49 protein-coding genes and 1 tRNA gene (1 of these 50 cut by a window edge) are annotated in these 57,671 nt (G+C 62.0%); 24 read left to right on the forward strand and 26 right to left on the reverse strand.

Annotated features, from left to right (window positions below; genetic code table 11):
• Positions 1-166 precede the first annotated feature (166 nt).
• The 5 genes from moeB (at position 167) to guaA (ending at position 7,785) form a co-directional block, all read left to right on the forward strand.
• A complete protein-coding gene (gene moeB / locus RT131_RS07465; protein WP_313171666.1) occupies positions 167-1,306 on the forward strand; it encodes a molybdopterin-synthase adenylyltransferase MoeB in 1,140 nt (379 codons plus the stop codon).
• A 79-nt stretch (positions 1,307-1,385) separates the two neighbouring features.
• Positions 1,386-3,245 (forward strand): monovalent cation:proton antiporter-2 (CPA2) family protein, encoded by a 1,860-nt coding sequence (locus RT131_RS07470; RefSeq protein WP_313171668.1) that lies wholly within the window; start codon positions 1,386-1,388, stop codon positions 3,243-3,245.
• A gap of 62 nt (positions 3,246-3,307) precedes the next feature.
• The gene (gene folD, locus RT131_RS07475) at positions 3,308-4,207 is read left to right on the forward strand and encodes a bifunctional methylenetetrahydrofolate dehydrogenase/methenyltetrahydrofolate cyclohydrolase FolD (protein ID WP_313171670.1); all 900 of its coding nucleotides are present in this window, start codon (positions 3,308-3,310) and stop codon (positions 4,205-4,207) included.
• A gap of 434 nt (positions 4,208-4,641) precedes the next feature.
• The gene (guaB, locus tag RT131_RS07480) at positions 4,642-6,099 is read left to right on the forward strand and encodes an IMP dehydrogenase (protein WP_313171672.1); all 1,458 of its coding nucleotides are present in this window, start codon (positions 4,642-4,644) and stop codon (positions 6,097-6,099) included.
• Between the two features lie 120 nt (positions 6,100-6,219).
• The gene (gene guaA, locus RT131_RS07485; RefSeq protein ID WP_313171674.1) at positions 6,220-7,785 is read left to right on the forward strand and encodes a glutamine-hydrolyzing GMP synthase; all 1,566 of its coding nucleotides are present in this window, start codon (positions 6,220-6,222) and stop codon (positions 7,783-7,785) included.
• Between the two features lie 77 nt (positions 7,786-7,862).
• On the opposite strand, the gene RT131_RS07490 is transcribed toward guaA, so the two are convergent.
• The 4 genes from RT131_RS07490 to RT131_RS07505 form a co-directional block, all read right to left on the reverse strand.
• Positions 7,863-8,924, reverse strand: coding sequence for a fimbrial protein (locus tag RT131_RS07490; RefSeq protein ID WP_313171676.1), 1,062 nt, complete (start codon positions 8,922-8,924; stop codon positions 7,863-7,865).
• A 2-nt stretch (positions 8,925-8,926) separates the two neighbouring features.
• Positions 8,927-11,536, reverse strand: coding sequence for a fimbria/pilus outer membrane usher protein (locus RT131_RS07495; RefSeq protein WP_313171678.1), 2,610 nt, complete (start codon positions 11,534-11,536; stop codon positions 8,927-8,929).
• A gap of 32 nt (positions 11,537-11,568) precedes the next feature.
• On the reverse strand, positions 11,569-12,252 hold the full coding sequence (locus RT131_RS07500; protein WP_313171680.1) for a molecular chaperone: 684 nt from the start codon (positions 12,250-12,252) through the stop codon (positions 11,569-11,571).
• Between the two features lie 145 nt (positions 12,253-12,397).
• The gene (locus RT131_RS07505; RefSeq protein ID WP_313171682.1) at positions 12,398-12,928 is read right to left on the reverse strand and encodes a fimbrial protein; all 531 of its coding nucleotides are present in this window, start codon (positions 12,926-12,928) and stop codon (positions 12,398-12,400) included.
• Between the two features lie 1,378 nt (positions 12,929-14,306).
• Between RT131_RS07505 and RT131_RS07510 the strand changes: the two genes are divergently transcribed.
• Positions 14,307-16,358 carry an EAL domain-containing protein gene (locus tag RT131_RS07510; RefSeq protein WP_313171683.1) on the forward strand — a complete coding sequence of 684 codons (2,052 nt, stop codon included), beginning with the start codon at positions 14,307-14,309 and terminating at the stop codon, positions 16,356-16,358.
• Positions 16,359-16,361: 3 nt separating this feature from the next.
• Here the strand turns inward: RT131_RS07510 and RT131_RS07515 are convergent, their stop codons facing one another.
• Positions 16,362-17,249: a LysR family transcriptional regulator gene (locus RT131_RS07515; protein WP_313171684.1), complete on the reverse strand. Its 888-nt coding sequence runs from the start codon at positions 17,247-17,249 to the stop codon at positions 16,362-16,364.
• A 70-nt stretch (positions 17,250-17,319) separates the two neighbouring features.
• On the opposite strand from RT131_RS07515, the gene RT131_RS07520 reads away from it, so the two are divergent.
• Together RT131_RS07520 and RT131_RS07525 are read left to right on the forward strand one after the other, a co-directional pair.
• Positions 17,320-17,739, forward strand: a complete 420-nt coding sequence (locus RT131_RS07520; protein WP_313171686.1) for a CidA/LrgA family protein — start codon at positions 17,320-17,322, stop codon at positions 17,737-17,739.
• On the forward strand, positions 17,729-18,448 hold the full coding sequence (locus tag RT131_RS07525; protein ID WP_313171688.1) for an LrgB family protein: 720 nt from the start codon (positions 17,729-17,731) through the stop codon (positions 18,446-18,448). Before RT131_RS07520 ends, RT131_RS07525 begins: the two co-directional genes overlap by 11 nt.
• Positions 18,449-18,463: 15 nt before the next feature.
• Here RT131_RS07525 and RT131_RS07530 read toward each other — a convergent pair whose 3' ends face one another.
• The 6 genes from RT131_RS07530 to RT131_RS07555 all read right to left on the reverse strand — a co-directional run bounded on the left by RT131_RS07530 (position 18,464) and on the right by RT131_RS07555 (position 24,217).
• A complete protein-coding gene (locus RT131_RS07530) occupies positions 18,464-19,351 on the reverse strand; it encodes a DMT family transporter (RefSeq protein ID WP_313171912.1) in 888 nt (295 codons plus the stop codon).
• Between the two features lie 32 nt (positions 19,352-19,383).
• Entirely contained in the window at positions 19,384-20,427 is a 1,044-nt protein-coding gene (gene murB / locus RT131_RS07535) for a UDP-N-acetylmuramate dehydrogenase (protein ID WP_313171690.1), read from the reverse strand.
• Positions 20,424-21,479, reverse strand: a complete 1,056-nt coding sequence (locus RT131_RS07540; RefSeq protein WP_313171692.1) for a quinone-dependent dihydroorotate dehydrogenase — start codon at positions 21,477-21,479, stop codon at positions 20,424-20,426. Before RT131_RS07540 ends, murB begins: the two co-directional genes overlap by 4 nt.
• A 4-nt stretch (positions 21,480-21,483) precedes the next feature.
• Positions 21,484-22,254, reverse strand: a complete 771-nt coding sequence (locus RT131_RS07545; protein WP_313171693.1) for a class I SAM-dependent methyltransferase — start codon at positions 22,252-22,254, stop codon at positions 21,484-21,486.
• 7 nt (positions 22,255-22,261) lie between these two features.
• On the reverse strand, positions 22,262-22,558 hold the full coding sequence (locus RT131_RS07550) for a DUF4190 domain-containing protein (protein ID WP_313171694.1): 297 nt from the start codon (positions 22,556-22,558) through the stop codon (positions 22,262-22,264).
• 126 nt (positions 22,559-22,684) lie between these two features.
• Positions 22,685-24,217 carry an aldehyde dehydrogenase family protein gene (locus tag RT131_RS07555; RefSeq protein WP_313171695.1) on the reverse strand — a complete coding sequence of 511 codons (1,533 nt, stop codon included), beginning with the start codon at positions 24,215-24,217 and terminating at the stop codon, positions 22,685-22,687.
• A 254-nt stretch (positions 24,218-24,471) separates the two neighbouring features.
• On the opposite strand from RT131_RS07555, the gene kdsA reads away from it, so the two are divergent.
• Positions 24,472-25,317, forward strand: coding sequence for a 3-deoxy-8-phosphooctulonate synthase (kdsA, locus tag RT131_RS07560; protein WP_313171696.1), 846 nt, complete (start codon positions 24,472-24,474; stop codon positions 25,315-25,317).
• Positions 25,318-25,533: 216 nt separating this feature from the next.
• Here kdsA and galE read toward each other — a convergent pair whose 3' ends face one another.
• From galE to RT131_RS07605, 9 genes are all read right to left on the reverse strand, one after another.
• Positions 25,534-26,526 carry a UDP-glucose 4-epimerase GalE gene (galE, locus tag RT131_RS07565; protein ID WP_313171697.1) on the reverse strand — a complete coding sequence of 331 codons (993 nt, stop codon included), beginning with the start codon at positions 26,524-26,526 and terminating at the stop codon, positions 25,534-25,536.
• Entirely contained in the window at positions 26,523-27,659 is a 1,137-nt protein-coding gene (locus RT131_RS07570; RefSeq protein WP_313171699.1) for a glycosyltransferase, read from the reverse strand. The genes galE and RT131_RS07570 overlap by 4 nt, the downstream gene beginning before the upstream one ends.
• The gene (locus RT131_RS07575; protein WP_313171701.1) at positions 27,659-28,819 is read right to left on the reverse strand and encodes a glycosyltransferase; all 1,161 of its coding nucleotides are present in this window, start codon (positions 28,817-28,819) and stop codon (positions 27,659-27,661) included. Before RT131_RS07575 ends, RT131_RS07570 begins: the two co-directional genes overlap by 1 nt.
• Complete coding sequence (locus RT131_RS07580) at positions 28,809-29,699, reverse strand: glycosyltransferase (RefSeq protein WP_313171703.1); 891 nt, start codon at positions 29,697-29,699, stop codon at positions 28,809-28,811. The genes RT131_RS07575 and RT131_RS07580 overlap by 11 nt, the downstream gene beginning before the upstream one ends.
• Positions 29,696-30,808 carry a hypothetical protein gene (locus RT131_RS07585; protein ID WP_313171705.1) on the reverse strand — a complete coding sequence of 371 codons (1,113 nt, stop codon included), beginning with the start codon at positions 30,806-30,808 and terminating at the stop codon, positions 29,696-29,698. The genes RT131_RS07580 and RT131_RS07585 overlap by 4 nt, the downstream gene beginning before the upstream one ends.
• Before the next feature lie 181 nt (positions 30,809-30,989).
• Positions 30,990-32,012: a glycosyltransferase gene (locus RT131_RS07590; RefSeq protein WP_313171706.1), complete on the reverse strand. Its 1,023-nt coding sequence runs from the start codon at positions 32,010-32,012 to the stop codon at positions 30,990-30,992.
• Complete coding sequence (locus tag RT131_RS07595; protein ID WP_313171708.1) at positions 32,005-33,459, reverse strand: flippase; 1,455 nt, start codon at positions 33,457-33,459, stop codon at positions 32,005-32,007. The genes RT131_RS07590 and RT131_RS07595 overlap by 8 nt, the downstream gene beginning before the upstream one ends.
• A 12-nt stretch (positions 33,460-33,471) precedes the next feature.
• A complete protein-coding gene (locus tag RT131_RS07600) occupies positions 33,472-34,638 on the reverse strand; it encodes a nucleotide sugar dehydrogenase (RefSeq protein ID WP_313171913.1) in 1,167 nt (388 codons plus the stop codon).
• Positions 34,639-34,691: 53 nt separating this feature from the next.
• Positions 34,692-36,116 (reverse strand): undecaprenyl-phosphate glucose phosphotransferase, encoded by a 1,425-nt coding sequence (locus tag RT131_RS07605; protein ID WP_313171710.1) that lies wholly within the window; start codon positions 36,114-36,116, stop codon positions 34,692-34,694.
• 350 nt (positions 36,117-36,466) lie between these two features.
• On the opposite strand from RT131_RS07605, the gene RT131_RS07610 reads away from it, so the two are divergent.
• Both RT131_RS07610 and RT131_RS07615 read left to right on the forward strand, forming a co-directional pair.
• Positions 36,467-36,904 carry a low molecular weight protein-tyrosine-phosphatase gene (locus RT131_RS07610; protein WP_313171712.1) on the forward strand — a complete coding sequence of 146 codons (438 nt, stop codon included), beginning with the start codon at positions 36,467-36,469 and terminating at the stop codon, positions 36,902-36,904.
• Between the two features lie 39 nt (positions 36,905-36,943).
• The gene (locus RT131_RS07615; RefSeq protein ID WP_313171714.1) at positions 36,944-39,175 is read left to right on the forward strand and encodes a polysaccharide biosynthesis tyrosine autokinase; all 2,232 of its coding nucleotides are present in this window, start codon (positions 36,944-36,946) and stop codon (positions 39,173-39,175) included.
• 74 nt (positions 39,176-39,249) lie between these two features.
• Here RT131_RS07615 and RT131_RS07620 read toward each other — a convergent pair whose 3' ends face one another.
• From RT131_RS07620 to RT131_RS07640, 5 genes are all read right to left on the reverse strand, one after another.
• On the reverse strand, positions 39,250-41,391 hold the full coding sequence (locus tag RT131_RS07620; protein WP_313171916.1) for a YjbH domain-containing protein: 2,142 nt from the start codon (positions 41,389-41,391) through the stop codon (positions 39,250-39,252).
• A complete protein-coding gene (locus RT131_RS07625) occupies positions 41,388-42,158 on the reverse strand; it encodes a capsule biosynthesis GfcC family protein (RefSeq protein WP_313171716.1) in 771 nt (256 codons plus the stop codon). Before RT131_RS07625 ends, RT131_RS07620 begins: the two co-directional genes overlap by 4 nt.
• A complete protein-coding gene (locus RT131_RS07630; protein ID WP_313171718.1) occupies positions 42,158-42,847 on the reverse strand; it encodes a YjbF family lipoprotein in 690 nt (229 codons plus the stop codon). Before RT131_RS07630 ends, RT131_RS07625 begins: the two co-directional genes overlap by 1 nt.
• Before the next feature lie 8 nt (positions 42,848-42,855).
• Positions 42,856-43,962, reverse strand: a complete 1,107-nt coding sequence (locus RT131_RS07635) for a polysaccharide biosynthesis/export family protein (protein ID WP_313171720.1) — start codon at positions 43,960-43,962, stop codon at positions 42,856-42,858.
• 88 nt (positions 43,963-44,050) lie between these two features.
• Entirely contained in the window at positions 44,051-44,455 is a 405-nt protein-coding gene (locus tag RT131_RS07640) for a hypothetical protein (protein WP_313171722.1), read from the reverse strand.
• A 188-nt stretch (positions 44,456-44,643) separates the two neighbouring features.
• Here RT131_RS07640 and RT131_RS07645 point away from each other — a divergent pair, with 188 nt between their 5' ends.
• From RT131_RS07645 to thrC, 8 genes are all read left to right on the forward strand, one after another.
• The gene (locus tag RT131_RS07645) at positions 44,644-44,841 is read left to right on the forward strand and encodes a hypothetical protein (protein WP_313171724.1); all 198 of its coding nucleotides are present in this window, start codon (positions 44,644-44,646) and stop codon (positions 44,839-44,841) included.
• An 18-nt stretch (positions 44,842-44,859) separates the two neighbouring features.
• Positions 44,860-44,936 (forward strand) — tRNA-Arg (locus RT131_RS07650).
• A gap of 55 nt (positions 44,937-44,991) precedes the next feature.
• Positions 44,992-45,744, forward strand: coding sequence for an AraC family transcriptional regulator (locus tag RT131_RS07655; protein ID WP_313171726.1), 753 nt, complete (start codon positions 44,992-44,994; stop codon positions 45,742-45,744).
• Positions 45,745-45,831: 87 nt separating this feature from the next.
• Entirely contained in the window at positions 45,832-46,776 is a 945-nt protein-coding gene (locus RT131_RS07660; protein WP_313171728.1) for a DMT family transporter, read from the forward strand.
• 262 nt (positions 46,777-47,038) lie between these two features.
• Entirely contained in the window at positions 47,039-47,179 is a 141-nt protein-coding gene (locus RT131_RS07665) for a hypothetical protein (RefSeq protein WP_313171730.1), read from the forward strand.
• Between the two features lie 89 nt (positions 47,180-47,268).
• Positions 47,269-49,773: a bifunctional aspartate kinase/homoserine dehydrogenase I gene (gene thrA, locus RT131_RS07670; RefSeq protein ID WP_313171732.1), complete on the forward strand. Its 2,505-nt coding sequence runs from the start codon at positions 47,269-47,271 to the stop codon at positions 49,771-49,773.
• Entirely contained in the window at positions 49,767-50,714 is a 948-nt protein-coding gene (locus tag RT131_RS07675) for a homoserine kinase (RefSeq protein WP_313171918.1), read from the forward strand. The genes thrA and RT131_RS07675 overlap by 7 nt, the downstream gene beginning before the upstream one ends.
• Positions 50,715-50,817: 103 nt before the next feature.
• Complete coding sequence (gene thrC, locus RT131_RS07680) at positions 50,818-52,116, forward strand: threonine synthase (protein WP_313171734.1); 1,299 nt, start codon at positions 50,818-50,820, stop codon at positions 52,114-52,116.
• A gap of 241 nt (positions 52,117-52,357) precedes the next feature.
• Here the strand turns inward: thrC and RT131_RS07685 are convergent, their stop codons facing one another.
• Positions 52,358-53,116 (reverse strand): helix-turn-helix domain-containing protein, encoded by a 759-nt coding sequence (locus tag RT131_RS07685; protein WP_313171735.1) that lies wholly within the window; start codon positions 53,114-53,116, stop codon positions 52,358-52,360.
• Between the two features lie 109 nt (positions 53,117-53,225).
• Between RT131_RS07685 and hisS the strand changes: the two genes are divergently transcribed.
• From hisS to hisC, 5 genes are all read left to right on the forward strand, one after another.
• Positions 53,226-54,635, forward strand: a complete 1,410-nt coding sequence (hisS, locus tag RT131_RS07690; RefSeq protein ID WP_313171736.1) for a histidine--tRNA ligase — start codon at positions 53,226-53,228, stop codon at positions 54,633-54,635.
• 455 nt (positions 54,636-55,090) lie between these two features.
• Positions 55,091-55,417 carry a YerC/YecD family TrpR-related protein gene (locus tag RT131_RS07695; protein WP_313171738.1) on the forward strand — a complete coding sequence of 109 codons (327 nt, stop codon included), beginning with the start codon at positions 55,091-55,093 and terminating at the stop codon, positions 55,415-55,417.
• Positions 55,418-55,426: 9 nt separating this feature from the next.
• Positions 55,427-56,338 (forward strand): ATP phosphoribosyltransferase, encoded by a 912-nt coding sequence (gene hisG, locus RT131_RS07700; RefSeq protein ID WP_313171740.1) that lies wholly within the window; start codon positions 55,427-55,429, stop codon positions 56,336-56,338.
• A complete protein-coding gene (hisD, locus tag RT131_RS07705; RefSeq protein WP_313171741.1) occupies positions 56,335-57,630 on the forward strand; it encodes a histidinol dehydrogenase in 1,296 nt (431 codons plus the stop codon). Before hisG ends, hisD begins: the two co-directional genes overlap by 4 nt.
• Positions 57,627-57,671: the start of a histidinol-phosphate transaminase gene (hisC, locus tag RT131_RS07710; protein ID WP_313171743.1), read on the forward strand. 1,038 nt of this gene lie beyond the right edge of the window; 45 of the gene's 1,083 nt are visible here — the first part of the coding sequence; it begins with the start codon at positions 57,627-57,629; its stop codon lies beyond the right edge, outside the window. Before hisD ends, hisC begins: the two co-directional genes overlap by 4 nt.

The following is a 57,671-nucleotide window of genomic DNA, read 5'->3' on the forward strand; positions in this document are numbered from 1 at the left end:
CAGGAGCAAGAGCAGGAGCAAGAGCAGGAGCAAGAGCAGGAGCAAGAGCAGGAGCAAGAGCAGGAGCGATTCCCGCCTGCGCGGGAATGACAAGCTTAAAAAGCCCCGAAGCCCCAAAGCCCAAAGGCGTTCCTCCTTTGGCTCCCGTTTGGCCGATAATCCAGCCATGAGCATTCGCGAACTGACCCCGGAACTGGCACGTGCCCGCCAAGCAGATGGCGCATTGCTGATCGACGTGCGCGAGGCGCACGAGCGGGCAGGGGGCATGGCCGAAGGTGCCATCGGCATTGCAAAGGCGGAGCTGCTTGCCAGCCCTGCGTTGCACCTGCCGGCACCCGAGCGCGAGATCCTGCTGATCTGCCAGAGCGGCAAGCGTTCTGCGGACGCCGCACAAGCGCTGCAGGATGCCGGCTTCACCAATCTGTCTTCGGTAAGTGGTGGCACAGTTGCCTGGCGGACCGCAGGCCTACCCCTGGTTCAGCCCATGCTGGATGCGGGTGAGCGCGATTTCTATGACCGCTACTCGCGGCATCTGCTGCTGCCGCAGGTGGGCGAAGCGGGCCAGCGCCGCTTGCAGCAATCGCGGGTGTTGCTGCTGGGCGCTGGTGGCCTGGGGGCGCCGGCGGCGTTCTACCTGGCTGCAGCCGGGGTAGGGCGGCTGCGCATCGTCGATGACGACGTGGTCGAGCGCAGCAACCTGCAACGGCAGATCGTCCATACCGACGCGAGCTTGGGGACGGCGAAGGTGGACTCCGCGCGACAGCGCCTGACGGCGCTGAACCCGCACATCGAGGTGGAGGCGATCGCTGAGCGCGTCACCTCGGCCAATGTCGATGTCCTGTTGCAGGGGGTGGACGTGGTGCTGGACGGCTCGGACAACTTCCCGCTGCGCTACCTGCTAAATGACGCCTGCATCAAGCACGCCAAGCCGCTGGTGTATGCGGCCATCGAGCGTTTTGATGGGCAGGTGAGTGTGTTCGATGCGGGCCGCCAACGCGGTGTCGCACCGTGCTACCGCTGTCTGTTCCCGGAGCCACCGCCGCCTGAATTCGCGCCCAACTGTTCCGAGGCCGGGGTGCTGGGTGTACTGCCGGGGCTGGCCGGGGTCATGCAGGCAACCGAGGTGCTGAAGCTGCTGCTGGATATCGGCGAACCGTTGACGGGGCGTCTGCTGCGTTTCGATGCCCTGCAGATGCGATTCCGCGAGACCCGCGTGCACGCCGATCCTGCCTGCACGTTGTGCGCGCCTGGCGTGCCGTTTCCGGGGTATATCGACTACGCGGCATTCTGTTCGCATTCGCCATGAGTGGAATGACGCAGATGCAGGCCGGTTCTGCACGCATTTTGCTTTATCGTGCGCCTAGACGATTACAAGGCGGTGCGGCATGGCAGCGGAGTCCTCACAGGAACTGGTAAAGGTAGTTGCGCTGCTTGGCGCTGCAGTGGTCGCTGTTCCCTTGTTCAGGCGGCTCGGTCTGGGTTCGGTGTTGGGCTACTTCGTCGCCGGCTTGGCCATTGGGCCGTTTGGCTTCGGTTGGTTCTCCGATCCGCAGGCGATCTTGCATGTGGCTGAGTTGGGCGTGGTGATGTTCCTGTTCGTGATCGGCCTGGAAATGCGCCCGTCGCATCTTTGGAGCCTGCGCGGCGAGATCTTCGGGCTGGGCACGGCCCAGATTGTTACCTGTGCGGTAGTGCTGACCGGCGTCGCAATGCTGTTCGGCTACCGCCCGCAGATCGCCTTCATCGCTGCCGCTGGTTTTGTACTGACCTCTACCGCAGTGGTGATGCAGTTGCTCGGGGAGCGCGGCGACCTGACGCTGCCGTCCGGACAGAAGATCGTCTCCATCCTGCTGTTTGAAGACTTGCTGATCGTGCCGTTGCTGGCCGTGGTGGCTTGGATGGCGCCGGCGCAGGTTGGTGCGCACGAAGGCTCGCGTTGGGCGAGCATCGCCATCGGTGCGGGAGCCATCGTTGGACTGGTGCTGGTGGGCCGCTATCTGCTCAACCCCCTGTTCCGCATCCTTGCTGCCGCCAAGGCGCGCGAGGTGATGACGGCGGCCGCCTTGCTGGTGGTGTTGGGGGCGGCATTGCTGATGCAGCTGGGTGGGCTGTCGATGGCGATGGGGGCGTTCCTGGCCGGTGTACTGCTGTCCGAATCCACCTTCCGCCATCAGATCGAGGCGGATATCGAGCCCTTCCGCGGCATCCTGCTCGGCCTGTTCTTCCTCAGCGTCGGCATGGCCTTGGATCTGTCGGTGGTTGCGGCCAACTGGAAGGTGATCGCGCTGCTGGTGCCTGCAATGATGCTGGCCAAGGCGATCTGCATTTACGGTGTGGCGCGGGTGATGGGCAGTGACCACCGGCAGGCGCTGGATCGCGGCGTACTGATGGCGCAGGGCGGCGAGTTCGCCTTCGTGTTGTTTGCCGCCGCTGCCACCACCGGCGTGATCGATGCCAAGGTCAACGCCAACCTCACCGCGGTGGTGGTGCTGTCGATGGCGCTGACGCCGTTGTGCATGCTGGTGTATCGGCTGCTGGTGAAGGAAGGTGAGGTCTCGACCGATGGCGTGGATGCGGCCGACGGACTCAGTGGTAGCGTCCTGGTGATTGGTTTCGGTCGCTTCGGCCAGGTCTCCAGCCAATCACTGCTGGCGCGCGACGTGGACGTGACCATCATCGACAACGATATCGAGATGATCCGCAGCGCCAGCCGTTTCGGCTTCAAGATCTATTACGGTGATGGCACGCGATTGGACGTGCTGCGCGCCTCCGGTGCCGAAACCGCACGCGCGATTGCGGTCTGCATCGATGATCGTGCTGCCGCGGATCGCATCGTCGAGCTGGTGCGTCACGAGTTCCCGCTGGCCAAGCTGCTGGTGCGCTCGTTCGACCGTGAGCATTCGTTGTCGTTGATACATGCCGGGGTGGATTTCCAGATCCGCGAAACATTCGAATCGGCGGTGGAATTCGGGCGTGCGGCACTGATGCAGCTGGGTGTGGATGAGGACGAGGCCGATGTGGTCGCGCGCGAGATCCGCCGCCGTGACGCTGAGCGCTTCGAGCTGGAAATGGCCGGCGGCGGGCTGCAGGCGGACACCGGGCTGATGTACCGCAATACGCCCGGTGCGCCGACGCCGACGCCGTTCACGACCCCGCGGCGTGAAGCGCGTCCGCTCAATCCTGACGCCATTGCCGGCGCCGGGGAGCCGGCCGCTGCCGATCCAGGCGGGGCGCCGGGGTCATGACAAGGTGTGGCGATGGCCGGAATCAGGGACAATAGCCGCCCCCGTGTTCACCGCCATGCCCCATGACTGTCCTCGCCGACGCCTCCACGCAGACCTCCCGCATCCTTGATGGCCGCCGCATCGCCGAGGAACTGCTCGACGATTTGAAGGTGCGCGTCGATGCCCGCCTGGCCGCTGGCGGCGCCCGGCCCGGTCTGGCCGTGGTGCTGGTAGGCGGCGACCCGGCGTCCTCGGTATACGTGCGCAACAAGCGCCGTGCCGCCGAGAAAGTCGGCATCGAGGCCTTTGACTACGACCTGCCGGAAGGTACCAGCGAGGCCCAGTTGCTGGAGCTGATCGACCAGCTCAACGCGGATCCCAAGATCCACGGCATCCTGATCCAGCTGCCATTGCCGGGCATTCCCGATGCCAACCGCCTGATCCAGCGCATCGACCCGCGCAAGGACGTGGACGGCTTCCACCCGCAGAACGTGGGTCACCTGGTTCTCCGCGAATTCGGCCTGCGGCCGTGCACCCCGCGTGGCATCACCACGCTGCTCGGCCATACCGACCAGCCGGTACGCGGCCGCAATGCCACCATCGTCGGTGTCAGCAACCATGTCGGCCGGCCGATGGGCTTGGAACTGTTGATCGCCGGTTGCACGGTGACCAGCTGCCACAAGTTCACCCCCAAGGACGTGCTGGAACAGGCCGTACGCAACGCCGACATCCTGGTCGTCGCGGTTGGTATTCCGCAGCTGATTCCGGGTGAATGGGTGAAGCCGGGTGCCGTGGTGATCGATGTCGGCATCAACCGCCTGGATGATGGCCGCCTGGTCGGCGATGTCGGCTTCGATGCAGCAGCGCAGCGGGCCAGCTGGATCACCCCGGTGCCGGGTGGCGTTGGCCCGATGACGGTTGCCACGCTGATGCAGAATACGATCGAAGCGGCCGAGGCCAGCGCCGAAGGTATGAAGTTCTAAGGCCCTGTAGTGCCGAGCCATGCTCGGCAGGGGCTTTCCCGGCACAGCATGAATGTAGCGCCGAGCCATGCTCGGCAGGGGCTTTCCCGGCACAGCATGAATGTAGTGCCGAGCCATGCTCGGCAGGGGCTTTCCCGGTACAGCATGAATGTAGCGCCGAGCCATGCTCGGCAAGGGGCTTTCCCGGCGCAGCATCAGCGTAGTGCCGAGCCATGCTCGGCAGAGGCTTTCCTCGTACAGAATCAATGTAGTGCTGAGCCATGCTCGGCAAGGGGCCTTCCCGGTAATGCCCCTGCCGAGCATGGCTCGGCACTACAGTCCGTGGTCCCTGAACACCTCCCCGCCAGCGCGACACTGCGTCGCACTTGCCCCCTGACATCGGCGGGCAAATAAGGGTAAAATGTCGCGCTTCCCCACATCTACCGGGCACGCCGATGCTGCGCATCCAGGCTGAAGCACTAACGTACGATGACGTTTCCCTCGTCCCCGCTCACTCCATCGTTCTGCCTAAGGACGTTGACCTCGGCACGCGGCTGACGCGCGACCTGCGGTTGAAGTTGCCGATCGTCTCGGCCGCCATGGATACCGTCACTGAAGCCCGCCTGGCGATCGCCATGGCCCAGATCGGCGGCATCGGCATCCTGCACAAGAACCTGACCGTCGAGCAGCAAGCTGCCGAAGTGGCCAAGGTCAAGAAGTTCGAATCCGGCGTCATCCGCGACCCGATCACCGTTGGTCCGGAAACCACGATCCGTGACGTGCTGGCCCTGACCCAGGCGCACAACATCTCCGGCGTGCCGGTGGTCGGCAGCGACGGCCTGCTGGCCGGCATCGTTACCCACCGTGACATGCGCTTCGAGACCGAGCTGGACGATCCGGTTCGCCACATCATGACCAAGAAGGATCGCCTGGTCACGGTGAAGGAAGGCGCGGCCTCGGACGAAGTCCTGTCGCTGCTGCACAAGAACCGCATCGAAAAAGTCCTGGTGGTCAACGACGCGTTTGAACTGCGCGGCCTGATCACGGTCAAGGACATCCAGAAGAAGACCGACAACCCCAACGCTGCCAAGGACGCCGCAACGCGCCTGCTGGTTGGCGCCGCGGTTGGCGTTGGTGGTGATACCGACCGCCGCGTCGAAGCGCTGGTTGCTGCCGGCGTTGACGTGCTGGTGGTGGACACCGCGCACGGCCATTCGCAGGGCGTTCTGGATCGCGTGCGCTGGGTAAAGAAGAACTTCCCGAACGTACAGGTCATCGGCGGCAACATCTGCACCGGCGAGGCCGCGCTGGCCCTGCTCGACAGCGGCGCCGATGCGGTCAAGGTTGGCATCGGCCCCGGCTCGATCTGCACCACGCGCGTTGTCGCGGGTGTTGGCGTGCCGCAGGTCACCGCGATCGACCTGGTTGCCGAAGCGCTGCAGGATCGCATTCCGCTGATCGCCGACGGTGGCATCCGTTACTCCGGCGACATCGGCAAGGCGCTGGCCGCTGGCGCGTCAACGGTGATGATCGGTGGCCTGCTCGCAGGTACCGAAGAGTCGCCGGGCGAAACCGAATTGTTCCAGGGCCGCTCCTACAAGAGCTACCGTGGCATGGGTTCGCTGGCTGCGATGGAGAAGGGTTCCAAGGACCGCTACTTCCAGGACGCCGCCACCGCCGACAAGCTGGTGCCGGAAGGCATCGAAGGCCGCGTGCCGTACCGCGGTCCGGTTGGCGGCATCATCCATCAGCTCATCGGTGGCCTGCGCGCGACCATGGGTTATGTGGGCTGCGCCACCATCGAAGAAATGCGCACCAAGCCGAACTTCGTCAAGATCAGCGGTGCCGGCCAACGTGAGAGCCACGTCCACGACGTGCAGATCACCAAAGAGCCGCCGAACTACCGCGCTTGAAGCGGGAGTGAGTGAAGAGGAGTGAGGAGCAAGAACAAGCTCCGAGCTCCTCTTCTTCTATACAGCGCCGGCGCTGCCGCATTTTCTCACTTGTCACTCCCGTCTACTCACTTCTCGCACATGACCAACATCCATAACGACAAGATCCTCATCCTCGATTTCGGCGCACAGTACACGCAGCTGATCGCGCGCCGCATCCGCGAGTTCGGTGTGTACTGCGAGATCTGGGCATGGGACCACGATCCGGCCGAGATCGCCGCCTTTGGCGCCAAGGGCATCATCCTGTCCGGCGGCCCGGAGACCACCACGCTGCCCGGCGCGCCGGCCGCGCCGCAGGAAGTGTTCGACAGCGGCCTGCCGCTGCTGGGCATCTGCTACGGCCTGCAGACCATGGCCAAGCAGTTGGGCGGTGGCACTGAAGCCGCTGACCAGCGCGAGTTCGGTCACGCCGAGGTCAAGCTGCTCGGCAACGACGCGCTACTGGGCGGCCTGTCCGACCACAACGGCGAGCCGCGCCTGGACGTGTGGATGAGCCACGGCGACCACGTCACCCACGTGCCGCCGGGCTTCGCCATCACCGCCGTGACCGACCGCATCCCGGTGGCCGCGATGGCCAACGAAGACAAGCGTTGGTACGGGGTGCAGTTCCATCCGGAAGTGACCCACACCAAGCAGGGCTCGGCGCTGCTGAAGCGCTTCGTCACCGAGATCTGCGGCTGCGCCACGCTGTGGACCGCGGCCAACATCATCGACGACCAGATCGCCCGCGTGCGTGAGCAGGTTGGCAGCGATGAGGTGATCCTGGGCCTGTCCGGCGGCGTTGATTCCTCGGTGGTCGCAGCGCTGCTGCACAAGGCCATCGGCACCCAGCTGACCTGCGTGTTCGTCGACACCGGCCTGCTGCGTTTCCAGGAAGGCGACCAGGTCATGCAGATGATGGCCGAGAACATGGGCGTCAAGGTCGTGCGCGTGAATGCGGCCGACCGTTACTTCAAGGCCCTGGAAGGCGTCAGCGACCCGGAAGCCAAGCGCAAGATCATCGGCAACCTGTTCGTCGAGATCTTCGATGAAGAGTCGAACAAGCTGAGCAATGCCAAGTGGCTGGCACAGGGCACCATCTATCCGGACGTGATCGAGTCGGCCGGCAGCAAGACCGGCAAGGCCCACGTCATCAAGAGCCACCACAACGTGGGCGGCCTGCCGGAAGACATGAAGCTCAAGCTGGTCGAGCCGCTGCGCGAGCTGTTCAAGGACGAAGTGCGTCGCCTCGGCGTCGAGCTCGGCCTGCCGCGCACCATGGTTTACCGGCATCCGTTCCCGGGCCCGGGCCTGGGCGTGCGCATCCTCGGCGAAGTGAAGCGCGAGTACGCCGAGCTGCTGGGCAAGGCCGATGCGATCTTCATCGAAGAGCTGCGTGCCGCCGATCTGTACGACAAGACCAGCCAGGCCTTCGCCGTGTTCCTGCCGGTCAAGTCGGTGGGTGTGGTGGGCGATGCACGTGCCTATGAGTGGGTGATCGCACTGCGTGCGGTCGAGACCATCGACTTCATGACCGCGCATTGGGCGCACCTGCCGTACGACTTCCTCGGCCGCGTCTCCAACCGCATCATCAACGAACTGCGTGGCGTCTCGCGCGTGGTTTACGACATCTCCGGCAAGCCGCCGGCGACGATCGAGTGGGAATGATGCAGCGCTGAGGTGTCAACGTAGAACAGGCGAGGGCGTTGATGCAGATCGACGCCCTTGCTGTTTCCAGGTAGGTATCAGCGGAACGTAACGTCGACGGTTGCCGTTGCCGAGAATGGCCCGAGTTTGGCGTTGTCGCCTATCCAGATCAACGAGGCGAGGAAATCGTAGTTCATCAAGGCGTTGTTGACGGGCCCCAGTGGCATCGACTGCTTGAACTGGATGAAGCGTCCCGGCATATCCGCCCGGGATATCGCAATGCCGAATCCACCATTCAGTTTGGGCAGGATCAGGCTCCCGTCCTTGACGCTGTTGAGCGTGCTGATCGATGCAACCAGCATCTGATTGCTGCATTCGTTGCCGGACCCGGGTTGGGTCATGTCGACCTGGATCTGGAAAGGAACCTGTGCCTGGATGGCGCCATTGTTGATGTCCGCAACCGGGATGCGGCCGAAGTTCACGGTGTTTCCCGCGTTTCCAATCACGGAGATGGTTGGATTGCAGGCAATGAAGTGGATCTGCCCAAGCCCGGAGATGCCGGCGCGGAAATTTGAGTTTGGCGAGGTGTTCAAGCCGCCCTCACCATCGACCTGGAAAAGATCGTAGACGCCGTGGTTAATGATGTGTCCGCTCGGAGGCGGTGGGCTGCCGGTTGCCTTGATGTAGACGGAAAAGGTGACATTGAGCATCAATGACGTGGCGCATTTCTTTGCCTTGGAATGGTTCCAGTACATCTTGCAGTTCTGGCGGTTCGCCGGTGGCGTGGTGCCTTTGCCCACCCGCATTCTCGGGTTGCCTCCGTCGATCTTGTGGTCCACGTGTTTGATGGTCACGCCAACCTCGATGGAAGGGTGGATTCGGGCAACCGTCCTGTCCGGGTCCCAGTAGAAGAATGCATCCTCACCTTGCGGCGCACCCTGTGCGTCCACGCAACGGAAACCTACGGTGTAATCCTCCGATCGCCACAGCAGTCGGCCGCGGACGGCGTCGCCCTTTGAAATGGTGATCTCATCAAGCAAGGGGATGACCTGGTTGACCGATTCGGTCATGGCGTCCTTGCAGGACAGTGCCCAGGCGAGGTTGGGCAGCGCAGGCAGGAGCAATAGTGCCGTCAGTGCGCGGAACAGGAAATTCTTCATCGTCAGTCTTTGATTGATTGGCCTGGAGGAAGGCAGTGCAGTTCAATGTGGCGGTAGCCGGGCAGCGTTCTGTCAGCTTCCAGGGTTTGCGCAGGGCCTAGCTGCATCTCGCAGCGCTGGTCAGGTTTGACGCCCCAGCGGACGGAGAGGCGTTCGCCTGGGTGCACGCCACTGACGAAGATCTCGCCGTTGGGGCCGGCGATGCCACGGCCAAGTCCATCGTTGCCGAATACCGTCGCTCCCAAGGGAACGCGGATGTCCTCGATCAGGATGGGGTGGATCATCACGCTGAGGCCGCGCCGCGTTTCAAAGTCAACGCGCGCCAGCGCACCACGGGTCGGGACGATGTTCCTGGAGATCCTGCTGGCATCGATATCGGCACCGAGATCATCGGTGCGCAGGGCGACATGATTCAGGCGATAGGCGCTGATGCCGCTGACCAGGCCGTAGCCGCGGCGGTCGAGGCGGACCCCGGATTGGTTCTCCAGGCCAAGCCCTGCGCCGTCGCGTGCGTGTACCAGCACGTTGGTCCGGTGCAGTGATTGCGCAAACGTCAGGCCGTCGCGGTGCAGTACCCAGCCGCCGCGCAGCCCCCAATTGATCTGCGAATAGGCCGATGCATGGGTGGCGCCGATGGTGGCGACTCCCTTGCTGCCGGCGTAGCGCAGGTTGGCCGAACCAACATTGCCGGCGTCGGTTTTGCCAACGCTGACGCCGTAACTCAGGCGATCACGGTCCAGCAAGGTGCCATTGATGCCGGATTGATAGCTGGCACCGCCATAACGGGAATGGCTGTAGGAGGCAGAACCACTGGTGCGGCGCGGCCCCAGCCTATCCAGCGGAAGCGACAAGGTCAGGCCGAAAGAGCGGTCGGCGTGACGATAGCGGCCCTGACTATGACGGAAGAAGGTGCCGAAATTGACTGCGCCAATTTGCCCGTTCAGGCCCAACTGCAGTTCGCGCTCACGCGTGTTGGTTCCCCAGTAGTTCTGGTTGTTGTAGCTGGCGCTGAGTGAGTAGGTATCGGAGATGCGTTGGTTCAACGCGATCTCAAGGCGGTTGCGCTTGTTGTGGAAGCGCTGGCTACGGATCGGGTGTTGCTGGGGTTGCTGCCATGCAGTGGGAAAATCCGAAGCGGCTACCGGGTCCTCGTAACTGGTTTCATAGTAGCCATGCTGCCACTGCGCATGTTCCGCCGAGGCATCGCTGAAGTCGTAATAGCCGGAGGTGGAATAGCGATGACCCACCAGGCGAAACTCGGTACCGTGCGTATTCAAGGATTTTGAATACAGGAACCGGACGCTCTGGCCGCTGCTGGTCCCGCCTTGCGCCAGGCGGGTGCGGGCATGGCTTATGTCGATGGATGCCGATCCAAGCCGGCCAAGGCTTTGTGCCGCGCCCAGGGCTACAGCGCTGTATTGTTCCGATAACAGCAGGCCTGCATACGGGGTGATGTCCGAGGCCAGGCCCTTGGCGGCACTCGCCTGCACAAAGCGCGGCCGGTAGTGCTCGTAGCCATTGCGGAGCTCGCCTGCGCTGAGTTCGTAATGGAACAGGCCGGGCCGGAGCATTGTCTCCACGGCAGAAAACGATTGCTTGTAACGTTGTCGCGAGCCGTCGGCCTCGATGATCGAGACATCCAGTTCGCCGCTGAGGCGGTTTGGGACGATGTCGTCGATCTGGAAGGCCCCGGGGGCGACGTTCAACGCGTGGATGAGACGCCCGTCCTGGCGTACCTCGACGCGCGCGGCGCTGGCGGCTACGCCGCGTACAACCGGCGCGTAGCTGCGCTGGCTGTAGGGGAGCATCTCGTCGTCGTTGGAAATCTGCGCACCGCGAAAGCGGATGCTGTCGAATACACCATACGCGGTGTAGGTATCACCCAGCACCAACCGGCTGTGCGAGGAACCCAGGTCGGTTTCGGCAAGAAAGCCCTGGCTCCTCCAGCGGGTGGTCTTGTTTCCATTGCTGCGGTTGGCGCTGGCGGTATGGCGGAACCGCCACATGCCGGCGTTGAGCGTGCTGTTTACCGAAGCAAAGAAGTAGTTGTCACGACCTTGCTGCCGTTGTTTGTTGTGCGCGCCGCTCAGCGCATAGTCGATCAGCAAGGCATTGATGCCCTGGTCGCGCAATGCACGAGGGATGTGGCCGCGGGGCAGATTGATCAGATTCACCTGCGGTATGCGCAGATCAAGGCGCTGCTGGTTGCCGTTGTAGCTAAGCCCTGCATCCACGATGCGGGTTGCCAGTGGTTGGCAGGCATCCGCCGCTGCATCGGCGTGTGCAAGATCCACCCCCCAGCGGGTGAGCTGGGCATGGCTGAGGCAGGGCTCGGCCTGACCGGTCGCGGCCATCGTGAAAGTGACATCTTCACGTGCCACTTCATTGCCGTTGAGGTAGACCGCGAACGGGTAGGTGCCGGGGAGGATTGCACCCGGACTGGACAGCGCGGCGACATCGCGTTGATCGGTGTTGCCGCGCAGGAAGTCCAGATTGAACTGTGGGGAAGCAAGCGCGCCGCCAATTCCCAGCGCATTGAAGGCGACAGCCAAGGGTGCCAGGCGCGGGACGCGGCGGGCGCGCCGCTTCGTATCAGGGATGGGGCCGAGCATGATGGAAATCGCGAAGTGGATCGGAGAGCGGTTCAGCGCTGGATGGCGACATCGGTGACATCGGTGATGCCGCCGTAGTCGTTGATGTAGCCAAAGCGGAGCATCTGCGCGTCGGCCAGCTTGAGCTTTGACAGGGGCACCGACTGCGTTTGGCCCGGAGCGATCATGTCCAGGTCGATTTCACTGCCAATGCCGGCAGTGCTCAGCCCTTGCAGATGCGCGAAAGTGATATGCAGCGGACTATCGTTGCGAACCTGCAGTTGCTGGCCATCAATGCGCCACTGCAGCTCGCGGCTGGCCTGGTCCAGCGTGGTATCCAGGTCGGCCGGTCGGTAGAACAGCTTGATGCGGGTGCGGATGGCCACCTGCAGGACGTTCTCCGTGTCCGCGCTCGGCGGAATCTCCTGGACATTGATCCATAGCAGGGATTCCCGGTCCTCGGGCAAACCGGTTCCTGCGTAGATCATACGGACGACGGCTTGTTCGCCAGCGGCCAACTGCATCAGCGGCGGCGTGATCACCATCGGCAGGTCTCGCATGGGCAGGGTGTCCTCGCCCTGATCCAGCCATGTTTGGACCAGATAGGGCAATGCACTCTTGTTGGCCAGCGTGACGGCAGCGGAGGCTGACTTAGCGTCATAGATGACGCGGGTGGCCTGCACCTGCACTGCCGCATGGACGGCCGCGGGAAAGGAAAGGATGAAAAGCAGGGGCAACAAGAAGGACCATCGCGCTGGCGGAAGGCCGCGGGCGGGCAGTGAAGTCATTGGGGTTTCGATAGCGGGTGGGTGCAGGTGATCACGGCGTTAGCCGAATGCAGGGCCGACAACGCTGGGTGCGTCATCAGCCCTGCGGCATGGATCAGCGGTACTCGATCGAGAAGGTCGAGTTGGCGTCAGCGACGCCGGCGCGAACTTTCTTTTCGTAGGACTTGTAGCGTGCCTTCAGGTTGACGGTGGCCTTGCCATCAGCGTTGACGGTTACCAGGGCCGGATCAGCCAGTTCCTGGTTGATCGGGAACACCTTGTCCTGGTTGTCGAGGATCTCGATGCCGACGCCTCCGGCCTTGCTCACCGACAGCAGCTCCGGATGGCCGGTTGGCGTGGTGCCGTCAAAGCGAAGCGTGTAGGTGCCTGCTTTGCAGTTCTCCATGGTGATATCAAAGCTCTTGGGCGCGGAGACGTCGCCGGCTTCCTTGAACAAGGTGGTCGGGAAGGTGCCGATCGTGACCGTCTGGTTTGCGCTTGCGGTGCTGACGTCACAGGTGGACTGGACGATCTCGCCCTTGAAGGTGACCGTGCCCGATGCGGCCTGTGCAGCCGGAGCGAGCAGGCCGGAAAGTGCCAGGGACAGTGCGGTGGCTTTGAAGAGGGAGGGAAGGGTGGAGATCATCTGGGTTTCCTATTCATTTGGGGGATGTATGCCGACACTTCTCGTAGCCAAGCGTTGGCGTGTGGACGAACCGCTGCGATGCCCGCAGAGCGTCAGGACACTGCTCCGGTCGAGGTTGCGGCTGATAGCCATGCGGTTCTGCCAGGAGCCGCACTTCAATGTCGCAGGCGGTGGTTGGGTCATGCTGTTTGCGGCATGACGGTTGGGGAGACCCGCTCCAGGTATGGCAAGCGAGCGCGTTGGTGAAGCCGCTGTTTCTGAAGCTGCGCAATGCGTCGCGGAGAACTGGGAGCCCATGAGCGTCACTGTGCGACAGGCGCTTCACCCTCCGTGGTGCAGGTCGTGCGTGAGCTGCATGTGGAAGGTGATACCTGCACTGTTGGATTTCCGACACCCTGGCGTTGCGCTGTTGGCCGCCAGCCGAATGCATCGGCGATGCCAGGGTGCCAGCGGGTTGCACGTGAACCGCGATTGCCGACGAGGGGGTAATGGGTCGCCGGTTGCGCTTTCGGGCACGTTGCCTGTTTGTTTTCCGTGTGGCCTTGGAGCTTCGAATCAGGTTGGGAAGATTAGGACGGCCAATTGGTTTTGGCTGTAGGTATTTCCCAGCGCATCCGCGGCGAAAAGTGTGTGGCGCAGTTGGGAATTAGTGTTGGTCGTGGATGATCTACATCGGCTTGTTTGCCACTCTTCGCGCACATTGCTGGCACGCAGGCCTATGGCTGCGGTAGCCCCCCACGATGCCCGGTTGGTTGCACGCGCGCCTTTCCGCCGGATCCAATCTTCGTTGGATACCGTACGACCGCATTGGTAGGCAGGCCTTGTAGGCACACCAACCTATTCATACTTTGCTGGGAAGGGGAGGGAGTCGCGAATGATTGCACCGCAATCTTTTCCGGATTTGCTGCTGACATGAGCAGCGTGGACACCGTTCTGCACGTATGAAAGTGTGAAATCGATGTGATGGGAATTTGTCGATCGCGTGGGCAAACAGCGATGACGGGTAATACGGAAACGAACACAGGCATCACGCCAGCGATACTGCAAAAGGCCATGTAGTGGTCAGATGCCCCCGGCTACGCAATATGTGTGACTGCCAGACGGCAGGCACGGGACGTGTGAGTGAATGTCGAAACGTGAACGCCGAACGCCGGTGTCGTCCGCAGGCGCGGACTCGGTGCGGATGGGGGTTTTACCTACAGCCTGTCACGCAGCTGAAATCGTTTTCCCGCGTGGCGATCACGACACCTTCTTCACTCCTGAAGCGTTCGTGGTGCTGCATGATGAGCGCGCTGCCTGGGGCCAGGCCGGCAGTGCATCAGGGGGAAGTGCAATGCTTTGGGACGAGGGTGCTCAACCGTCTCCAGGGAGGGGTCGATTGGCGGATCTATATGTGCAGTTGCAGGCAGTGCTGGACGCGCTGCCGCAGATGGCTGCGATGATCCACGATGGCGTGCCCGTGCAGGCCAATCTGCGATGGCGCCAGTTCTTTGGCGATGATGCCGCTTTGGGCAGTTCACGCGAATGGCTGGCACGTGTCCACGTGGGAGAGCGTGGTCAGGCGATCGGTGCGTGGCGAGAGTTCCTGCAGCATGGGCACGCACCAGCGTTCGAGTGTCGTTTGCAGGATGAGTTTGGTGCCGAGCATTGGTTCGAGGTGCGCCTGGGCAGCCCCGGCGCGGAGGTGCCATTGCAGGCAGTGACCATGACCGATGTCAGTGCCAGGCGAAGTCTTCGCCACGCGCTGGAGGAGAGCCTGGACCTGCAGGATCGCATGCTCGATGCAAGCCTGGATTGCATCGCGGTGATAAACATCGATGGCTCGGTGCGTCACATGAATCGTTCCGGCTGCCTGGTGGCCGGTTTGCTGCTGGGTGAGCGAACCTTCGGCATGCAATGGACGGACTTGCTGCCCGCTGCGTTTCAAAAAAAGGGGCAACGTGCGCTTTCGATGGCGGGCAGCGGACGACCTGCGCGTTTTGCCGGACAGACCGGCGCCGAAGGTGCGCAGCCACAGTTCTGGGACAATATTCTCACGCCAATGTTCGATGGGAATGGAGGCGTGAACGGCGTCCTGTGCGTGTCGCGTGATGTCAGCCGACAACAGCAGGCGGAACAACGTCTGCGTATTGCCTGTGAGATTGATGAGCTCACCGGCCTGCCAAACCGGCGTTCGTTCAACCGCAGGCTGCGAAACAGTCTGCAGCGCCAGCGTGGGCGCAGCGGAACGCTGGGCCTGATGATCATCGACCTTGATCATTTCAAACACGTCAATGACACGCTTGGGCACCCCGCGGGTGACCATCTGTTGCGTGTGCTGGCCAAGCGGGTGGCGGCGCAGGTAAGCGGGACGACTACGGTGGCGCGACTGGGGGGGGATGAATTTGCCGTGGTGCTTGAGGATGTTGCCGGCGAAGCCGAACTGCTGCAGATCGCAGGATGCATCAGCTTGTTGGCGGAAAGTTCAGTCACCTACGCGGGGCAGGTGATCAGTACCGGAATGAGCATCGGTTGCGCGCTGTATCCACGTGACGCGCAGGAACCGGCGGAGTTGCTCAAGGCCGCCGATACAGCCTTGAATGACCTCAAGGCCAATGGGCGCGGCGGGGTACGCCTGTACAGCCGGCGATTGATGGCCATCGCCGAGCTTGCGGCGAATCAGCGGTTGAAGGCGCGCCAACTGGTTCGTGATGGTGGCGTGGTGCCGCACTACCAGCCGAAAGTGAACCTGCAGGATGGCCACGTGGTGGGGTACGAGGCTCTGCTGCGCTGGCCCAGTGCCGAAGACAACGCAATGGGAAAAGCCTGCCTGCTCGACGAGGCCTTTCGCGATTACGAGCTGGCCTCGCGGCTGGCGGAGTTGATGCATCTACAGGTATTGGCCGATATCTGCGCGTGGCAGGCACAGGGTCTGCAGGTTCCACCGATAGCGATAAATACCGCGCCGGTGGAATTTCTACGCGATGATTTCGCTGAGACCCTGCTGGAGAAACTGCAACGCTTTGACGTCGACCCGACGCAGATAGAGCTGGAAGTCACCGAACAGGTTCTCACCGACCGTGGTTCTGCCTTCGTTGCGCGTGCGTTGGGGCTGTTGAAAGAGGCGGGCATGCGCATTGCGCTTGATGATTTTGGTACCGGCCATTCTTCGCTGGCACATCTGCGCGACTACCCGATCGATGTGCTCAAGATCGATCGTAGTTTTGTTGCGCGCATGGTGGACGAGCCATCGATACGCGCCATCGTCGAGGCGGTCGGCAAGTTGGGACCCAGTCTGCGTCTGGACCTGGTGGCGGAGGGCGTGGAGAGCGCCAGCCAGCGGCAGATATTGATCGAGGCCGGTTATCGAATTGGCCAGGGATTCCTGTACGACCAAGCTGTCAATGCCTCGCAGGTAGCGCAGCGGTTGCGACGGATGTCGATGGCCTGAATATCAGCGTCCATTGCCGTGCTCGGCTTGCACCAGGCGCAACCATGCCTGCGCCGCTGCGGACAGATAGCCACCGCGGCGCCATGCCAGCACCATCTTCCAGTCCAGCTCAGGCTCATCCAGAGGCACCATCACCACATTCGCGCGCGGGCGGGCGGCGGCGATCATGCGGGGCAACAGGGCGACGCCGAGACCCGCCGCGACCAGCGCTACGATGAAATCCGGTTGGCCGCTGCGGGTGACTTCGCGGGGGCTGAAACCACGTGCCTGGCAGGCACGGATGATATGCCGGTTCAGCAGGAAGCCTTTTTCGAACAGGACGAAGGGGACCTCGGCGAGGTCCTGCAATTGCAGGCTGGCTGCGTTTGCCAAGCTGTGATCGCGAGGCAGCAGGGCAACCAGTGGCTCGGTGCGTACAGGCTGCCACTGCAGGTCATCGGCGACCGGGAGCAGGCTGGCCGCCAGTTCGATTTCGCCGGCTCGCAGGCTCTCTTCCAATGCTTCGCTGCCGCGTTCGAGCACGTGCAGTTCGATCTGCGGATGCAGTTGGCGGAAGCGGGCGAACACCGGCGCAAACAGGATGTCGCTGCCCAATGAGGCCAGGCCCAGGTGCAACTCGCCGCGGCGCAGTCCGCGCAGTTCTTCAAGCTCGCGCAGCATGTCCTGGCGTTCGCCGAGCAGGGCCAAGGCGCGCCGGTAGACGATCTGTCCGGCTGGCGTCAGCCGGACGCCCTGGCGGGAGCGCTCCAGCAACACCTCGCCGATTTCGTCCTCCAACTGGCGGATCGCCTTGCTGATCGTTGGCTGGGTGGCAAACAGGGTCTCGGCCGCGGCCGAGAAGCCATTTTGCCGCACCACTTCCACCAGCATGGAGAGTTGTCTGATGTCCATTCCCAAAAGGAATCCAATGAATGCAGTTAATTCATTTTAATTATGGATCGGCCAGGCGTACATAGAAGGCATGGAAACGTTGATGCTGTTCTGGCGGCGCTGCCGGCTGGGTCTGCGGCGCGGGCTCCGCCGCAGTGCGTGCCTGCAGATTGCTGCGCTTGTGGCGCTCTGGCTGCTGGCAGAGGGATTGGTGCGGCAGCTCGGTTTGCCCGTGCCGGGCGGGATTGTCGGGTTGGGCGCATTGCTGCTGGTGTTTGCCCTGCGCTGGTGGTCGCCGCTGTCGTTTGCGCGGGGTGCGCGCTTGTTGTTGGCGGAGATGCTGTTGTTCTTCATCCCCGCGGCAATGATCCTGCTGGACAACCGCCAGATGTTCGGCTGGCTGGGACTGAAGCTGCTGCTGGTGGTGGTGGGTGGCACCGTGTTGGTCATGGCGACCACTGCCGTTACCGTCGAGCTGTTGTTGCGATGGAGTGGACGTGATGCTCACTGAGATGGTGGTCCGGCCGGCAACGCAATTGCTGTGGCCGTTGTTCTGGGCAATGGCCACTCTGGTCAGCTATCTGTTGGCCAAGCGGCTTTATCAACGTAGCGGCAAGGCATGGGCATCCCCACTGATCAGCGCGCCGCTGGCGTTGTTGGGGTTGGCGTTCCTGCTGCATGCGAGCTATCACGACTATCTGCGTGGTACGCATTGGTTGGTGGCGATGCTGGGACCGGTGACGGTTGCATTCGCGGTGCCCATCCACCAGCAACGGACGCTGATCGCACGGCACTGGAAGGTGCTGGGGGCAGGTGTGCTGGTTGGCAGTGGTGTGGCGATCGCTTCTGCGTGGCTGATGGCGACGGCGTTGCATCTGTCACCGGAACTCAGGTTGAGCCTCGCACCGCGCTCGGTGACCACCCCATTTGCGATGGATGTGTCCGGACGCATTGGTGGCATACCGGAATTGACAGCAGTGTTCGTGATCATCACAGGTATCTGCGGTGCTCTGTGTGGGCAGGTGCTGCTCAAACTGCTGCCGATACGCAGCGCGATGGCGCGTGGTGCGCTGTTTGGCATGGGCGCACACGGCATGGGCGTGGCCAAGGCGCGCGAACTGGGCGAGAGCGAGGGCGCGATCGCCGGGCTGGTGATGGTGATGGCTGGGGTGTTGAATGTCGCCGCGGCGCCGTTGCTGGTGCTGCTGTTGCAGGCCTGAAACCCCGATGCCCGCTCAGGCGGGGGTATCGCCGGCGCGGGCGTTCTGCAGGCTCTCGCGGCGTCGCGCCAATACCGCCTCACGGTGGGCGATATAGGCATTGGCGCCGAGGATGATCAGCGCTCCAATCACGCTCCAGCGGTCCAGGGTCTCGCCGAACAGCAGCCAGCCCATCGTTACCACCAGTGGCAGCTGGGTGAAGCTGATGGGCGTGAGTGCGGAGACTTCCCCCAGTTTCAGGGCACGGGTCCATAGCAGTTGGCCCAGGGTTCCCATCACTCCGGTGGCGACCAGCCACAGCCAGGCGATGCCGCTCGGCCAGACCCAGACGAACAGCGCCGGGATCAACGACAGCGGCACCCAGAACACATAGGTGTAGAGCACCACGGTATCGGGACCGTCGACGCGGGTCAGCTGTTTGATCTGGATGGCGACCAGAGCGCTGAGTACCGCGGCCAATACCGCGACCAGGCTGCCGAGTTCGAAGCTGTGCGCGCCCGGGCGCACGATCACCAGCACACCGATGAAACCGGTGATGACGGCCGCCCAGCGTCGGATACGGACCTTCTCACCCAGCCACAACACCGCAGCGATGGTGACGAACAGCGGCGTTGAGTACGACAGGGAGATAGCCTGCGACAGTGGCAGATGGCCGATTGCCCAGAAAGCGCACAGCATCGAGGCCAGGCCAATCACGCTACGCAGGAAATAACGTGGCAACTGCTGGGTGCGCAATGGCGCGTGGCCGGGCCGCAGCAGCATCGGCAATAGCGCCAGCAGGCCAAAGCCATTGCGGAAGAACGCTACTTCCTGGGTGGGGACGTAGTCGGTGGCAAGACGGATGGCGACGGCCATCAAACCAAAAGCCATCGCACTACCGAACATCAGCAGGGCAGCGCGCATGGCGGTGGAGCGGGGTGCAGCCAAGGCAGTATTCACCAGCGGGCGCCGACCAGCCTCGGTTCGGGTTCAATCGGCACGCCAAACTTTTCCAGCACGGCGGCCGACACGCGCCGGGCAAATGCCAGCAATTCGGCGCCGGTCGCGTTGCCGTGATTGACCAGTACCAGCGCATGATTGGGCGAAACCCCTGCATCCCCTTCGCGCTGGCCCTTGAAGCCGGCCTTCTCGATCATCCACGCCGCCGATATCTTGCGGTTGCTGGCATCGTTGCCGGGAAACACGGGCAGCGCCGGATAGTGCTGCAGCAACACATCGATCTGTTCAACCGGCAGGATGGGATTCTTGAAGAAGCTACCGGCATTGCCGAGCACGGCGGGGTCGGGCAGCTTGCGTTGACGGATCGCGATGACGGCGTTGGCGACGTCGGCCGAGACCGGCAATTCGATTCCCATGGCCTGCAGCTCCTCGCGGATGCCTGCATAGTCCAGCTGCAATTCGTGCAGCAACGGCAGACGGAACTCGACGGCGACGATCAGGTAGCGATCAGCCTCGTGCTTGAACAGGCTGTCGCGGTAGCTGAAGCGGCACGCTTCCTGGTCCAGGCGCACCCAGGCCTGCTCCTGCCGGTCCCAGGCCTCGACGACCTGGATGAAGTCGCCGACCTGGGCACCGTAGGCGCCGATGTTCTGGATCGGTGCGGCGCCGACGGTGCCGGGGATCAATGCCAGGTTCTCGAGCCCGGACAGGCCTTCGTTCAACGACCACATCACCAGCTCATGCCAGATCACACCTGCGCCCGCGCGGACGATGGTGTGGTCGGCGCGGTGTTCAAGTGCGGTTATGTCCCGGTTGTCGAATACCAGCACCACATCCTGGGGATCGCCGGCCAGCAGCACGTTGCTGCCGCTGCCAAGTACCAGCAGGTCGGCATCGCCGATGGTGGCCAGGGCCTCGGGCAGCGCATTGGGATCGGCGATGCGCAGCATGCGCGGGGCATGGGCATCCACGTGGAAAGTGTTGAGGTGGCGCAGCGACGCGTTCTCGGTCAGTGACCAGGCAGTTGCGGCATTCGTCATAGCGGTGCGACGGCGCCCCCGGAGGGTGACTCGCGACGGCGGCGGATGGCATCGACGCAATCGCCGATCAGGCGCGGGCCCTGGAAGATCAGGCCGCTATAGCACTGCACCAGCGCAGCACCAGCCGCCATCTTGGCCACGGCATCGGCGCCGGAACTGATGCCGCCAACGCCGATCAGCGGCACTGATTCGGGCAGGCGCGCGCGCAGCCGGCGCAGCACCAGGGTGGATTGACCCAGCAAGGGGGCGCCGGACAGGCCGCCAATTTCCCTGGACAGTGGATCGGCTTCCACGGTGGGCCGGCCGATGGTGGTGTTGGTGGCAATTACGCCATCCACGCCCAATTCGCCGAGCACGCGTGCTGCCGCATCGATGTCGCGATCGCTCAGGTCCGGTGCCACTTTGACCAGCATCGGCACGCGCTTGCCATGTTTGGCGGCCAGCCGCTCCTGTGCTTCACGCAGGCCGGCTACAAGGCGTCGCAATGCCTGCTCTTCCTGCAGTTCGCGCAGGCCGGCGGTATTGGGCGAGGAGATGTTGACGGTGATGTAATCGGCCAGCGGGTAGACCTTTTCCATGCAGATCAGGTAGTCGGAAAGCGCATCGTCATTTGGCGTGTCCTTGTTCTTGCCTATGTTGATGCCGAGCGGGCCGGGGCGGTGCTTGACCGCCTCCACGTTCTTCACCAGCGCATCAACACCGAGGTTGTTGAAACCCATACGGTTGATGATGGCGTTGTGCCGCGGCAGGCGGAACAGGCGCGGCTTGGGGCTGCCGGCCTGCGGGCGTGGGGTGATGGTGCCGATCTCGACATAGCCGAAGCCCAATGCAAACAGGGCTTCGATATGTTCGCCGTTCTTGTCCAGGCCAGCTGCCAAGCCAACCGGGTTGGGGAAGCTCAGGCCAAACGCCGGGGTGGGAAGTGGCTTGATGCGGCCGGCGATCAGCGGCGTGGTACCGGTGCGCCAGGCAAGATCCAGCGCGGACAGGCCCAGGCCGTGCGCGCGCTCGGCATCAAGGGTGAACAAAAACGGGCGGGCAATGGAATACATAAGCTCAGTTCAGCGTGCCAACAAAGGCGCGGGTTTGGTACTCAAAGGCAACCTTGCCATCGACCGCATGCGCATCAAACAGGCGCCGCAGGGCTTCCAGCATCGGGACGTGACGTTCGTGGCCGGCTTGCGGCGCGTAGGAGGAGGACAGCAGCCGACCACGCAGGCCGTCGTAGTCCAGGTGCTGCACGTTTGGCAGCTGCACCAGACCGCGCAGGCCCGGACCAAACCAGTCGCGCATGGTCTGGTCGTCCTGGTAGCGTTCGGCGACTTCGGTGTAGTCGGTGCCGTAGTCCAGCAATAGTTGCTCATAGCCGGCCAGGAACGGCGAGGCATCGAGCAGGCGCGAGTTCCAGTAGACCAGCGCCAGGCCACCCGGGCGCAGGATACGAGTCCATTCCCGACGTACGGCGGACGTGTCAAACCAGTGGAACGCCTGCGCTGCTGCGACCAGATCGACACTGTGATCTGCCAGCGTAGTGGCTTCGGCAGTGCCGCCGACGGATTGGAACTTGGGGTATTGGGGGTGCAGCCATTGATCGGCGGCTGCGCGCATTGCGGCATTGGGTTCCACCGCGATCAACGGATGGCCAGCAGCCAGGAACGGCGCGCTGGAAATACCGGTGCCAGCGCCGACATCGGCGACCAGGGCGGAGTGGGGCAGGCCGATATCGCGGTGCAGCCAGTCCAGCAGTGTGGACGGGTAACCCGGTCGATAGCGCACATAGTCCGCTACCCGGCTGCTGAAACGTTGGGTTGAATCGGGTTGTCCCATGCCAGCCTCAGGAGTTCATCGCCGCGAGGCCAGCCAGGCCTCCGAAAAAAACAAGGATGGCAATGAAGAAGATGATGCCGATCAACCACAGCGCAGTAGCCAGCCAGCCCAGCACCAAGCCGGCCACGGCCAGACCGTCACCGTCCATTTGACCGTTGCTGCGGCGGATTTCGCCACGTGCCATATGGCCGAAGATGATGGCGCAGATGCTGCCGATGGCGGGCAACAAGGTCCAGCCAAGAATGCCGGCGACCAGGCTGATCACGGCGTAGCTGCTGGTCTGGCGAGGTGCAGGGATGCTCATCGGGAACTCCGTATCAGCGAATTAAGCCCCTCTCCCGCGCGCGGGAGAGGGGTTGGGGTGAGGGGAAGCTTTTCAGCTAAGCACTCTCCCACTTCAACGCCCCGACCAAGGCCGGGGCAGGCATCATCAAAGATCGAACTTGATGCCCTGGGCCAGCGGCAGCGAGTCGGAGTAGTTGATGGTGTTGGTCTGGCGGCGCATATAGACCTTCCACGCATCCGAGCCGGACTCACGGCCACCGCCGGTGTCCTTCTCGCCACCGAAGGCGCCACCGATCTCCGCACCGGACGTGCCGATGTTGATGTTGGCGATGCCGCAGTCGCTGCCGGCTGCCGACAGGAACTTCTCGGCGGTCTTCAGGTTCTGGGTGAAGATCGACGAGGACAGGCCCTGCGGTACGCCGTTCTGCATGTCGATGGCTTCGTCCAGCGTGCTGTACTTCATCACATACAGGATCGGTGCGAAGGTCTCGTGCTGGACGATCTCATCGCTGTTCTTCAGGCCGGTGACAATCGCCGGCAGCACGAAGTTGCCCGGGCGGTCGATGGCGGTGCCACCGGTCTCGACGGTGCCGCCGGCGGCCTTGGCCTTGGCGATCGAGGCCAGGAACTGCTGCACGGCTTCCGGGCTGTTCAGCGGGCCCATCAGGTTGGCGGCGTCGGTCGGGTCGCCGATCTTGCCTTCGACCTGCTTGTAGGCCTTGACCAGGGTGGCCAGCACGTTGTCGTAGATGGATTCGTGCACGATCAGGCGACGGGTGGTGGTGCAGCGCTGGCCGGCGGTGCCGACGGCGCCGAACACGATGCCCGGCACGGCCAGCTTCTGGTCGGCGGTCTCGTCCATGATGATGGCGTTGTTGCCGCCCAGTTCCAGCAGGCAGCGGCCCAGGCGCTGGGCAACCTTCTGGTTGACGGTGCGGCCGACCTGGGTGGAACCGGTGAAGGAGATAAGCGGCACGCGGCGGTCGTCGACCATCTTTTCCGACAGCGCGGTGCCGGCGTCGTTGATCAGGAAGAACAGGTCCGGGAACCCGCCGTCCTTCAATGCCTCATTGCAGATCTTCATCGTGGCAATGGCGGTCAGCGGGGTCTTGTTGGACGGCTTCCAGATGCAGATGTCGCCACAGATGGCGGCCAGGAACGCATTCCAGCTCCACACCGCGACCGGGAAGTTGAAGGCCGAGATGATGCCGACCAGACCCAGCGGGTGGTACTGCTCGTACATGCGGTGGCCGGGACGTTCGGAATGCATGGTGTAGCCGTAAAGCATGCGGCTCTGGCCCAGCGCGAAGTCGGCGATGTCGATCATCTCCTGCACTTCACCGTCGCCTTCCGGCTTGGACTTGCCCATTTCCAGCGCGACCAGCGAGCCCAGCGCGTCCTTGTGCTTGCGCAATGCTTCGCCGCACAGGCGCACGGCTTCGCCACGGCGCGGGGCCGGGGTGGTGCGCCATACCTTGTAGGCTTCCTGCGCACGGGCGATGACGGTTTCGTAATCAGCCTCGGTGGTGGCCTGGACCTCGGCGATCACTTCGCCGGTGGTCGGGTTCTGCGGCTTGAGGACGCCCGCGCCAGTTGCGGCGGACCATTCCCCGTTACCCATGTAGGTGCCAGCGTTGGTGGCATCCAGAGCCAAGGCCTTGAGCAGCTCGGAAGACATTCAAACTCCTGTTTCTTAACGTGATTTTGGCGCCGTCGGGAACTGCGGGTGGGGCGACGGAATGAGTACCACATAGTATCAGAGTGAACCGATAGGCCTCGCCGGGGTTGGTCTGGCCGATAGGACGGCGTGTGCCGGGTCCGGCGGCTGTGCGGACGGGGCTGTGCTGCAGGCAAGCGCTGTCGCTTTTGGCGTTTTTCGGCCATATTCGCCACCCTTGGCAGGGGTTTCCCCGGATTCAACAGGATAGACAGATGAACGTGACGATTTCCGATGGGGTAGTGGTTGGCAACACGCTGCCTTTCGTGCTGTTTGGCGGGCTCAACGTGCTGGAGGACCTCGACTCCACCCTGTATGCCGCCGAGCGCTATGTGCAGGTCACCGGCAAACTGGGCATCCCGTACGTGTTCAAGGCCTCGTTCGACAAGGCCAACCGCTCCTCGATCAACTCTTTCCGTGGCGTTGGCCTGGAAGAAGGGCTGCGCATCTTCGAACAGGTCAAGCAGCGCTTCGGCGTGCCGGTGATCACCGACGTGCATGAAGTCGCCCAGGCCGCGCCGGTGGCGGAAGTAGTCGACGTGCTGCAGATCCCGGCCTTCCTGGCCCGCCAGACCGATCTGGTCACCGCCATCGCCCGCACTGGGCGCGCCGTCAACATCAAGAAGCCGCAGTTCCTCAGCCCCACCCAGATCAAGCACATCGTCAGCAAGATCCGCGAGGCAGGCAACGAGCAGATCATCCTGTGCGAGCGTGGCGCCCAGTTCGGTTATGACAACCTGGTGGTGGACATGCTCGGCTTCCGCGAGATGATCGAAGCCACTGGAGGCCTGCCGGCGATCTTCGACGTCACCCACAGCCTGCAGCGCCGTGACGCCGGCAGCGAAGCATCCGGTGGCCGTCGCCGCCAAGTGGTGGAGCTGGCCCGTGCCGGCATGGCGGTAGGTATTGCCGGTCTGTTCCTGGAAGCGCACCCGGACCCGGACAACGCGCGCTGCGATGGTCCCAGCGCATTGCCGCTGGACGTGCTGGAGCCGTTCCTGGCGCAGATCAAGGCACTGGATGACATGGTCAAATCGTTCCCAGTGCTCGACATCGCCTGATTCGGGAAGGCGCTGCGGTCGGCTGCCGATGTGGCAGCCGGTTGCTGTCGGTTCCACGGTGAGGCGATTGCCGCGTAGCGCGTCCGGGCGGGCAGGCCAGCATTGAAAGACGGCCGATCCCGGCATTGTGCACTTGTCTGCCGCCTGTCCGCGATGACCACGGTTGCGCGGGTGCGCACGGCGCTCCTGCAATGTCTCCCGGTTCGGAATGGCCGATCAGTTCTGGTTGGGGAACCAGCTGGGGGGCGCACGGTGCCATCGCCACGCGCTTTCCAGGATGGGAGTCAGCGCGGTCCATTGCGGCCGCCACCCGAGTTGTTCGCGGGCCTTGCTGCTGGACGCTACTAGCTTGGGCGGGTCGCCCGCCCGTTGTGGCGCGATTTCGAAAGGAATGGCTTTGCCGACGACGGATGCGGCAGCGGCAATTACTTCATGTACGGAAAAACCCTGGCCATTGCCCAGGTTGAAGGCATGTGCGCCCTCATGCTCGCCCATGAAGTCCAAGGCCAGCGCATGCGCCTGGGCAAGATCCTGCACATGAACATAATCGCGCACGCAGGTGCCATCGCTGGTGGGGTAGTCATCGCCAAAAATTTTCAACGCCGGGCCATCGGTCAGCGCGCTGCGTAGTACGTTGGGGATGAGGTGGGTCTCGCAGGCATGCGCCTCGCCGATGCCGTGCTCGGGCAGGGCGCCGGCTGCATTGAAGTAGCGCAGTGCCACCGAGCGCAGTCCATGGGCGTGCGCGGCGTCGGCGAGGACGCGTTCGGCCATCAACTTGCTGGCGCCATAGGGATTGATCGGAGCCTTCGGGTGGTTCTCGTCGATGACATCGTGGATGGGGTTCCCAAAAACAGCGGCAGTCGAGGAGAACACCAGTTTGCTCACCTCATGACGACGCATTGTCTCCAGTAGGTTCAACGTGCCAGTGACGTTGTTGGTGTAGTACTCGTAGGGTCTGCTTACCGATTCGCCAACGAGCGAGCGGGCACAGAAATGCATGACTGCGTCGAAGCGGCGCCCCTTGAAGGCACGCTCAAGGGCGCTGGTATCCAGTAGGTCCGCCTGGATCAGCTCGCCCCAGCGAACGGCGCCCGCATGCCCGGTTGAGAGGTTGTCGAGCACGGTAACCGTATAACCGCGCGCGGCAGCCCATTGCGCCATATGGCTGCCGATATAGCCTGCGCCGCCGCAGATCAAAATGTTCATGTGTTTCCCCGGGCCACGTGTGAATCTGCGGTTTCGCGTAGTTTCGATTGGATGAAGGAGGATATCTCTTGCTTGAAGCGTGCGGAGGCGAATCTTTCGGCCTGCCTACGGCAAGCCTGTGGCGAGATATGGTCTGGCATGGACTCGAAGCGGGCAATAGCGTCGTTGATAGCCTCAATGGACTGCTCATGGAAGAACAGGCCGGTCGCCAGCGTGGGGTCGCTACTCTCGATAACGGTTTCGAGTGCGCCGCCTTTGGCGAACGCAATTACCGGGGTTCCGGAAGCCATTGCCTCAAGTGGAACGATGCCGAAGTCTTCGACGCCAGGGAAAATAAGCGCTTTTGCATTGGCCAGGTACTCTTTCACGACCGGAAACGGCTGTCGGCCCAGCACCGTAATCCTGTCTGTTGCCTTGGCCTTGAGTGCGTCCAGCTGCTCACCCTCGCCGATTACCACCAAGCGCTTGCCATTCTGCAGGAAGGCAGCTGTCACGAGGTCGGCCTTCTTGTAGCGCGTCAGCTGGCCAAACAGCAGGTAGTAGTCCTGCTTGCTGCTGCGGCACTCGAACTCATCGATTTCGACAGGTGGGTGAATCACTGCTGCCTGTCTGCGGTAGCATTTGTTGATCCTGCGCGCGATGAAGGCCGAATTGGCGATGAAATGATCCACGCGTGCAGCCGATATCACGTCGATAGTGCGCAGATAGTGCATCAAGGGACGCATCAATAACCGGGTGATCTTCCCTGCGCCTGCAAGATAAAGCCCATACATGTCCCAGGCGTAGCGCATCGGGCTATGGCAGTAACAGACATGCAGTGCGTCGGGGTGGGTGATGACGTTCTTGGCAGGGCCGGACTCGCTGGAGATGACCAGATCATATTCCGTCAGATCGAGTTGCTCCAATGCGATGGGCATGAGGGGCAGGTACTTCTGATACAGTCGTTGAGCGCCGGGTAGCTTGCTGACAAAGGTACGTTGCACGCGATGCCCTGCCAGTTGCGCGCGCTCGATCTCGGTCGTGGCTACGTGCGTGATCACATCAGCCTGTGGATAGAGGTCCAGCAGCTGTTCGACAACCTTCTCACCTCCGCGCCAGGTGACAAACCAGTAATGGACGATTGCTACCTTCATCAGGAGGCCAGCCCCTTGTAGAGTGAAGCCGTCTGGCTGGCAACAGTCGTAGAGGAGAAGATGCCCAGCTGTGCCGAGCGCGCCGATTCAGCAAGCGTTCGATGCAGTTCTGGCCCGTCGAGGACGCGGGTCAGTGCAGATACTGCCGAGCCGATATCACCCGCCGGATAGAGCAGGCCAGCGCCGTGGTTTTCAATCAGGTTCTTGTGGCCGATGACATTGGAGAGAACGGAAGGGATTCCCAATGACATTGCCTCCAGTACCGCCAGTGGCAAACCTTCCCAGCGTGAGGTGGAGAGGTAAGCGTCGGCGGCAGCCAGTGCGTTCAATGGGGCGTCCATGCGCCCCAGGAAGTGCAGGTTGCGGACGCCATCCGCAGCGGCTCGTCTCTGCAATGCAGCGATCTCTTCACCTGTGCCTATCCAGAGAAACCGGATATGGGGCATCGCCTTGGCAATAAGGTAGGCGTCCCCCATGTTTTTCTGATAGTCGAAGCGACTGACGGTGGCTACCACCGGAGAGCTTTCCGGAAAGCCGAGACGTCGTCGTGCCTGTCTGCGCAGCTGCTGACTGCTGTCCGGCGTATGGCTGGGCACGCCATTCACAATCACTGATGCAGGGATCGCCCGCCAAAGGCCAAGTTCGCGGGCCTGGTCCTGTTCTTCCGGCGACACATGTATCAGGTGTTCAACGCAGCGCGCACTTATATTTTCATACCGCAGATAGAGGCTTCGGAGAGAGGGGCCATAGCTGCCAACATGAATGCCATGTGGAGTGTGAACGCAGGGAGCTCCACCCAGTAGCGAAGCGATCCGGCCATATATGCCGGCGCCTTTTCCATGGGTATGAATGACCTGTATGCCGGTGCGCCGCACATGCAGTGCGAGTCGCGCTGCCTGTAAAAGACCGAATCGGCGGTGTGGAATACGAAACAGGCGTCCATTGACCAGTTCTTTGAATCGCGCCCAATACGGATCATCCTCCGGACAGGCTATGTACACCGTTACCCATGCAGGCAGGCTGCGGAGCAGGAGTTCAATGTGCCGGGGGCCGCCGCCGTGATCCGCCCGGGCGGAGATCATCAGTACGTGAATGCTCTGCGTGGGCTGCTTTGACATTGCCGCGCCGGGCAGCTGTGTCTGCGTGTTGCTAGTGTCCATGTCGGGTGACCAGGTCGGCGGCTTTCCGTTCGAGTTTTTCCCAGAACAGCGGATTCGAGGACATGATCGGCAAGATCCGCAAGCAATCGGCCAAGGTCCTTCCTACTTGTGGATACTTGCTGAGCGTATAGCGAACGGATGCGCGTTCTGCGGCATTGAGCTGCTTGTTCCTGTACAGGAACTGTTCCGCGGCATAGCGAAGTACATGCGCAGGCTTCTGCGAAATCCGCTCATGGTCGTGGCTCTCGTCAACGACATAGTTTGCCTTCCGGATATTGATGCCCTTGCCGGAGAGGCGCTGCAGCCGAACCCACATATCCCAGTCCTGCCATGCGGGCATGCTCGGCGAAAAGCCACCTGCCGATATGATGTCCGTACGCCGACAGAACACCTGGGAGCCAACACAGTTGTAGCCGTTCAGTCGACGCTGATCTGCAACCTTGACGAAGCGGCGCATGGCTTGGCCGCCATCCTGGCCAAGCACGACCGCATCGTCATAGAGGAATCCGAATTCCACACCTGCCGAGGTCAATCGACACCAGTTCTCATGGAAATCCGTCAGGCGGTCGGGTAGAAAATAGTCATCATCATCAAGACCGGTGATGTACTCGCCAGAAGCGTTGGCGATTGCAAGGTTGCGGCTGATGCAGGCCCCCATGGATACCTTGTTGACGATTGTCTTTACCCTGGGGTCTGCAATTGACTCCAGGTAGGCGGCGGTACCATCCGAAGAATTGTCTACAACAACCATGAGCTCCCAATGAGGATGGGATTGTTGTCTCACGGATTCGATCGCGCGTTGCAGAAGACCGAGGCGGTTGTGGGTCGGGAGGTAGATGCTGATCAACGCGGGTGTCGTTGACGAATTGGCATTGTTCATTGCAGTACGAACCTTCTTCCTTGTACGAACTCCCAGGCGGCAAGGACCATTGCGGCAAGGAGAAATGTCACCAGCCTCGGAAAAACAAAAAAGTGGCTTCCGAACCACAGGACTATGGAAAACGCGGCCCATGGATAGAGAACAAGTCCAAAGGCGCGTCGTGCCAGGATCGACTTCCAGGACAGCCCGACAAGTAGCCCGCTTGCTGCGAGGTAGGGGTATGTCCAGAGGCCGAGGTCTGCAAAGAAGTAACCGAATGCGCTTACCCAAATGTACCTCCCGTCGAGGCCAGTCGATGCGATCGCAGCAAACTCGGTCATCCAGGCCTCAACCCGGTCGGGCATTCCAAACGCATCCCTGAAATCAATGAGGTTATGAAAGAAAGGTACATGGGAGACGAAGTTGAAGGCATAAATGCCACTGCCTGCGTGGGGGAAATATATATCCCCGTTGAGCAGCGCACTTAATCGATTGTATGAGGCCATGGTGTAACCGGCGGCAGATTCAGCGATCGCAAGCGTGCCGGTTTGCCCCCTTAGGAATGCGAACAGTGAGAATGTCACGGCGCCAGCCAAGAGCACGAAGACGCCTTGGCGCAACAGGAAGCCAACGCTCTTCCTGCTGGAAGATGAAAGGGTGGTGGAGATGATCAGGAAGCCGAGTAACCCCGGTATCAAGTCAAAGCGCGCGGCTTTCATCATGGCTGTGAATACGGCGAATGCGGCAGCCAAAAAGATGCTGGTGCGAACAAGACGTGCCGGTTCGCCAGTCGCTTGCCGACGGCTGAGTATGCGTCCATGTGCCCACCAGCATACGGCGAACAACAGTGGCAAGGCTTCCGAGAGGCCGCCTGTGGCGTCATAGTCGCGCTTGACCCTGCCCGAATCAGTCAGCCATTCCGTCAGCATCCATGGGTTGTTTCGAAACAGAACCGTCAGTGAAACCGCATTGAGGACGACCGCCGCCAATAGTGGAACCATGATTGCGGTATTGCTGAGTGATGGGGGCGGTGCGATTGATGGTTGGCATGGTTTGGCAAGCAGTACGCCACAGCAGAATGTGGCCACACATGTCGCGAAGAACAGGAAGGTACGAACGTCGAGGAACATGACGTTTCGCTCCGGAAGGAGTGCCTCGTAGAGCTGTGGAGGGAACAGGAGGCAGGCAGTGAGGAATAGCAACGATGCCGCCGACAGGACGAATGGTGAGAACAAGTTGGCGCTTCTGTTTCGCAATTTCATTGGCGTGGCTGATGATCCTGTGCATGGATCCAGAAAAGGAGGGAGGGTGCTATAGAGGGAATCTGTCGCACAAACCGAGCTGATTGGTTCGTCCTTCCCGGATCGCGTCACGCAATAGCCGGTACCGCTGGGGTTGACCGCTGCGCAGTGCAAAATACTTAAGAAGGATCATGTAGATTGCGCTGTTAAGCGCATATTCGAGCCATGAGGTTCGCCAGACATTCCTCTCGAACCACGCCAGATTGCGTATGCCGTAGTAGGCGCGAAAGTCGGAGCGCCCATGCAGAAGGCGAAGGAAGTTGTTCGGGTGCGCCTCGCGCAGGTACCAGGAATGCTCCAGATCCTCAATTTCGGCGCAAGTTACCAGTTCAATTACACCGCCACCCGCAGTGATGCGGTAGGTGTACTCGGTATCATCCGCATACAGAACCAGTTCGCATTTCGGTAGGCCAATTCGCTTGAACAGCATGGCTGATGCCAACAGCCCTCCGTATGGTGCGTAAGGCATGGACACTATCGACGCGGGCCTATGCGTTCCTGGTGCTGGCCTGATCCTGTGCCATATCTTGAAGGCGATCTGCCGGTAGTGAAACCCCAGAAAGCTGGAGCGCGGTGGATAGGCGTGCCTTGCTTCTATGCCTTGGGCAATGGCGGATTGATGGGTAGGGCGAAAGCCAAGGACAGCAGCATTCTCCATGCCGTGGACCGCGCTGCTGGTTGCCAACCGGTCATGCAGCGCGGAAAGTGCGCCGCGCATGGGGGCGTTGTCATCGTCCATCAGCCATATATAGTCCGCTTCGTCAGCCAGTGCAGCGGCGATCCCTACGGCATAACCGTTAGCAGATCCCGTGTTGGTTTCCAGGGATATGACACGCAGACGGGGAGCCCATTGCTCTTCAAGCAGAGAAATATCAGAGGTCGAGGCGTTGCTTACTATTACCGCGCGGCCCACGTTCTCGATACAGAACGCCCGCTGCAGAAGTGCGTGGAGATAGTCGATGCGATCGCCGTAAGTGACGGTCACCAATGTCGTATTGGGTGGCGGAACGGACGAAGAAATGGGGTCATTCATCTTGGTGGATACGAACAAGGAGGGTGAATGCGTATGCGCCGCCCATGAGTGCAGCCGCAACGCAGAGAATCAATCGTCCTGAGGCGGATGAAATGAGTGGCGAAATGCACATGATGGCCGCGCCAACGGCTGTTGCTGTCAGCAGGGAGATGGCCTGGCGCCTGGTGCCGGGCACTGCCAGACAGGCGAGTGTCGTCAGCAGGACGAAGTCGAGCAGCATTCGTCCACTCCAGGCAATTGCTGCTCCAAGGATCCCGTGCCGCTCCAGCAGCAGCCACAGCGCAGTGGCGTAAATCGGGAGCTCAAGAAGGTGCAGTTTGGCCGGAGTTCCCGGGAGGCCAATGGCCTGCAACAGCGCATGCGGGATACGCGCGAAGGAATTCGCCAGCAGGCCTACGCAAAGCCAACGAATCAAAGGTGCTGCTTGCAGCGAGAACTCCCTGCCCATCCACAAGGTAAGCGCTTCGGGAGCGAACGCGTAGATGGTCAGCGCAATGGGGAGCATTGTGGCAAGCATCACCGATGCAACGTCGCGGTGGAGCGACAGGACTCCCTGTCGGTTGCCGGCCGCCCATCGGGCGGAGAATGCCGGAAAGAACACTCCGATGATGGCGACAGGAATGAAGCTGAGGCGGTTGATCAGATCGCCAGGTATTGCATAAACAGGCAGCAGGTGAATGGCCACGATGCTGCCGATGACAATCTTGTCCAGCTGCGTCATCAGCGGGCTGATCAGATTGCTTAGCGTGACCCAACTGCCGAATTTCAACAGTTCCCGCAGGTGCGTTGCGCGGAACCTTCCAGCCAGTATGGCCGTCGTATCACTGCGCCTGGCCGCGAGGAAGTAAAGCCATGTTGTAACGATGCGGCTTACTGCAAGTGCAATCGTTGCAGGCACCAGGCTGGGCGACCATATCAGCATCAACAGCGGTGCGGCAAAGCTGAGCATTCCCATCAACAGCCGGATACGGTTGATGTGGTCGAACCTGAGTCGAGCTTCAAGCAGGCCGATGAATCCCGTGGATGCAATGACGAAGGGAATGCTGATGCCCAATATGCGAAGGCTGAGCACGCACTCCCGGTGCAATGCCGCCTCCAGCTGCAGCGATCGCACGAGGATGGGAGCTGCAGCTACCAGAAGCAGACATGCAATCCCGCCCAGGCTGCACATGGTAAAGATCGCGGTCGTCGCGAGGTCGGGAAGTTCGGCGATCCTTCCGCTACCTAGTCGATCGCAAACAAGCTTTGTAAGTGCGCGACCTATGCCAAGATCGAAGATGCTGAAATAACCGATCAGCGCCCAGATGATGGTCAGGAAGCCGAAGCGCTCACTTCCATAGCCTGCAAGAAGGCTTGGAGTTGCAAGGAACGCAAACGCCAATGGAAGCCCTGCGCCGGAAAGATTCCAGATTAGGCTATGTGCGAAAGAACGGGGCTTTCCTGTCATGGCCAGAGGAACTCAGTCCGCGCCGAAAATGTCGCGGCTGTATACCTTTGCTTCCACATTCCTCAGCTCATCGGTAACACGGTTGGCGATGATTACGTCGGCGGAGGCCTTGAACCGAGCAAGGTCATTGACAACTTCCGAGTTGAAGAACGTTTTTGCCTTCAGGGTTGGCTCGTGGATGATGATTTCCACATCTTTGGCTTTCAGGCGCTTCATGACGCCCTGCACGCTGGATGCACGGAAATTGTCCGAACCGGATTTCATCGTAAGCCGGTAGATTCCGACTATGCGCGGGGCTGAGCGCATGATGTCGCTTGCGATGAAGTCCTTGCGGGTTCTGTTGGAATCGACGATTGCGCTAATCAGATTCTGGGGGACATCGCTATAGTTCGCCAAAAGCTGCTTGGTGTCTTTTGGCAGGCAGTATCCTCCGTATCCAAAGGATGGATTGTTGTAGTGGCTGCCGATTCTTGGATCCAGCCCGACGCCATCGATGATCTGGCGTGTGTCGAGGCTGTGCATCGATGCGTAGGTATCCAGCTCGTTGAAATAGGCTACGCGCATCGCCAAATAGGTGTTTGAGAAAAGCTTGATCGCTTCGGCTTCAGACGAGCTGGTATGCAGCACGTTGACGTCTGCGCACGCGGATCCCTGTTGCATCAATTTGGCGAATACCCGTGCATGGGCTGTGGTGGCGCCAATGACGATGCGGCTGGGATGGAGGTTATCGTGCAGTGCGCTACCCTCCCGAAGGAACTCCGGCGAAAAAAAAATGTTGTCAGCATTCCGTGATTCGCGCAGGCGCGTGGTGTAGCCAACCGGGACCGTGGACTTGATCACGATGGTGGCTCTCGGATTGATCGCCAGAGCGTCGTCGACGACAGACTCTACGGAGCTGGTGTCGAAATGGTTGTTCTCTGGATCGTAGTCAGTCGGTGTTGCCACGATGACGAAGTCTGCGTTGCGATAGGCCGCATGCTTGTCGGTTGTTGCGGTGAGTGCCTGCTCTCCGGAAGCAAGAAACGTCTCGATACCGCCGTCCTTTACCGGCGAGCGTCGCTTGTTCAAAAGTTCGATGCGCTCGCTGCTCACATCCAGCACCGTCACATCGTTGTGCCTGCAAAGTAGTACCGCATTGGACAGTCCAACATAGCCAGCTCCGACCACTGTAATTTTCATTGGCATCAAGGCTGGGCTTTCTTTCGGACCGATGTTCTGCTTCATTTTTCTGCTCAATACGCGTTCTTGTTAACGAAACCCTTGAACAGGGTCGCAACAATGATCCGGAGGTCAAACCCAAGCGACCAGTTCTCGATATAGAAAAGATCGCATTCGATGCGCTTGTGCAGATCGGTGGAGCCGCGCCAGCCGTTGACCTGTGCCCAGCCTGTGATGCCCGCCTTGACCATGTGTTTTTTCATGTATGACGGAATCTCATGCTTGAACTTGTGCACGAATACCGGTCGCTCAGGGCGCGGGCCAACGATGGACATGTCGCCGATCAGCACATTCAAGAACTGGGGAAGCTCGTCCAGGCTGGTCTTTCGCAGGAACGCCCCGATTTTGGTGGCGCGACTCTCGCCGGCCTTGGCCCACACCGCGCCGCTGGCGGCTTCTGCATCCACAGGCATCGAGCGAAATTTGAGCATCTGGAAGGTGCTGTTGTTCCAACTCATGCGCTCCTGGCGGTAGAACACCGGGCCGGGGGAGCTCAACTTCACCGCGATTGCGATGGCCAGCATCAGCGGGGAGATCACCAACAGGATAAGTGCAGCGAGCAAACGGTCCTCCAGCGCCTTGAGCACGCGAGCGCTTCCTTGCAGTGGTGTCTGCTGGAGATTGATCACCGGCAGGTCTGCGAGCTGCTCGATGGAGTGGTTGAGCAGATGGAAGCCGAACATGTCGGGGACGAACTTGATATCGACCGTCGAGTGCTGCAGCTGATTGAGTGCCAAGGTGATCTGCGCTTCGTCGCGCATTGGCAATGCAATCCAGACCTGGTCGGTGGCATGGCTTTCGACGTACCCGCCAAGGTCGTTCAATGTGCCCAGCAGCGCCGTTGAACTGTCAATCACACAGCGGTCGGAACGAGTAGAGAACCAACCCTGGATGCATATACCGGCCCAACTGTTGTCGCGCAACGTGGTGATGATTTTTTGTGTGTCGGGCGTGGCGCCGACGATCACTGCGGTGCGCAGGTCGTTGCCGCGCGCGCGTGCCCATGCTGCCGTTGCCCGAATCAACAAGCGCAACAAGGAAACGGATGCCAGGCTCAGGAGCCACCAACTCCCTACCCACGCGGTTGTTTGAGCATCCGCAGCCTTGATCGCGGCGACATAGGCAAACAGACAGCCGAAGATGACCAGCCACTGCAGCAGTACGTTGGCCAGTTCTGTTAACAGGCTGCGCCCACGCCAGCTCGAGTAGATGGAGGACATGCTGAGCACGAGAAGGCTGAGCAACATGGTGATCGCGATCAATCGCCAGTAGTGCACTGACAGTTGCACATCATTGAACTGCAGCTGATAAGCGGCCAGCGCAGTGCCCAGGAGCAGCAGTGGATCGCTGATTTTGAGAATCATCCCAAAAGTGGCGGCAAGCCGTCCGGATGGGGCTCTCCAGTGCTCATGATGGGGGTTGCGGCGCGCGATCCACATGGGATTTCTTCTTTCTTCGTTGCGTGGAGCGCCGATAGGAAAGCGGCGAAACCACTGGCGACGGGCTTGATTGGCAGGAACTTTCGACCAGGTCGCAAATGCAATGTTTCACTTGCTCTCGAATGGTATCAGTTTGTTTCGTTCTGTACACTGCGCCGCAGCAGGTCTTGCCGGCGAGCACTGCGCGGATGCTCTGATCGCGTCGGCGCGGTTTCAACAGTGGTTTGCGGGCGAAGCGGCATTCCTTGCCCAGGGCGACTCGGGCAAGGAGTGCGTGGTCTGCGTGGTGCATGGGGGTGAGGCTCCCGGCGACGCAGCATTCCCGTGATCGAGATGACTGAGGTCGTTACGTGTTCAAAAAACTGCTGCTTGTGTGTGTGGGCAACATCTGTCGCAGCCCTACCGCCGAGATATTGTTCCGCCAACGGCTGCACGGGCGGGCAGGCGTCGAGGTGGCTTCGGCGGGCCTGCATGCTTTGGCCGGACACCCAATCGATCCAACGGCTGCGGCCTTGCTGTGTGAGCAGGGGCATGACCCCAGCGCGCATCGGGCCAGGCAAGCAACGCCATCAATTCTCGGTGCCGCTGACCTGATCCTGGTCATGGAGCGCGCGCACCTTGCACAGATTGCGCGTGAAGTGCCGCAGGTCAGCGGAAAGACCTTCCTGCTGGGCCGCTGGGACGACATCGAAGTGCCCGATCCGTATCGGCAACAGCGCTTCGCCTTTGAGCACGTCTATGGGCTGATGGAACAAGGCGCTGCACGTTGGGCCAACTACATTTCCTAGTCGCCCTGAGGCGGCAGAACAACTATCAGAACGGAAGTCATGGAAAAGGATAATCGGGTACGCTCGGCAAGGCAGGACGATGAGATCGATCTGCGTGACCTGCTTGGCGTTGTGTACGATCGCAAGTGGTTGGTCGTCGGGACCACAGCGCTCTTCGCCGTAGTCAGTGCGGCATATGTGATTTTGGCCGCACCGGTGTATCAGGCACAGGCAATGATTCAGGTCGAGTCGAAGGTTCCCGCTATTCCGGGGTTGTCGGATCTGACTTTGTTGACGGGGGGCGGTAGTACGGCGGCGACCACAGAGGTTGCATTGCTGACCTCGCGCATGGTCGTTGGAACGGCAGTTGATCGCCTGCAGCTGGATGTCTCGGTGGTGTCGCGACGGTTTCCGCTGCTGGGCGGATACATCGCCAGACATTTTGAGAGCCGCTCGCCTGGTGATCTGGCCGGTGCGCCAATGGGCCTTTCCAGTTACGGCTGGGGTGGTGAGACACTGGAAATTCACCGTCTCGATGTACCCGTCGGTCTGCTCAATCAAACCATGACTTTGGTTGCGGGGCTTGACCCGGGCAGCTTCGTGCTGCGAGGACCGAGCGGCGACGAGGTTTTGCATGGTGTGGTTGGGATGCCTGTCGAGGCGGCCGGCATCAAGCTGGAAGTCGCCAGGCTGCAGGCAAACCCAGGCATGCGTTTCTACCTGGAGAAGCAGCGTCGGCTGGATGTTGTGGTTGATCTGCAGAAGGACATCAAGGTCGCTGAGCAGGGCAAGGAGTCCGGCATCCTGAAGTTGGCCTACGAGGGGCGTGACGCGCTGGCTGCCGAGGCGTTGCTGCAGAGCGTGGCCGAAATCTATGTTCGACAGAATGTCGAACGTAGCTCCGCTGAAGCAGCGTCCCAGCTGCAGTTTGTGAAGGATCAGCTGCCGACGGTGCGTAAGCAGGTCGAGACCGCGCAGGCGGCGATGGCCGCCTATCAGTCCCGCTCAAATGCAGTGGACATAACCATGCAGACCAAGGGGTTGCTGGAGCAGGAAGTGGCGGTTGAAACCAGCCTCCAGCAGCTGCGTTTGAAGCAGGCTGAGCTGGATCGCACATTCACTCGCGAGCATCCGGCCTATCGCGCATTGCTCAAGCAGATCGGCAGCTTGCAGGCGCGCAAGGACAGCTTTCGCGGAGAGGTCAGTGCGTTGCCAGATACGCAGCAGGAACTATTGCGTTTCACCCGGGATCTCACCGTCAGCAACGAGCTGTATACCGCGCTGTTGAACCAGGCCCAGCAGCTTGATGTGGCGCGGGCAGGCTCGGTTGGTAACGTCCGCATTGTGGATGCGGCAGTTGCGGACATGAGCAACCCGGTGAAGCCAAAAAAAGCAGTTGTGGTTCTGGCTATGACTTTGCTCGGCGGTTTGCTGTCGACCGCCTGGATATTCGGGTTGCGCATGTTGAATCCGGGCATTGAAGATCCGGCCGACATCGAAGAACTGGGCTTGCCGGTGTATGCCGCGATTCCGCTGAGCAGCTCTACCAGTCTGCTGCAGTCGACCAAGAAAAGGCGAGGGAAGCGTAAACCGGTTGGGGCGAGCACAGGTTCGCATCTGCTGGCGATGGCGGCACCGGCGGATCTGGCAGTCGAAGCGTTGCGCAGTCTGCGTACCAGTCTGCATTTTGCGATGATGGAGGCAAAGAACAATGTTCTGCTTGTGTCAGGGCCTCGTCCAGGCATCGGCAAGACCTTCGTGGCCGCGAATCTGGCAGCCGTGATTGCGCAGGCTGGGCAACGCGTATTGGTCATAGATGCGGATATGCGCAGAGGCAGCTTGCACAAGGTGTTGGATGTTGAGCAAGGCTGTGGCTTGTCGGATCTACTGGCGGGAAAGATTGATGCCAGTGAAGCGGTCAAAGGCATGCCCGGTCTGGAGAATTTGCACTACCTCGCACGGGGCGAGGTGCCGCCGAGTCCATCGGAACTGCTGATGCATCCGCGCTTCGCACAGGTACTTGAGGGCCTGCGAAAGAGTTACGACCTGGTGATCATCGATACGCCGCCGATCCTCGCGGTGACTGACGCGGTGATTGTCGCAAAACACGCGGGATCAACACTGATGGTTACGCGCTTTGGGGTGAATCATCCCAAGGAAATTCTGTTGGCGGTAAAGTCCTTCGAGCAGAATGGCGTGCAGATCAAGGGTGCAATCTTCAACGCAGTTGAGAAGCGTAGGACTGGCTATTACAGCTATGGCTACTACGACTACACGTCAGAAAGAGTCTGATCGGGTGGAAATGCCGGTGCTGTGTGCTTCGGATGTGAGAAGGGCTGGCTGCTGAACGCAGTCAGCCCTCCTCATTAGTCGCGCAGCGCGTCCGGGTTCCTGAACAAGGCATCCATCCCGCGCTCGGAAGTCATCGGATACAACATGTAGGAGCGACTCAAGCGTGCGCCGCCATCGCGACTCAGGGGGCTCCAGGATAGATTGGCGCGGGTCCTGGTGGAGCGGGGTAGCATCAGGTCGAACGGCACCGAAACATGGATTCCCTTGTCGAACCTGCCCTCGCCAAAGGCCTGCGTCGACACATCGGTCTTGGTTGCATACGCGCCCATGCTGGCGCCGTTGTCGAATACGCGATTCAAGGCCAGTGTTGCACCCCAATCCTTGGCGAGATAGCGGCCGGCACTGAGTGTCGCCACCACTTTGCGCGTGTCGCCCCATACGTAATAGAGGCTGGCGTGGCCGGTGGTAACGCTGTAATCGCGGAAGCGCAGGCGCTGGTCAAAATCGCGCTGCTTTACCGTGTTCACATCGGCACCAATCGCCCACCGGCTCAGTAGCGGCCGGTACAGAAGCTCGCCACCGATGCCGCCATACATGGATTCGAACAGGCCGGCATAGACCATGGAATAGAGGTCGGGGGCGATCTGGGCGGTGGCGGTGATCTGGAGATTTGGCAACGTCGCGCCGGCTGCGGTCAGATACTGCCGCACATCGGTACGTACCCGCGGCAGTTGGCTGGGGGCGTCGTAGCGGAACTTGTCATAGTTGTTGAAGAGGTTGTAGTTCACTGCGCCACTTAACCAGACGTTATGGGTGAAGCGCAGTTCGGCGCTGTAGCTGCCTGCCACTTGAAACAGGATGAAGTTATCCGGGCCGCCCAGTGATTGCTGGTAGTCAAGATTGAAGCTGCCTTCGAAGTGCTGCAAAGGGGCTGCGTACACCGTCTGCCGGTAGGCGTGCGTGGGCGCGGCCATATCGATGCCGAGTAGGTTCGCTGCCAGACGGTGGTCGGTAAACTCCTGGAATCTGGCACGTTCCACGCTGGTCTCGATCAGCGGCATGCCCAGCCGGCGGTTTTGTACGCTGAACCAGCGGATGTCCTTTGGTACGGCCTGGTCGAGAATGCGTGCGGTGCGGCCGAAGGCAATGGCCGGCTCCAGATAGCGGCGTTGCTCACCGCTGACAATCAGCTCAGGCCCGCGCCGGGCGATGCGGCTGACGCGAAGGCCTGCGTTCTCCTCCAGCTGGCGCGACAGCGCTGCCCAGTCCGTCGGCGCTGGAACTACGTAGGTACTCGTTTGATCATTAGATGCTGCTTTATTCGCTTTGCCGATGATCGGAGCGGGGTCGAGTGACTTTGTTGCCGGTTGTGCCGTTGCCAGATTGCCGTGCAGGGTGAGGCCAAAGACCGGCTTGTCACCGCGCTCCCAACCCAGCTGGAACTGCAGGTTGTCATTCAATGCGTATGCCGCGCCGATGTTCAGCGGCAGTCGCTGGCGTTGATGATTGCGTTGCGGTTCATTGCGATAGTCGTTGCCCTCGTACTCCAGCTTGATCTGCAGCGGCTGCCATGGGGTTTGGTAGGCCACGCCTGCAAATACACCCACCGGACCACGGAACACGCCGGAGGTGTTCAGTTCGCCAGCCTCGTTGGAGTGATTCGGCCGGATCTGGAAGCGATCATCAAAGAGCTTCAGCGGATTGCCGAAGTCACCGCGGTTGCCGATGTAACCCGTAGCCAAGCCAAGACTGACATCAAGCGGACCAAATCGTTTGCTGGCGACAAGGTATTCGCTGGAGAACAAGCCGGTTCCGCCGAGGTCCCGCGCACCCATGGCGATTTCAGGCTGCCATCGACCCTCTTGCAGCAGACGCACTTTCAGGTCGATGGATTTGTCTTTGTAGTTCTGGTTGCCACTCAGGGACGCATGACCATAGCGGCGATTGGCAATTGAGATGTAGCGGAACGATCCCTCCAGCCAGGGCATGGGCTGCATGCTTACCGTGTAGCGGCTGTAAGGGGAGGTATGGCTTGCGGTGATGCTTACCTCGCCTTCGTCGGCCATGCGGGCGGTTGGAGTTTGCATCAGGCCAACGCCACCCCAATCGCTTGCGCCTGGTGCCGGTGCTTGTTGTGCGTGGAGTTCAGCGCTGATGCACAGGCATAGCAAGCTGACGCTGATCGGGATCAGCGATTTTCGGAATGGGGGAGTCACAAACTTGTGCCAGGCGCGGCGAGAAGCTGGGTGGCAAGGAAGCGGGCGGCATCCTCGTTGAAGCTGGGAGCTGTCTTGCGCACAACCGCCTCTGCGAGAGGGACAAAGATAACTGCGCCGGGCGCCAGACTCGATACTGGTCCGCGATTCCACCCTGCGATGCCGAGTCTTTCTATATGGCCATCGGGTTGAATTACATGAATGTAGTCAGCACTCGCGCCCGCGGCGGCTTGGCAGCTTTTCAGGTACCTCAAGGGCGACTGCAAAGGGATATGCGCAAGAGTGCATTGTTGCGATACAGCGCCGGTGATGGTGATCGTGGTGGGACGCGTGGGATATAACAGATGATCGCCAGCTTGGACGGGCAAGTCATAGGCGCGTGTCGCCTCGAGAACGCGCGGCTCCAATCGGTATGCAACACGACCGGTAACGGGCAGGCTGTTGATCCACAACAGCAGCTGTTGGATGTTGGAGGCCACAGCCGGCTTGCTTGTAGCTTGGCGCTCCAACTGCTGCAGGTCGAACATCAAGCCTGCTTTCAATCGGGTCTGTTCGAGGCGCTGCGGTTCGCGCAACTGTGCGGCGCCGAGGATGTAGGCGTCGGTGGTCGGAGCAGCGGTCAGCGCAAGGCCGCTCAAGCGGCTGCCCGATGGGAGCTGATGTTTGCCGGGATTGTGCACACTGCCAGATGCTTCCACTGGCACCGTTGCCGCATGCGCGGAGGCTGCCCGCAGCAGCAAACAGATAAGAGTGAATGCGCGCATCATCATTTACCCAAGTCGCTTGCGAATGGCTTGAGTTGAATGATTTCCAATGATGTGTCGGGCGCGATGGCCTGGACGCTCTTCCAGATTAAGCCGTTGCCTGGATCTACCCAGTAGTGATTGGCTGCAGACCAGTCGCTGCCCTGCAGCGATTCCTGCACATGCAGAAGGGTGCGGGTTTTGCCAAGAATACTCAGCCTCTCGTGGCCGAGAGGCTGCAGTGTGCCGCTCACGGTCATGCCGTAGCGGTATCCAGGCATCACGTCGTAGCGACGTTTTACCGTGGTGCCCGGCGCGACACCGCGCAGGTCCGCGAAAGGATTCTTTCCATGAATGGACATGCCACGCAGCTCCACGGGCCCGCCATGGGTGGCGACGACCAGGCCATGCTGCAGAAATACGATGTTCTGGTCGCTGCTGTACCAGGCTTGACGTTGCCCGTCGATATTGCCCAGCACCAGAATCGCACCACCCTCTGCACCGGTGACCTTGATCTGCGCAAAGCGACTGGCAGCAATGGAATCGGCATCCATTGCGATATCCGGCTTGCCACGCATCGCAATTCCCACGCTTTTCAGACTGGCTTGTGCCACTGCGCCGCAGCCCGTCAACAGCAGGCTGAGTGTCAGAGCGGCGATCACCGTCAGCATGCCGGGCGTTGGCGCCACGGCAGCAGCATCCTTGCGTTTCATTGTGGGTCTCAGTTGCTGTCCAGGTCGCTGTGTGCACTGGCCGCATTGCTGAGAATAGCGGTGAACGGCAGCAGCTGATTTACAAAGCGGCTCCAGCGGGTAACCCCGGCTGCGCCGACAAATACCACGTCGCCGGGATACAGCTCGAACTGACTGGCCAGCGCGAACGCGGCCGGCGATTTTGCCTGCAGGTGGAAGACCTGCGACGGCATGTTTTGCATATCGCTGGAGCCACGGATCACATAGATGGCATTGCCGTTGGAAGTGGTCTGTATCAAGCCTCGTGCACGACCCAGTGCCTGGCTCAATGAAATCTGCCCGGTTCGGAAGTTCATTGCGCCAGGTTGGTTGACCTCGCCGACGACGAAGATTTCCTTGCGATCCAGATAAGGGACATGGATCTGATCGTCGGCCTTTAGGAAGAGGTTGGTGTTGCCGCCAATGCGACCCATCAACTCCAGGTCGATTGTGTAGCTGACCCCGTCACGGCTGAGGCGCACGCTGGAAAGATCCGCTTGGACAGGGTCCAGGCCGGATTGGCTGATGGCATCGCTCAAGGTCAACGGTACGACGGTGAGCGGAATGGTGGCTGCCTGGCGCGCGGCACCGGTGACCCAGACGCGCTGGCTGGCATAACTGAGCATGGACACATCAACCTGCGGTGCTTCGATATAACGCGCCAGCTTGGTGGTGAGTTCATCGCGTAGTTCGCTGGGCGTCTTGCCTGCTGCGCTTACCTTGCCGATATAGGGGTAGAACAATGCGCCATCCGATTGCACCAAGCGGCCGGCAGCATTCAGTTGCTGCTGCGGGCCAGCCGGTACGGTGAGTTCGGGGTGGTCCCACACCGTTATGTAGAGCATATCGCCTGCGCCCACCCGGTAAGGGCCTGGCTGGTAGTTGAGCAGTGCTGCTGGCAGGGCGTTGGCATCGCGCGTGGCGCGCTCCATTGCGATCAGCTTGGGTGTGATCGGCAGCAGGTCGATCTGGCCGTCACCAATGGACTGGCCACCTTGTGCGAGGGCGTTGCTGCGAAGGTGCTGGCCCGGCGCGAGTACGCAGCCGGTGAGTAACAACGCGAGCGCCAAGGGGGCGACAAGACGCTTGCAGTTCATTCTGTATTCCTGGCCCAGGCGGGCTGTATATGCACCCCTTACCAGCGCGGTGGCCGGTAAGAGGTGCTGGCAGATGCCGTTGTTCAGATCACTTGGTGCCCGTCGGCCCCGGGTTCCTCGCGCCGTCGCCATTGCCGTCGTCATTATTGGAGACCAGTGCGTAGACCAGTGCGCCAGCAGCGATACCGGCGCCAATCTTCACGCCACGGCTCAGGCTGCCACGGGCAGCGTTGCCGGCTTCTTCGGTGCCAGCCAATTCAGTGCTGACCTCTTCGACCTGCATGGCTACTTCTTCCTGGCCGTAGCTGCCAGTGGAAACTACCTGTTCTTCCTGGGGGATCGTCGGCTGATCCTGCGCGACCTCATTGGTGGCTTGCGACTGCTCGTCCGGTTGCTGTTCGGTAGCGGCAGGCGGAGCAATGGCCTGCTGGTCCTGGGCAATCGCAGGAATGGACAATGCGACCAGGCTGAGTGCAAAAAGGTGCTTCTTCATTGTTGCTGTTTCCGTCCTTCCATTGGAAAGTTGCTGCGGTTGTGGTTTTGCCGTCCGCAAGGGCGATGAGCTGTGCGGTAACTGGGCCTTTGCCGGCGTGCGCTTGTGGCAGCTCGCAGCAGACCGCGGAAATTATAGGAAGGCGGTTGCAGTCTCTTGATTAGGGTTTGTCTGAAAATTGCAGGCGAATGCAGCTGATCTTCTCCCCCGCGTTTGCGGCGGTTCGCCTTGAAGTGCTGCCCGATGGCGTCGGGCGGATCAGGCAAAGGTCGCTGGGCAAGACCCTTCAGAACGACGTCCTGGAGGCTGCTGATCGGAACCTGCCGATTGGCTGGCGGGTTTCCGCCTGGCGAGAAATACTGGCTGGCGGCGGCGCTTGCCTGTAATCTTGGCGCTTGTCTTTTGACTCCGTAGCTCAGCTGGATAGAGCGGTCCCCTCCTAAGGGACAGGTCGCACGTTCGAATCGTGTCGGGGTCACCATCTTTCCGTGCAGCCCGTGGTGACCGCCGCGGGCGGCCAGCCAGTCCCGGTGCGCATGCCGATGCAATGCGATGAAGCCCTGAGTTTCCGTAGTTATGGCCCGGCAGGCCATTCGCACAGTCACGATCATCTGCAGCTGGTGTTGCCGCTGCATGGCGCCCTGGAGCTGGAAATCGACGGGCGCGGTGGTCGTCTGGATGCCCTGCGCGGCGCGGTGATCGTTCCGGGGGCGGTGCACGCGCAGGCCGGCAACGGCCAGAATCGATTTCTGATCGTGGATTGCGACAGTGCGATGGTGGGGCGGTCACAGTTGGATCACGGGCGTACCCGTCCATTTCTGGCTGTTTCGACGGCGGTGCGTAGCTTGCTCGGATTCGTGGACATGAGCGTCGGCACAGGCGATAGCGTCGCTCCAGCGGTCGCCAGGCATCTATTGCCGTTGCTGCTGGACAGTTTGTTTGCGGAGCCCGCTCGATCCGCGGGCGACAGTGTGGGTTTGCGGCGATTGTGCGAACAGATCCGCGCAGCGCCTGGCCAGGACTGGCCGCTTGCGCGGATGGCGCAGGTGGCAGGCATGGGGCTGACGGCACTGCATGCGGTGTTCAAGCGCCAGCATGGCGTCACGCCGGGACATTGGTTGCAACAGCAGCGCCTGCAATGGGCGCAGCGCCAGTTGGCCGAGAGCGGGCAGTCGCTGGCGCATATCGCTCAACAAGCCGGCTTTTCCGACCAGAGTGCCTTTACCCGGGCCATGCGCCGTGCGCACGGAATCACCCCGGGGCGCTATCGGCGCGGCTTCGACGCGTAGTTTGCGTCCAAGGTCGCGTAGCTTGGGACAATACAGGGTGGGCCGGCGGTTGGATGCTGGCGATGTCGCTGAACGTCGGGTGGTTTGATGAAAGAACGGATGTTGTTTGGCATTGGCAATGGCGTGGCCTCCGGCGCGCTCTGGGGCCTGGTGTTCCTTGCGCCGGCCGTGCTCGGGAGTTTCTCGCCGCTGCAGCTGGCCGCTGCGCGTTACCTGGTCTATGGCCTGGTTGCGGTGATCCTGCTGGTGCCGCGTTGGCCTGCGCTGCGGGCTCATATTGGCAGGGCGGATTGGAAGGCGCTGACCTGGCTGAGCCTGCTTGGCAATCTGGTCTATTTCGTGTTGCTGTCCATCTGCGTGCAATGGAGTGGGGGCGGGGCTGCGGCCCTGATAGTCGGCATGGTGCCGGTGCTGGTGGCGGTGGTGGGCGCGCGTGAGCCCGGGGCGGTGCCGCTGTCGCGGCTGGCGCCTGCCTTGCTGCTGTGCGTGGCAGGCGTGGTGCTGATGGGTTACGAGGCCATCGCCTCGACCCACGTGCAAGCGACGGTCACGCAACGGTTTATCGGGTTGCTGTGTGGGGTGGGTGCGTTGCTGTCGTGGACCGCTTATTCGGTGGGAAATACCCGCTGGTTGGCCAAGGTTCCCAACGTATCGGGGCATGACTGGTCGCTGCTGACGGGCGTGGCTACCGGTGGCCTGGCGCTGCTGCTTGCTCCCCTGGCGTTTGCCGACGGCGGGGCAGGTCATAGTGGGCGTGAATGGCTGGGCTTCTGGGCGATGGCTGCTGCAGTCGCAGTGTTTGCCTCCATTCTGGGCAACGCTTGCTGGAATCGGGCCAGTCGTGCGCTGCCATTGACCCTGGGCGGGCAGATGATTGTGTTTGAGACCTTGTTTGGACTGGTCTACGGCTTCCTGTGGCAGCAGCGCTGGCCGGTGGCGGTCGAAGTGCTTGCCGCCTTCTGCTTGCTGGCTGGGGTGATCTGGAGTGCTGCCGCGCACCGTCCCAAGGTGCCGACGGTGGCTTCGGCCTGAGGATTCTGCGCAGTCAGGTGGCGAAAGTCCGTCTGTGACCGATCTTTCGCTTGTCGGTTGCAGTAGGCAGGTCAGGGGGGCCTGCCAATCACTTGCATTGCATTCGACCGAGCGTTGGATGCTGCTTGGTGGGTAGATGTCCGACGTTCACGCTTGATGACATTTGCAACTTTTAGCTGCAGCTTGGGCGACGTTGCGCTGATCTGCTTTTTTGCAATGCAGCACTTGACAGCCTGATCCTGGCTGTAGTCTCTTGAAAGGCATGAACAGCCCGCAGCCCATCGCCATTGTCTCGACGTCGCCTTTCGACGGTCGGACCAGTGCGTCCGGGATTCGCGGCGCCATTACCACCACCACTATTACCGCCACCATTAGCCCGGTGCGGCCCGTCGTCTTCGCGTAACTTCCGAAAACCACGGCCCCGCACCCGGATCAGGATGCGGGGGAACCCCATCCAGATGCGTGTCGGGGCCTCCAGCCGAGGTTCTTCCGATGTCGTCAGTTGCTGTTTTACCCGCCGATCCTGCCGCGGACGCTGTTGTTCGCACCGTTGTGCACAAATTCGGCGGGACCTCCGTTGCCGATGCCGAGCGCTACCGTCATGTGGCGCAGCTGTTGCTGGCGCGCGAGGAGACCGTGCAGGTCACGGTGGTATCGGCGATGAAGGGGGTGACCGATGCCTTGATCGGCCTGGCCAAGGCTGCCGCGGCGGCGGATCCGGCCTGGGATGAGCGCTGGCATGAATTGCGGGCGCGCCATCGTGGGGCTGCTGCGGCATTGCTGGGCGAGCAGTCTGGTGTGACCATCGAGTGGTTGGATGCGCGGTTCGAACGCCTGCGCGAGATTCTGGCGGCGTTGGCAGTCATCGGCGAGTTGCCGCAGGAAGTTCTGGACCGTGTGCAGGGCTTGGGCGAGGTGTTCTCGGCGCACCTGCTGGGTCATCACCTGCAGGCGCTGGGCGAAGACGCCGATGTCCTCGATGCGCGCGACGTACTGGTGGTCAACCACGGCGACCTCGGCGTGGATGTCGACTGGAAGTCCAGTGCCGCCAAGTTGGGCTTGTGGCGCGAAACCCATCCGGCGCGGCGCCTGGTGGTGACCGGCTTTGTGGCCCGTGATCGCAAGGGCAATATCACCACGCTGGGACGCAATGGCAGCGATTTCTCGGGCGCGATCTTCGCTGCCCTGTTCGCCGCCGATGAGCTGCACATCTGGACTGACGTGGATGGCGTGCTGTCGGCCGACCCGCGGGTGGTGCCCGAGGCGGTGCAGTTGGATGCCCTGAGCTACGACGAAGCCTGCGAACTGGCCTATTTCGGTGCCAAGGTGGTACATCCGCAGACCATGTCGCCGGCCATCGAGCGCGGGCTGCCGATCATCATCCGCAACACCTTCCATCCGGATCATCCGGGTACCCGCATCACCGCGGAGAGTTCCAGCAATGGTCCAATCAAGGGGCTGACGCTCAGCCCGGATCTGGCCGTGCTCAATGTCGAAGGCACCGGTCTGATCGGCGTGCCGGGTACGGCCGAGCGCGTGTTCTCGGCCCTGCGCAATGCGCATGTATCGGTGGTGATGATTTCGCAGGGTTCCTCCGAGCATTCGATCTGTTGCGTGGTGAAGCAGGCCGAAGCGGAATTTGCCCGCGATGCGCTGGCCCAGGCGTTCTCCCATGAGCTGGCGGCAGGACAGGTGCAACGCGTGCAACTCACCACCGGGGTGAGCGTGCTCGCTGCAGTCGGTGATGGCATGGCTGGCCAGCCCGGCGTTGCCGCGCGCCTGTTCGAGTCATTGGGCCGTGCGCAGGTCAATATCCTGGCCATCGCGCAGGGTTCATCCGAACGTAATATCTCGGTTGCCATCGAAGCCTGCGACGCCACCAAGGCGCTGCGCGCCGCGCATGCGGGGTTCTGGTTGTCGCCACAGACCTTCTCGGTGGGTCTGATCGGACCGGGCAATGTCGGTGCAGCCCTGCTTGAGCAACTGTATGCCTCCGAATCTGCATTGCTGGCCAGGGCCAAGCTCGATCTGCGCCTGCGGGCAGTAGCATCGCGCAATCGCATGGTGCTCGATCAGCGCGGCATCCATGGCAACTGGAAGGCCGCGTTTGATTCCGCGGCGCTGCCGAACGATCTTGATCTGTTCACCGAGCACCTGCTGTCGGCGCGGCTGCCGCATACCTTGATCATCGATTGCAGCGGCAGTGCCGAGGTGGCTGACCGATATGCGGGCTGGCTGGCGGCCGGCATCCACGTGGTGACGCCAAACAAGCAAGCAGGCTCGGGCCCGCTCGCCCGCTATCAGGCGATCCGCGAGGCGGCTGCGTCCACGGGTGCGCGTTTCCGTTACGAAGCGACGGTAGGTGCGGGCTTGCCGGTGATAACGACGTTGCGTGACCTGGTTGATACCGGTGACGAGGTAACCGCGATCGCCGGCATTTTCTCGGGCACCCTGGCCTGGTTGTTCAACAAATACGATGGCAGCGTAGCGTTCTCTGAGCTGGTCACGCAGGCGCGCGGAATGGGGTACACCGAGCCGGATCCGCGCGATGACCTGTCCGGCGTCGACGTGGCCCGCAAGCTGGTGATTCTTGCCCGCGAAGCGGGCTATGAGCTGAGCCTGGAAGATGTGGCGGTGGAGAGCCTGGTGCCTGCGGCCCTGCAGGGGGCAAGTGTGGAGGATTTCATGGCGCGCCTGCACGAAGTCGACGCCGGCTTCGCCCAGCGCCTGACTGACGCGCGCGCCCGTGGCAACGTGCTGCGCTATGTCGCCCAGTTCAAGCCAGGCCAGCAGCCCAGTGTCGGCTTGGTTGAGCTGCCCGCTGATCATGCTTTTGCCAATCTGCGCCTGACCGACAATGTGGTGCAGTTCACCACGCGTCGATACTGTGACAATCCGTTGGTGGTGCAGGGACCGGGCGCAGGGCCGGAAGTGACCGCGGCCGGTGTGTTTGCCGACGTGTTGCGGGTGGCGGCAGGCGAGGGGGCGCGATTGTGAGTGACGGCTTGATGGATTCCGCGGCACGCCAGGCGCGGGCATTTTCGCCGGCATCGGTGGCCAATGTGGCGGTCGGTTTTGACCTGCTGGGTTATGCCGTGCCCGATGTTGGCGACACGGTGACGGTGCGTCGCATCGATGCGCCGGAAGTACGGATCGTAGCCATTCGCGGTACAGCGGTTGAGTTGCCGCTGGACGCGCCCAGCAATACCGCCGGCGCAGCGCTGATCGCGTTGCGCCAGGCCTTGGCACTGCCGTTCGGCTTCGAGGTGGAGATCGACAAGGGTATTCCGCTGAGTTCGGGCATGGGCGGGTCGGCTGCTTCCTGCGTGGCAGCGCTGGTGGCGGCCAACGCGTTGCTGGATGTGCCGCTGAGTCGCGAGCAGCTATACAGGTATTCGCTGGAAGGCGAAGCAGTGGCCAGCGGCAGTCGTCATGGCGATAACCTGGGCCCAATGTTCCTGGGGGGGCTGGTGCTCTCCACGCTGGAGCGGTTGGTGCCGGTGCCGGTGCCAGCGCATTGGCATAGCCTGCTTGTGCATCCGGATGCAGTGCTGGAGACGCGCCGCGCACGCGAGGCGCTGCAGGGTAGCTATGCGTTGAAGGAGTTTGTCGCCCAGAGCAGCAATCTGGCCCTGGTGCTGGCCGGTTGCCATGCGGGTGATGCGGGCTTGGTGCGGGCAGGCCTGGTCGATGTGCTGGTCGAGCCGCGTCGCGCGCCTTTGATTGGCGGTTTCGATGTGGCCAAGGCCGCTGCGCTTGCTGCCGGCGCGATGGGTGCCAGCATCTCAGGCGCAGGTCCCAGTGTTTTTGCCTGGTTTGAGGACCGTGATGCTGCGTTGGCTGCTGCGCCCAAGGTGCAGGCAGCCTTTGCAGCAGCGGGTTTCGACAGCCAAAGCTGGGTAAGCCCGATCAACAGCCCCGGCGCCAGATTGCTCTAAGCCTGATAGCCCCTCTCCCATTGGGAGAGGGATTGGGGTGAGGGGGACCCTTGCGGGGGTCTCGAGTCCAGAGCAGCACACCAACCATTTCGCGGATTTCAAAATGAATTTCATCTCCACCCGCAACGCTTCCCCTCCCGCCACCCTCAGCCAGGCCATCGCCGCCGGTTTGGCACCTGATGGTGGCTTGTACGTGCCCGAAACAATGCCGGTGGCGCGCACCTTGCGGCTGGGCGATACGCTCGCGGCGACCGCCACCGAGCTGTTGCAACCATTCTTCGCAGATGATGCCTTGGCGGCCGAGTTGTCGACGATATGCAACGAGGCCTTCGATTTTCCCGTGCCTCTGCAGGCCTTGGCGACCCGCAACGATCATGTGCTTGAGCTGTTCCACGGCCCCACTGCAGCCTTCAAGGATTTCGGCGCGCGCTTCCTTGCTGCCAGCCTGTCACGGTTGCGCGCAGGGCAGGAGCGTCCTCTGACTATTGTTGTTGCAACTTCTGGCGACACGGGTGCTGCGGTGGCTGCCGCTTTCCACAACCAGCCCAATCTCCAGGTCGTGGTGCTGTACCCGGATGGGCGCGTATCGCCGCGTCAGGCGCATCAGCTTGGCTGCTTGGGCGGCAATATCCGCACGCTCCGTGTGTCTGGCTCGTTCGATGACTGCCAGGCCATGGCCAAGCAGGCACTGAACGATAGCGACCTGCAGGCGCAGGTGCCGCTGAGCTCGGCCAACAGCATCAGCCTGGGTCGCTTGCTGCCGCAGATGAGCTATTACGCCCATGCCGCGCTGAGTCATCAGGCGGCGCACGGTTCGCTGCTGAATTTCGTCATTCCCACCGGCAACCTTGGCAATGCGATGGCCGCCGTCTTGGCGCGCGCATTGGGGGTCCCGTTGGGGCGCATCGTGCTTGCGACCAATGCCAACCGCGTATTGCCTGACTATTTCAACGGTGGCGAATACAAGCCGAAGGCCAGCCTGGCGACCCTTGCCAACGCCATGGACGTCGGCGCGCCAAGTAACTTCGAGCGCTTGCGCTGGCTGTACAGGGGCAATGATGCTGCGTTGCGTGACGCGTTCACTTCGCAGGCAGTGGACGATGCAAGCATCCGCCAGACCATCGCTCACCGCCATGGTGAGTACGACGAAGTGTTCTGCCCGCATACGGCTACGGCGGTACATGTGCTCGAGCAACTGCGTGCCAGTGGCAGCGCAGCATCGGACCAGCACTGGGCAGTGGCGGCTACCGCACACCCTGCAAAGTTCGAATCGGTGGTCGAGCCATTGATTGGGCGCGAAGTCGAAGTGCCGCCAGCTTTGGCCGAACTGCTGAAGCGTCCAGCCCATGCCGAACCCTGCGCCCCGGATTACGCCGTGTTGCGCGAAAAGCTGCTTCGTTGAGGTAGTGCCGAGCCATGCTCGGCAGAGGTGCAACTGATAAACCCAGTTGTAGGAGTGGCATAGGCTGCGAAGCCGGGAACGTTTTACGGCGACCAATCTCCGTGATCTGGAGATTTACGAGCTTCGCGGCTAACGCCGCTCCTACAAGGCGGTGTCGGCTGTTCATGTAGTGCCGAGCCATGCTCGGCAGGGGCTTCCTGTACGCCTCGGCCGAGCACGGCTCGGCTCTACAGGTGAGGCCTTAGAACTCGTCGTTGGCCAGCTTCTGCAGCTCGGCAAAATCCAGGATCTCCACCACATTCAGATGCGGCAAGGCGATCAGGCCTTGCTGGCGCAGTTTGGTGAAGGTGCGGCTCACCGTCTCCATCGTCAGGCCCAGATGGTCGGCGATGTCGCCGCGGCCCATCGGCAACGAGACCCGGTTGCTGCTGCGTCCGTTCATGGTCGCCTCGCGGGCGGCCAGGCGGAGCAGGAAGTCGGCCAGCCGTTCTGGTGGCTGCAGGCGTGCCAATGCCAGGGCATTGTCCTGGGCCGCGTCCAGCTCCTGGCAGGCGCGTTGCAATAGCTTGCGCTCCAGGTGCGGGTAACGCTGGCGCAGATCGCGCATCTGTGTGGTCGGGACCCGGCAGACGCGACTGTCGGCAATGGCCTCGATGTCGTAACGGTGGTGGTCGCTGCCACTCAGCCCCAGGTAATCACCCGGCAGCACGAAGCCGTTCACCTGGCGACGGCCGTCGGCCAGGGTGCGGACCAGGCGCAGCGCGCCTTCGGTCACTGTATAGACATAAGTGCGCGGCTCACCGGCGCGGGCCAACGTGCTGCCCATCGCGACCGGGGTGGAGACGGTGATCTGCTCCAGCGCGTGCACTTCGTCGCAGGACAGGGCCGAGCAGACGGACAGGTGGCGGACCGAGCACTGCAGGCACTCGCGCACGCCATTGCTTTCTGCCGCAACGGACGAAACGGGGGATTGCTCGGTGCCTTGGGCTGGCCGGGACATGTCTGGGACAGGGGGAATAGTGTCCTAAATTATACTTCATGCGGCCAGACGGGCGGTGTGCGGCTAGAATTGGCGACCGTTTCCCCTTTGAGTTGCAGGAGTTTTGCCCGTGATCAAGCCCCGTACCCCGCCCGGCATCATGGAATTGTTGCCGCGCGAGCAGATCGCGTTCCAGCGCATGCTGGACGTCATCCGCCGCAATTACGAGCGCTTCGGGTTCCTGCCGGTGGAAACCCCGGTGTTCGAGCTGTCGGACGTGCTGCTGACCAAGTCCGGTGGTGAGACCGAGCGTCAGGTGTACTTCGTGCAGTCCACCGGTGCATTGGCCAATGCCGCTGAATCGGCAGACAAGGGTGGGTTGCCGGAAATGGCGCTGCGCTTCGACCTGACGGTGCCGCTGGCGCGCTATGTGGCTGAACATGAGCACGACCTGACCTTCCCGTTCCGTCGTTACCAGATGCAGCGCGTCTACCGTGGCGAGCGTGCCCAGCGCGGCCGTTTCCGCGAGTTCTACCAGTGTGATGTCGATGTGATCGGCAAGGACACCCTGAGCATCCGCTATGACGCTGAGGTGCTGGCGGTAATCTATGCGGTGTTCTCGGAACTGCGGATCGGCAATTTCGCCGTACAGCTGAACAACCGCAAGCTGATGCGTGGCTTCTTCGAGGCGCAGGGCGTGGTTGATGCCGGCCAGCAGGCGCTGGTGTTGCGCGAGGTCGACAAGCTCGACAAGCGTGGGCCTGACTACGTGCGTGAGACTTTGGTTGGCCCGGATTTCGGCCTGCCCGCCGACGCGGTTGAGCGCATCCTGTCCTTCGTTGAGGTGCGTTCCAGCTCGCATGCCGAAGCGCTGGCGCAGATTGACGCGGTGCTGGCTGCGGCCGGCGAGTCGGCCAGCGAATCGCTGCGTACCGGTGCCGCCGAGCTGCGCGAGGTGCTGGAACTGGTCAAGGCGTTGGGTGTGCCGGAGACCGCTTACTGCCTGAATTTCTCCATTGCCCGTGGCCTGGATTACTACACTGGCACCGTCTATGAGACCAGCCTGGTGGATCACCCGCAGATCGGCTCGATCTGCTCGGGCGGTCGCTATGAGGACCTGGCCAGCCATTACACCAAGTCCAAGCTGCCGGGCGTGGGCATCTCGATCGGCCTGACCCGCCTGTTCTGGCAGTTGCGCGAAGCCAACCTGATTGACGGCATTGCCGAGAGCAGTGTGCACGCGATGGTGGCGTTGATGGACGAGGTGTCGATGCCGCAGTCGCTGGACATCGCCCGTCGTCTGCGTGCTGGCGGTATCAATACCGAAGTGCAGATGGAGCCGAAGAAGATCGGCAAGCAGTTCCAGTACGCCGCCAAGGCGGGCATCCGTTTCGTGGTGCTTGCCGGTGAGGATGAGCTTGCGCGTGGCGTGGTGGCGGTCAAGGACCTGCTGCGCGAGCAGCAGTTCGAAGTGGCCCGGGACGAACTGGCGTCCACCCTGCAGGTGGAGCTGGAACAGACTCGCGCGATGGCGCGCTGATCGAAAAGCCCCGCATAGCGGGGCTTTTTTTATGCCTGGTGTTAACGAAGCAAGCCCCCGGTGCAGCGTGTAGAGCCGAGCCATGCTCGGCTAGGGCCTGCCGGGTAAATCCCCTGCCGAGCATCGCTCGGCATTACTGCCCCCTCCCTTTCGCGCAGCGAAGGGGAGGGCCGGGGAGGGGGTCGCTTTTGCCGTTGGCGCAGGAGCTTGCCCCTGTAGAGCCGAGCCATGCTCGGCTAGGGCCTCCCCGGTAAAGCCCCTGCCGAGCATGGCTCGGCACTACCGCTCCCTCCCTTTCGCGCAGCGAAGGGGAGGGCTGGGGAGGGGGTTGCTTCTTGCCGTTGGCGAGGAAGCTTGCGCTTGTAGAGCCGAGCATGGCTCGGCTCTACAGACCGCAGGTTTGACTCATGGCTCGCTTCGCACTAATGTATTAGCACGCTATTACATTGATACAAATGAAAACACGCCAGGAAACCGAACGAGACAAGGCCGCCGATGCTGCGCTGAAAGCGCTGGCGCGTGCCTTTGCCGCCCTCGACAAGCCGCAGGAGGCGCAGGCCTTCCTGCGCGACCTGTGCACGCCCGCCGAGCTGGAAGCCATGGCCGACCGCTGGCGGGTGGTGCCCTTGCTGCGCAAGGGCGTTCCTTACCGTGAGATCTACGACTTGACCGGGGTGAGCGTCACCACCATCGGCCGGGTCGCGCGCTCGCTCGATCATGGTGCCGGTGGCTATGCCGCCGCCATCGACCGCCTCGCCGCGCGCAAGTCCGAATCCAACTGAGATAAACCCATGAGTGCTTCAACCACCGCCCCGGCACGTGACCGGTTGCGTATCGCCATCCAGAAGAGCGGCCGCCTGGCCGATCCCGCGCGCAGCCTGCTGGCGGCCTGTGGCCTGAGCTGGCGGCAGAGCCGCGACAAGTTGTTCTGCTTCGGCGAATCGCTGCCGGTGGATCTGCTGCTGGTACGCGACGACGACATCCCCGGGCTGATTGCCGACGGTGTCTGCGACCTCGGTGTGGTGGGTCTGAACGAACTCGACGAGCAGGCCAAGGCGCGCCGCCAGATCGGCTTGCCCGATGCCTACCAGCCGCTGCGTGGCCTGGGCTTCGGTTCCTGCCGGTTGATGATCGCGGTGCCGGAAGACTGGGATTGGCAGGGCGTGCAGATGCTGCAGGGCAAGCGCATCGCCACCAGTTACCCGGCCATCCTGGCAGCTTGGCTGAAAGAAAAAGGCGTGGATGCGCAGGTGGTGGAGCTGTCCGGGTCGGTGGAAATCGCGCCGAAGCTGGGCACCGCCGAACTGATCTGCGATCTGGTTTCCAGCGGCGCCACCCTGGCCGCCAACCAGCTCAAGCCGGTGGAGACGCTGCTGGAAAGTGAGGCGGTACTGGCCGGGCCGGTACACGAGCTGGATGACGCCCGCGCCGGCCTGATGGCGATGCTGCTGCGTCGTCTGGATGGCCTGAGCAAGGTGCAGGACCAGAAGCTGCTGATGTTCTCCGCTGCCGAAGACCGGGTGGACGAATTGGCCCGCCTGCTGCCCGATGCCGAGCCGCTGCTGCAGCTGCCGGGGCAGGGCGATGCCGTGCGTCTGCAGACCATGTGCAGCGGCGCACTCAGCTGGCAACGGTTGGAAGAACTGGAACGCGCCGGCGCCCAGGGCTTGATGGTATTGGCGGTGGAGAAGTCGCTGGTATGAACATCCTCGATTGGAATGCGTTGGACGCCGATGCCCAGGCGCGCGCCCTGACCCGTCCGGTGCAGACCGTTGCCGCGCAGACGCGCGCCTCGGTTGCCGAGCTGATCGACCAGGTACGCAGCCGCGGCGACGCGGCGTTGCGCGAGATCACCGAGCGTTTCGACGGCGTCGCGCCGGAACGGTTTGAAGTCAGCGAAGCCGAGTTCGCAGCGGCCGAGCTGGCGGTGCCGGCGGAGCTGCGCATCGCCATGCAGCAGGCGGCCGATCGCATCGACCGCTTCCACCGCGCCGGTAGGGCCCAGCCTTACAGCGTTGAAACCGCGCCCGGCGTGGTCTGTGAAAAGGTCATCCGCCCGATCGCGCGGGTTGGCCTGTATGTGCCGGCAGGCAGCGCGCCGCTGCCGTCGACGGCGCTGATGCTGGGTGTGCCGGCCAAGCTGGCTGGGTGCCGCGAAGTGGTGTTGTGCACGCCGCCGCGCAAGGACGGCAGCGCCGATCCTGCCGTTCTGGTGGCCGCACGCCTGACCGGTGTGCACCGTGTGTTCAAGATTGGCGGTGCGCAGGCGATTGCCGCCATGGCCTACGGCACCGAGACCGTTCCTTCCTGTGACAAGCTGTTCGGGCCGGGCAACAGCTTTGTGACCGAAGCCAAGCAGCAGGTTGCGCAGGCCGGCGCCGCCGCCATCGACATGCCGGCGGGCCCCTCGGAAGTGTTGGTGATTGCCGATGCCGGTGCCAACCCGGCATTTGTTGCCGCCGATCTGCTGTCGCAGGCCGAGCACGGCCCGGATTCGCAGGTGCTGCTGCTCTGCGACGACGCGGCGATGATTGCCGCCGTGCAGGACGAAGTGGAGGCCCAGGTTGCCCAGCTCGCCCGCGAGGCCATCGCACGGCAGGCGCTGGGCAGCTCCTTGCTGGTCAAGGTCGCGTCGATTGCCCAAGCCTTCGAGATTTCCAACCGTTATGCGCCCGAGCACCTGATCCTCGCGTTGCGTGAGCCACGCCAGTGGCTGGACAAGGTGGAAGCGGCAGGTTCGGTTTTCCTCGGCGACTACACGCCCGAAGCGCTGGGCGATTACTGCTCAGGCACCAACCACGTGCTGCCCACCGCGGGTGCCGCGCGCGCCTATAGCGGCGTCAGCGTGGCCAGCTACCAGAACCAGATCAGCGTGCAGGCCGCCAGTCGCGAGGGCATTGCCGTTATCGGCCCCTGTGCCTTGACCCTTGCCCGCGCCGAAGGCCTGGGCGCCCACGCCAATGCCGTCGCGCTGCGACTGGGGGTTGCGCCGTGAGCACCGTGCTGGACCTGGTCCGCGATGACCTGCGTGACTTC

Source organism: Stenotrophomonas sp. (assembly GCF_032066555.1).
GTDB lineage: Bacteria > Pseudomonadota > Gammaproteobacteria > Xanthomonadales > Xanthomonadaceae > Stenotrophomonas.

Excerpts from the sequence above, each read along its gene's own strand:
- moeB (WP_313171666.1), top strand. The coding sequence starts at position 167 with ATGAGCATTCGCGAACTGACCCCGGAACTGGCACGTGCCCGCCAAGCA.
- RT131_RS07470 (WP_313171668.1), top strand. The coding sequence starts at position 1,386 with ATGGCAGCGGAGTCCTCACAGGAACTGGTAAAGGTAGTTGCGCTGCTT.
- folD (WP_313171670.1), top strand. The coding sequence starts at position 3,308 with ATGACTGTCCTCGCCGACGCCTCCACGCAGACCTCCCGCATCCTTGAT.
- guaB (WP_313171672.1), top strand. The coding sequence starts at position 4,642 with ATGCTGCGCATCCAGGCTGAAGCACTAACGTACGATGACGTTTCCCTC.
- guaA (WP_313171674.1), top strand. The coding sequence starts at position 6,220 with ATGACCAACATCCATAACGACAAGATCCTCATCCTCGATTTCGGCGCA.
- RT131_RS07490 (WP_313171676.1), bottom strand. The coding sequence starts at position 8,924 with ATGAAGAATTTCCTGTTCCGCGCACTGACGGCACTATTGCTCCTGCCT.
- RT131_RS07495 (WP_313171678.1), bottom strand. The coding sequence starts at position 11,536 with ATGCTCGGCCCCATCCCTGATACGAAGCGGCGCGCCCGCCGCGTCCCG.
- RT131_RS07505 (WP_313171682.1), bottom strand. The coding sequence starts at position 12,928 with ATGATCTCCACCCTTCCCTCCCTCTTCAAAGCCACCGCACTGTCCCTG.
- RT131_RS07515 (WP_313171684.1), bottom strand. The coding sequence starts at position 17,249 with ATGGACATCAGACAACTCTCCATGCTGGTGGAAGTGGTGCGGCAAAAT.
- RT131_RS07520 (WP_313171686.1), top strand. The coding sequence starts at position 17,320 with ATGGAAACGTTGATGCTGTTCTGGCGGCGCTGCCGGCTGGGTCTGCGG.
- RT131_RS07525 (WP_313171688.1), top strand. The coding sequence starts at position 17,729 with ATGCTCACTGAGATGGTGGTCCGGCCGGCAACGCAATTGCTGTGGCCG.
- RT131_RS07530 (WP_313171912.1), bottom strand. The coding sequence starts at position 19,351 with ATGCGCGCTGCCCTGCTGATGTTCGGTAGTGCGATGGCTTTTGGTTTG.
- murB (WP_313171690.1), bottom strand. The coding sequence starts at position 20,427 with ATGACGAATGCCGCAACTGCCTGGTCACTGACCGAGAACGCGTCGCTG.
- RT131_RS07540 (WP_313171692.1), bottom strand. The coding sequence starts at position 21,479 with ATGTATTCCATTGCCCGCCCGTTTTTGTTCACCCTTGATGCCGAGCGC.
- RT131_RS07545 (WP_313171693.1), bottom strand. The coding sequence starts at position 22,254 with ATGGGACAACCCGATTCAACCCAACGTTTCAGCAGCCGGGTAGCGGAC.
- RT131_RS07550 (WP_313171694.1), bottom strand. The coding sequence starts at position 22,558 with ATGAGCATCCCTGCACCTCGCCAGACCAGCAGCTACGCCGTGATCAGC.
- RT131_RS07555 (WP_313171695.1), bottom strand. The coding sequence starts at position 24,217 with ATGTCTTCCGAGCTGCTCAAGGCCTTGGCTCTGGATGCCACCAACGCT.
- kdsA (WP_313171696.1), top strand. The coding sequence starts at position 24,472 with ATGAACGTGACGATTTCCGATGGGGTAGTGGTTGGCAACACGCTGCCT.
- galE (WP_313171697.1), bottom strand. The coding sequence starts at position 26,526 with ATGAACATTTTGATCTGCGGCGGCGCAGGCTATATCGGCAGCCATATG.
- RT131_RS07570 (WP_313171699.1), bottom strand. The coding sequence starts at position 27,659 with ATGAAGGTAGCAATCGTCCATTACTGGTTTGTCACCTGGCGCGGAGGT.
- RT131_RS07575 (WP_313171701.1), bottom strand. The coding sequence starts at position 28,819 with ATGGACACTAGCAACACGCAGACACAGCTGCCCGGCGCGGCAATGTCA.
- RT131_RS07580 (WP_313171703.1), bottom strand. The coding sequence starts at position 29,699 with ATGAACAATGCCAATTCGTCAACGACACCCGCGTTGATCAGCATCTAC.
- RT131_RS07585 (WP_313171705.1), bottom strand. The coding sequence starts at position 30,808 with ATGTTCCTCGACGTTCGTACCTTCCTGTTCTTCGCGACATGTGTGGCC.
- RT131_RS07590 (WP_313171706.1), bottom strand. The coding sequence starts at position 32,012 with ATGAATGACCCCATTTCTTCGTCCGTTCCGCCACCCAATACGACATTG.
- RT131_RS07595 (WP_313171708.1), bottom strand. The coding sequence starts at position 33,459 with ATGACAGGAAAGCCCCGTTCTTTCGCACATAGCCTAATCTGGAATCTT.
- RT131_RS07600 (WP_313171913.1), bottom strand. The coding sequence starts at position 34,638 with ATGAAAATTACAGTGGTCGGAGCTGGCTATGTTGGACTGTCCAATGCG.
- RT131_RS07605 (WP_313171710.1), bottom strand. The coding sequence starts at position 36,116 with ATGTGGATCGCGCGCCGCAACCCCCATCATGAGCACTGGAGAGCCCCA.
- RT131_RS07615 (WP_313171714.1), top strand. The coding sequence starts at position 36,944 with ATGGAAAAGGATAATCGGGTACGCTCGGCAAGGCAGGACGATGAGATC.
- RT131_RS07625 (WP_313171716.1), bottom strand. The coding sequence starts at position 42,158 with ATGATGCGCGCATTCACTCTTATCTGTTTGCTGCTGCGGGCAGCCTCC.
- RT131_RS07630 (WP_313171718.1), bottom strand. The coding sequence starts at position 42,847 with ATGAAACGCAAGGATGCTGCTGCCGTGGCGCCAACGCCCGGCATGCTG.
- RT131_RS07635 (WP_313171720.1), bottom strand. The coding sequence starts at position 43,962 with ATGAACTGCAAGCGTCTTGTCGCCCCCTTGGCGCTCGCGTTGTTACTC.
- RT131_RS07640 (WP_313171722.1), bottom strand. The coding sequence starts at position 44,455 with ATGAAGAAGCACCTTTTTGCACTCAGCCTGGTCGCATTGTCCATTCCT.
- RT131_RS07645 (WP_313171724.1), top strand. The coding sequence starts at position 44,644 with ATGCAGCTGATCTTCTCCCCCGCGTTTGCGGCGGTTCGCCTTGAAGTG.
- RT131_RS07655 (WP_313171726.1), top strand. The coding sequence starts at position 44,992 with ATGCCGATGCAATGCGATGAAGCCCTGAGTTTCCGTAGTTATGGCCCG.
- RT131_RS07660 (WP_313171728.1), top strand. The coding sequence starts at position 45,832 with ATGAAAGAACGGATGTTGTTTGGCATTGGCAATGGCGTGGCCTCCGGC.
- RT131_RS07665 (WP_313171730.1), top strand. The coding sequence starts at position 47,039 with ATGAACAGCCCGCAGCCCATCGCCATTGTCTCGACGTCGCCTTTCGAC.
- thrA (WP_313171732.1), top strand. The coding sequence starts at position 47,269 with ATGTCGTCAGTTGCTGTTTTACCCGCCGATCCTGCCGCGGACGCTGTT.
- thrC (WP_313171734.1), top strand. The coding sequence starts at position 50,818 with ATGAATTTCATCTCCACCCGCAACGCTTCCCCTCCCGCCACCCTCAGC.
- RT131_RS07685 (WP_313171735.1), bottom strand. The coding sequence starts at position 53,116 with ATGTCCCGGCCAGCCCAAGGCACCGAGCAATCCCCCGTTTCGTCCGTT.
- RT131_RS07695 (WP_313171738.1), top strand. The coding sequence starts at position 55,091 with ATGAAAACACGCCAGGAAACCGAACGAGACAAGGCCGCCGATGCTGCG.
- hisG (WP_313171740.1), top strand. The coding sequence starts at position 55,427 with ATGAGTGCTTCAACCACCGCCCCGGCACGTGACCGGTTGCGTATCGCC.
- hisD (WP_313171741.1), top strand. The coding sequence starts at position 56,335 with ATGAACATCCTCGATTGGAATGCGTTGGACGCCGATGCCCAGGCGCGC.